Here is a 57,671-nt window from a genome sequence, read left to right as displayed (position 1 = left end):
TTTTCTAAATCCTTCAAGAAATTATTTCGCCAATCGCTCAGGTCAGTAGCTGCTAAACCTTCTATTAACTGTTCATAACGATTAATACGTTCAGCTTTGGACATCTCTAGAGCGGTTTTTAAAGAATCCATCATGGCTGCTCTATCTAATGGATCAACAATCAATGCTTGAGTCATTTGTTCAGCTGCACCGGCATATTTAGATAAAATCAGCACACCTGGGTTCTCTGGATCTTGAGCTGCAATATATTCTTTTGCGACCAAATTCATACCATCACGTAATGAGCTAATCCAGCAAATGTCAGAACGACGATAAATATGCATCAAGCTGTCATGTTGAACTGTGTCGAAGCAACAATCGATAGGTCGCCAATCTTCATGAGCAAACTCTTCATTAATCAGTTCTAATTTGGCCTTAAAGCGTTGGTATAAGCGTTGATAGGCCGGAATATCTGTACGTGAAGGCGTTGCAACTTGAAGGTGGCGTACCAGTCCATGATATTCAGGGTTAGTTTCCAAGAAGGTCGCAAATGCATTGAAGCGTTCAAGCAGACCTTTTGAATAATCAATCCGGTCAACGCCAATAATGGTTTTTTGACGTGGTATATCTTCAAAGTTAAATACATAGGGAGTATGAAATGCCTGTTGTGCTTGGCGCTGAATAAGTTCTGGTTGCACGCCAATAGGGTAGGACTTTATGAGTACTTGACGTTTTTTATAGCTGATTCGGTCACTTAGTATTTTTTGAGCTTCAAGTAAGCCCATACACGTTTGCATACAGGTGTTTTGATCGGCTTGGGTTTGTAGGCCAACTACATCATATTGGCAAAGGTCTTGTACCAACTGCAGTGCAACTGGAATTTTGCGCCAAATGTTTAAGCTTGCGAAAGGAATATGCAAAAAGAAACCGATTTTATTTTGCATACCTAATTCACGACAATGACGAGCTACACTAAAAAAGTGATAGTCATGTACCCAAATCAGATCATCAGGCTGAGCAATCTCTTTTAATTTTTCAGCAAATAAACGGTTAACCCTTTGGTAAGTATTATATTCTTCAGCATCATATTCGATCAGTTCATCTCGATCATGCATGGCAGGCCATAAAACTTTGTTAGCAAAACCGCAGTAGTACTGTGCATATTGCTGATGTGTAAGAGGGCAGGTAATGTAGTCAATTCCATGAGAATATGCCTGATCGAATTCAGGCGCTTCAGTATCGGTAATTTGCTGACCGTTCCAGCCTAACCAAATGCCGTTACTGTCATTTAATGCGTCTTGTACAGCTACTGCAAGGCCACCTGCTGAGGCCTTACCTGATGGCATACTTATTCGATTCGATAACACGATTAATTTAGACATATTTGTTCTCCATTCTGATCTTGACTATTTTTGACGTATAACTTTTTTATTTTTTCTAGAAAGAAAAAAAGAAAATTAGAAACGCTGTTAATATCTTTTAATCTATATTGAGCTTCTGTTTCACCAGAACCTACTTTAATTGAAGTGCCAAATTGTTGATTAATAAAAGTGAAACCCGATTCATCCGTTAAATCATCTCCAATAAATATTGGGTGAATTAATGGTAAATTAAGATGGTCTAATATTGTTTGAATTGCTTTACCTTTATCTGCCTGTTTAGGTAATAACTCAATGACAAATTTACCTCTATTTAATTTTAATTGAGGATAGAAATATTTAATTTGTTGCATAATATAAATTGCATTATCTTCTAATTCTGGTTTTTTTCGATAATGTAAAGCAATAGAATGTCCTTTATCCTCAATTAATAAATCGGGATATTTTTCACAAGATTTTATAATATCTTCTTTTAATTTTTTGAAATTAATATTACTTAAATCTGGACGAATATAATTGTCGGAATCAAAATAAATATCTAAGCCATGTAAGCCAGCTATAGGAATTTCAATAGACTGAAATAGCTTACTAGCTGTTTCAACATCACGTCCTGTTACAGCAATCACTGGTATATTTAATTCAATAATTTTTTTTATAACTTCTAATGTAGTATTAGGTATAAAACTATGCTCAGGATGAATTTGAAATGGAGCTAATGTTCCATCAATATCCAGAAATAAACAATAATTTTTATCTATAGGTAAGGTGTTTATAATATCGTTGGGTGTAACAAAATATGTATCTTTTTCTCTCCCGTCAGATATTTCACTTTGAGTATTCATATTAATCCGCCCATTATTTTGATCATTAATTAATCTTCTAACATTAAAATGAATTGATGAGTCATTTTTTTTAATAAAAAAACATAAGTATTAACATTAATTACATTGCACAATGGATTTATGGGGGAAGTGTGGATTATGTTGTTTTTTGATTTGCTTCAATGTTTAGATAATTAAAGTTTTGTATATTTCATATAAATATTTTAGCTCTTGTATATCAATATATTTCAGAATATTTATCGACTATAAATGACTGATTTTACTTTTTGAAATTCAAGCGTTCTGTTGATTTTAAAAGATATTTAGAATTGAACTTCATATATAATCTTCCTAAAGTTGACTGTGGATAGGCACATGAAGTTACAAAATAGAATTTTATTGATTACAGGGTGGGGAGTAGGTATAGAACCTCTGCAATCGTTAAAATTAGGTTTAAATAAATTTGGCTATGACACACAACTGATTAATATTTTTAATGTTTTAGATAGTAGCTTTCAAGCACAGCTTGATTTAGTGGCTGAAGTTGATGTGGTAATAGGCTGGTCCTTAGGTGGGCAGTTAGCAACTCAACTGGTTGATATTTTTTACAAGCAAACAGGGCAAACAAAAACTTTAATTACGCTCGCTTCAAACCTTTGTTTCGTTGCTCATGATAATTGGCAAACCGCAATGCCTGCTGATGTATTTAGTCAATTTAAAGGGTCTTTTTTACAGAATCCACAAGCCACTTTAAAGCGTTTTTATTATTTGATTACACTTGGCTCATCTCAAGCGAAACAAGATTGGATGAGCGTACAAAACATCGCAAATCCACCCGCAAAGGAAATACTGGTAGACGGTTTAAAAATGTTAGAACAGTTAAACTTGGTAGATAACTTGAAAAATTATCCAGGTCTACAGCTTCACCTGTTTGCTGAGCAAGATAATGTCATTCCTTGCAAAATTATCGAGAATTTTAAGGATTTCGCTACAGAAAACATGACTTATAAGTTGCTAAAAGACGCTACGCACGCTTTTCCTTACTTGCAGGCTGAAAGAACAATTGAAGAAATCTGCCAATTTTTAACAATTCATCAGCAAAGTTCATAAGCTTTGGTTGATCTCGCAATTTTCTTTCATTCTTAACAGGTTTAACATGTGTTAAATGAAAGATTTGATTGCTGTAAAAGGGTATAGAGGATGACCGATAATTTTGATTTGGAACATATTTGGCATCCATATACTTCAATGACCCAACCTTTACCCACATTTAAAGTGAAGCGTGCCTATGGGGCAACGATTGAACTTGATGATGGTAGAACTTTAATTGATGGTATGTCGTCTTGGTGGTGTGCAATACATGGTTATAACCACCCTGAACTTAATCAAGCAGTGACCGATCAACTACAAAACATGTCACATATCATGTTCGGTGGTTTGACTCACGATCCTGCTATTGAGCTTGGTAAAATTCTTTTAAAAATTACCCCACCAAGTCTCGATAAAATTTTCTATGCAGATTCAGGTTCGGTCGCTGTTGAGGTTGCTTTAAAAATGGCTGTGCAATTCTGGACAGCACAGGGAAAACCACAAAAAACAAACTTTATTACCACACGGTCCGGTTACCACGGCGATACATGGAATGCGATGTCTGTGTGTGATCCTGTGACAGGTATGCATCAGATTTTTGGTACCAGCTTACCGAATCGTCTTTTTGTAGCAGCACCACAAACTAAATTTAATGAAGAATGGAACCAAGAAGATATTGCCGAGCTAGAGCAAGCTATTCAGCAAAATCATGAAAACCTTGCTGCACTCATTATTGAGCCGATTGTTCAAGGTGCAGGGGGCATGCGCTTTTATCATCCTGAATATTTACGTCAGGCTAAAGCGCTTTGTGAAAAATATCATCTGTTGTTAATTTTCGATGAAATTGCTACCGGTTTTGGTCGTACAGGTAAGCTTTTTGCTTGGGAACATGCTCAAGTCGAGCCAGATATTATGTGTCTAGGTAAAGGGCTAACGGGCGGTTATATGACTTTGTCTGCGACTTTAACGACAAAGCATGTTGCTGAAACCATTAGTCGCGGTGAGGCTGGGGTATTTATGCACGGCCCAACTTTTATGGCCAATCCACTCGCTTGTGCCGTTGCTTTAAAAAGTACGCAATTATTAATTGAGCAAGATTGGCAGGTCAATATTAAGCGAATTGAGCAACAGCTTAGCCAATATCTAGCACCTTTAAGCCAGCTTGATTATGTTGCTGATGTAAGAGTGCTCGGTGCAATTGGTGTGGTAGAACTCACCTTTAATGTCGATATGAAAACTTTACAGCAACAATTTGTAGAGCGTGGAATCTGGATTCGTCCTTTTGGCAAACTGGTTTATGTGATGCCACCTTATGTTATTACTCAACAAGAGTTAAGTGACTTGCTTGAACAGTTAGTTGAAGTAGTTAAAACGATGCAGGGGGCACATTAAAATGTCATTGCTCGATCATTTTGCTACCGAGTTAGATGAGTTAAAACAACAAGGTAATTTCAGACAATTTACCCAAAATGTGCAGCATGGTCGTTTTATTACAATTAAAAATAAAACAATGCTCAACTTAGCTTCAAATGACTATCTTGGACTGGCGGCTGATCTTAATCTTCGCCAAGAGTTTTTAGATAGCTTACCATTAGAACGCAGCTATTTTAGTTCTTCATCAGCCCGTTTATTGACGGGTAATTTTGATGAATATGAACAGTTGGAAAATAGCCTAAGCCAAGCATTTGGTGGACGGGCAGCTCTATTATTCAATAGTGGCTACCATATGAATATTGGTATTTTGCCCGCTGTTGCTGATAGTAAAACTTTAATTTTGGCAGATAAGTTAGTTCATGCCAGTATGATTGATGGGATCCGTTTGTCTGGTGCCCAGTATGTGCGGTATCGACATAATGATTTACAGCACTTAGAACAGCTTCTACAAAAGTATCATGATGATGACAAGATTGAACGAATCATTGTGGTCACAGAAAGTATTTTTAGTATGGATGGTGATGAAACGGATTTAACCGCTTTAGTCCAGCTTAAAAAACGTTTTGGTAAAACCATGCTTTATGTCGATGAGGCACATTCAATTGGCGTACGTGGACAGCAAGGTTTAGGGTGTGCTGAACAATATAATGTAATTCAGGAAATTGATTTTCTAGTTGGTACCTTAGGTAAAGCATTAGCAGCAGTCGGTGGTTATATTATTTGCCATCCAATTATTAAAGATTATCTCATTAATAAAATGCGCCCGCTTATTTTTAGTACCGCTCAACCTCCGATTGTTATGGCTTGGGCAAATTTTATTTTTCAAAAAGTATTAGTGGCTCAACCTCAGCGTGAACACTTAAAAAATATTAGCCAATATCTTCAACAAGCAGTGGTACAAAAGGGTTATCTGAGTCCATCGCCCAGCCATATTATTCCAGTGATTGTGGGAGAAAGTCAGGCTGCTATCGATAAGGCGAAGCAGGTTCAGGAAAGTGGTTTTTATGCCATGCCTGTACGCCCACCAACAGTACCTAAAAATAGTTCGCGGTTACGTATTTCTTTAACGTCAATGGTTGAACAACACGAGCTTGAAGCACTGGTGAGTTTTCTGTGAGTCTAAATAAAAATTTAGTTGCCGAGCGTTTTGCTAAAGCAGGTCAAAGCTATTCAGAGCACGCGGTTGTTCAAAAACAAATTTGTCAAAATTTAACAAGCTTACTCAAGCAGTTTTGCCCAAGCAAGATACGACGTGTTTTTGAAATTGGTTGTGGTTCTGGTAATTTAACTCGTCTGCTTGTTGAAGCTTTTCAAATTGAAGATTTAATTTTGAATGATCTGTACTCAGAGGTGCAGGAGCACTTCAATCATGAAGAGCATTTAAAATGGTTAATTGGAGATGTTGAAACCTTAGAACTCCCTCAGCAGCTCGATATGATTGTTTCAGGTTCTGCCTTGCAATGGATGCAGGATTTGCCGCTTTTGCTTAAGCGTTGTAATGATGTTTTAACTGACAGTGGTTGGCTATGCTTTTCAACATTTGGCCCTAAGAACCTAATTGAAATTAAAGAGCTAACCGGACAAGGTTTAAATTATTGGAATCTTGAAAGTTGGAACAGTGCCTTAACTCAGGCTGGTTTTGAAGTTCTGTATCTATCTGAGTCAGAAACTCAGCTCTATTTCGATTTACCTAAAGCTGTATTACAACATTTAAAAGCGACTGGTGTAACAGCGACAGCGCAGCACCGTTGGACCAAGCAAACTTTACAGCAGTTTTATCAAGATTATGATCGGTATAAGCACGCCGAGGGATATGCCCTAACATATCACCCAATTTATTGTATTGCCCGGAGAATGAAGTAAATGAGTGGTCAGATCTATTTTGTCAGTGGGATTGATACCGAAATTGGTAAAACCTACGCGACAGGTTTTTTAGCAAAATTATGGACTGAGCAGGGTAAAAAAGTAATTACCCAAAAACTCATTCAAACAGGTAATGCTGATATTTCTGAAGATATTGAAAAGCATCGTGAAATTATGGGGCAAGGTTGGTTTCAAGAAGATCACGATAAGCTGACTATGCCCGAAATTTTTAGTTATCCTGCTTCACCTCATTTAGCAACGCGACTTGATAACCGAGAAATCGATTTTCAAAAAATTGAAAATGCGACTCAAACATTAGCTGAGCGTTTTGAAATTGTATTATTAGAAGGGGCGGGTGGCTTAATGGTGCCCTTAACCACCAGTTTACTCACCATTGATTATGTTGCTCAGCATCAGTTTCCTGTTATTTTAGTGACATCTGGTCGTCTAGGAAGTATTAACCATACTTTGCTTAGTCTCGAAGCACTTAAGTCACGCGGTCTGAAATTAAAAGCTTTGGTTTATAACTTAAAAGATGAATCAAAAGATCCATTAATTTCGCAGGATACTTCAAATTATTTAAAGAACTACTTAGCTATTCATTTTCCAGAAGCTGAATGGATTGAACTAGCAAAAATGAATTAATTGAAATTAAATCAAAAAAACCGCTCTAAAGTGAGCGGTTTTTTTGATTTAAAAGTTTTACTTAGAACTTTTTAAATCCTCGGTTAAAACCAGTCGTTTTACGCTGATTACCTGTGTTAGCTGGTGCTTCTTTTTCATCATCACGACGTTGTTGACGTAAATAACCACCACGACGTGCTGCCATTGGTTTTTCGGTCATACGATCAGTACGACGTTTTGCCATACCAAATAAACCTGTACCTTGACGTGGCTTCAACTCAACAGATTTAGCTAAGTTGTCGATGTCAGTTTTGTCGAGTTCCATCCAGCGACCAGTACGTAATTCGCGTGGTAAAATAACAGTACCGTAGCGAGTACGTAATAAGCGGCTTACTTTAAGACCTTGCGATTCGAAAATACGGCGAACCTCACGGTTACGGCCTTCTTTCACTACAACTTGATACCAGCGGTTAATACCTTCACCACCAATTTCAGAGAAAGATTCGAACTTGGCTGGGCCATCTTCAAGCTCTACACCATTGACCATGTTTTGGCGTAATTGTGGTGTTACTTCACCCATTACACGTACAGCGTATTCACGTTCAATTTCATTAGATGGATGCATTAAGCGGTTAGCAAGCTCACCATCGTTTGTAAATAGTAATAAACCTGTACTGTTAATATCTAGACGACCTACCATTACCCAACGGTCATTTGCAATTTGTGGCAAATGATCAAATACAGTTGGGCGTTTTTCTGGGTCATTACGTGAACAGATCTCACCCTCTGGTTTATAATAAATCAGTACACGACGACGAATTTCATCTTCGATCTGGAACTGAACTTTACGGCCATCAATGCGTAATTCATCGCCTGGTTCAATGCGCTCACCCACTTGGGCAACGCGGCCGTTTACACTCACGCGTCCTGCGGCAATAACCTCTTCCATATATCGGCGAGAACCTAATCCGATTCGCGCTAATACTTTTTGCAATTTTTCACTCATGACAGCACAACCTTAGACATAATGATCAACAGTCCACCTCTTTATGATTTCGGTGCATTCGCATCGAGAGCCATAAATGCTTCCTTGGCGTTCTGTAGGGGAGGCAATTGGCCTAAAGAGGCTAGACCAAAAGCATTCAGAAATTGAGGCGTTGTAATTAGCAACGCAGGTCTTCCGGGTAAATCTCTAAAACCGGCTTCTTTAATCCAGTTCCAGTCAAATAGCGTTCTGAGAATCTGACTATTATTAGATACACCACGAATTTGTTCAATATCAGCACGCGTGACTGGTTGATGATACGCAATGACAGCCAAGGTTTCTAGTAAAGATGGCGACAGTTTTGTTGGTCGCTCTGGCCAAATTTGCGCAATAATATTGCGATATTTGGATCTTACCTGAAAACGGAAGCCTTGCGCGGTTTCAATCAACTCAATAGAGCGGCCATGTTGTAAGAGGGCAAGCTGTTGTAAAAGCTGACGAAGCTGTTGTTTGTTATATTGATTATTAAAAGCTTCTTTTAAACGAGCAATCGAAACAGGTGCTTCACTGGCAAAAATAATCGCTTCAAGTTGCAATAAAACTTCGTGATGAATGTCAGCTAATGACAAATCATTATTATTTTGTTCAAAACTCATGCCGCAGACCCTTGAATAGCCAATGGAGCTTCAACACCTGTAGCAATAATTTTAATCTTTTGTTGTCGGGTCAATTCTAAAACAGCCATAAAAGTTACAACCATTCCCATACGGCCTTGTTGGGGATTAAGTAATTCTTTAAAACTTAACACGTCGCCTGACTCTAATTTCTCTTCAATATAAGCAATACGTTCTTCTAACAGTACAGGCTCTTGCGCAATTGTGTGTGTTACGGGTTCAGGACGATTAAATACGCAAAACAAAGCATCATGTAATGCTGAAACATCATAACCTTCGTAAACAGGTGCAATATGACCTAAGCTTACATTGGCACTAAATGTATCACGGTCAAGAACTGGCATTTGACCTAAACGTTCAGCCGCTTGTTTAATGCGTAAATAAGTTTCTAGTCGATCAATAAGATCCTGTTTAGGATCTTTTTCGATACTCACTACTGTAGGTTTAGGTAAGAGTAAGCGAGATTTCAAATCAGCCAATAGAGCAGCCATCACCATATAGTCGGCAGTCAACTCAATATTTAAGGATTTCATGCTATCCATATAAGCTAAATATTGAGTTGCAATAGGTGCAATATCGAGCTGAATTAAATCAAAACCGTTTTTCTGAATCAGATAAATTAAAAAGTCGAGTGGTCCTTCAAACTGTTCGAGTAAAATCTCAAAAGCAGCCGGAGGAATATAAAGATCTTCAGGAATCGTGTCGTGCCACTCATCTAAAACACGGATGTGTGGAACGTCTTCCATGGATTGATGAAGTGATTGGTTCATTACGATTATAAGCCACGCGAATTTTCAAAAGCATGAGACTTGTTTTCAAGTCAATAAGAGCTATAGCAGAAGAACAGCAGATAGTGAAAAACATTCTAAAGGAATTGTGGCTTTTAATAAATTGCTTAACGACTAAAGTGTAAAAAAAATCCAAACTAAATAAAGAGTATTTTTTTTCTTGATAATACTTTTTTTTAACTATTGGTAAAAAGGAGAATAAGTGCTTATTCGAAAGCACTTACATCTCCAGCACCGTGACGTATAATTTCCGGATGTTCACCCGATAAATCAACAATACTAGTTGTTGTTAAAGTACCAAAACCACCATCGATAAAGACATCAATACGTTTAGACAACTGACTTTCAATATCGTAAGGATCATCAAGTGGGTCTTCTTGTCCGGGTAAAATTAATGTACTTGTAAGTAAAGGCTCACCAAGTTCTTTTAATAAAGCCTGACAAATCGGGTTACTTGGAATGCGTAAACCAATCGTTTTCTTTTTAGGATGCATTAACCTGCGTGGAACTTCACTTGTTGCAGGTAAAATGAAAGTCGTAATGGCAGGTGTATTTGCTTTTAATAACCGATACGTCGCATTATCAACTTTTGCATAAGTCGCGATATCGGATAAATCACAACACATAATTGCGTATTGATGCTTAGGGCCTAAATCACGAATCTGGGCAATACGTTCCATCGCATTCTTATTACCAATCTGACATCCGATTGCATAGGCAGCATCGGTCGGGTAGACCACAACATCGCCTGCACGAATACGCTCAACCGCTTGATCAATGAGGCGTTGCTGTGGATTTTCAGGATGTACATGTAAATGCAGCATATTTTAGAGACTCCATCACGCCATTATTAAAAATAGTATTAGACCTTTCAAACTTCGGAAGCAAGTAACTTACGTAGTTTTTTTGTCATTTAATCAAGGAGTTCACGTTTAAATTCATTTAATTGTAATGCTGCACCTGCTCGCGTACATTGGCAAATACATTCAATGAATCTTGCTGCATCGGCAGGTAGTTTAGCTTCACCAGAAAAGTAACGTTGAACTTGGATATAAACATTATCTTTAAACTTTTTGCCATCTCCGCCATCACCTGTCAGGTTATCTAGAGATACTCTAAATTTTCTGCCAAAAGATTGGGCAAATAACCATTCAATGGCTTGAGGTTTAATTTCTACTTGTTCAAATAAATCCTGCTGTTCTTTAGTTCGGCCATCTGGCGCATACCAATAACCTAAATCGGGCAACAGACGTCGTTTTGCACCTGCAATTGTCCAATGGCTAATTTCATGCAAAGCGCTATTGAAAAAACCATGAGCAAATTGGATTTTAGCTGGCTCATGTTCATTTGCTGGGAAATATTCTGGTTCAAATTCTCCACGAACTAATGTCACATTATGGTGGGAAAACCAGTGATTAAAGTGTAAAATAAGCCAATCAACTTGCTCAGACTCTAATTTTGAGCTTGGCCATGGTGAGAGTTGCACCATGTCAGGTAAAAGAGGGTTCTGGTGGGTTGAATGGGTGCAAACGAGTAATGAAGTGTTAACTTCAGGTTGCGGCTGCAACAGGTGCATTGCTTAATTTACCCCGAGTTCTGTCTAAAGAAGTACAAAATTGTATCTTAATCTTTGACAGAGTACCGATGAATTTGTAGAATTGCCGCCTTAATTATGTCAGCAAATACCTTTCCGGCACAGATTGAGCCGTTTAAATGGGCTGAACAAGGCTTTACATGGTCAGGTCAACTGCCATTGTCTCGTCTTGCTCGTATTGCTCGTGAAGCTGTTGGGTCAATTGATAACCAATTGATCAACATAGACTGTAAGCTATCAATGGATGCCTATCATCGCATTGTGTGGTTAGATGGTCACATGGAAACAAAAGTTCCAATGGAGTGCCAACGTTGTTTGGAACCTGTTGAAATGCCAATTGTTTCTGACTTTCATATTGCACTTGTAGATGATGAGTCACTGATAGAGCGCTTGGATGAGGATGCTGATTTCATCGTTTTAGGTGAAAGTGAGTCTTCGACAAAAGGTGATTTTGATACACCTGCCTCGATTAACTTACTCGCATTACTAGAAGATGAACTGTTATTGTTGATGCCTTTATCTCCCAAGCATGATGCTTGTGAACATAAACATCAACCTACCATTCAGAACGTTGTCGAAGAGAAACGGGATAACCCGTTTGATGTTTTGGCAGGTTTGAAGGGTAAACTTAACTCATAATTTGTGTTATGATTATGAGATAAGACAACTGAATTTGTTCTGATCCATTTTTTCGATCTTTGTAAGGAGCCATCATGGCCGTTCAGCAAAACCGTAAAAGTCGCTCTCGCCGTGACATGCGCCGTTCACATGACGCTTTAACCGAGAATGCATTAACAGTAGACCAAGCAACTGGTGAAACTCATCGTCGTCACCACGTGACTAAAGACGGTTTCTACCGTGGTCGCCAATTATTCGCTAAAGCAGCTGATGCTGAATAATTGCATGATATGCATTAAGCGTGATGCTTAAGTATAGAAAAAATGGGAGCGAAAGCTCCCTTTTTTTGTTGTTTTTCGCAATTATAAATATACAAATTAAATGTTAAATTTCCGCTCCAGAGAAATGAGTGAAAACCCAAAAAGGATTTCTTATGTCTGCTAAACGTCTTGAACAAGTAGCTTTAGCCACAAAAACTGCATTTGTGTTTCCAGGTCAAGGTTCACAAAAAGTTGGTATGCTCGCTGAACTCGCAGAACAGTTTAGTGGAGTTGGGCAAACTTTTGCCGAAGCTTCAGACGCGCTAGGATTTGATCTTTGGCACATTGCACAAAGTGGTGAAGGTTTAGACCAAACAGAAAACACCCAACCTGTATTATTAACTGCCAGCATCGCTTTATGGCGTCTATGGTTAGATTTAGGTGGTTTAGCGCCTAAATACCTTGCAGGGCACTCTTTAGGTGAATACAGCGCTTTAGTTGCAGCAGGTTCAATGAGTTTGGCAGATGCAGTTAAATTAGTTAATTTGCGTGGAAAACTCATGCAAAACGCTGTTCCTCAAGGGGAGGGCGCTATGGCTGCAATTCTTGGTTTAGCTGATGATAAAGTAGTTGAACTATGCCAGAGTGTAACTGCATCAGGTCAAGGTTCAGTTGAAGCAGCAAACTATAATTCACAAGGTCAAGTTGTGATTGCTGGTAGTACTGCATCTGTACAGCAAGTTATGGCACTTGCAAAAGAACAATCTGCTAAAGCAATTGCTTTACCGGTGTCTGTTCCATCACATTGTTCATTGATGAAGCCGGCAGCAGAAAAATTTGCAGAAGCTTTGGAACAAACTGCCATTGAGCTACCTACCATTCCTGTAATACAAAATGTCAACGCGGGAATTGCTACCGATGTTGCTCAATTACGTCAGGCTTTAACAGCACAATTGTACCAGTCTGTACAATGGACTCGTACCATGCAGTCTCTTCAAGACCAAGGTATTCAGTACATTGTTGAGTGTGGCCCAGGTACAGTATTGAGTAATCTCGCAAAGCGTTTACCAAATATTGAAAAAGCTTTTTCTATTGATAGTAAGAGCAAAATGGAAGATGCCCTAAATGCTGTTTTAGTGGCAGAAGGAAAAATTGCATGACACAAGAACGCAAAGTTGCATTAGTAACGGGCGCGAGTCGGGGCATTGGCGCTGCAATTGCCCAGCAACTTATTCAAGACGGTTATTTTGTCGTAGGTACTGCGACTTCTGAATCTGGTGCACAAAAGCTAACTGATAGCTTTGGTGAACAAGGTGCAGGTTTGGCTCTCGATGTGCGTAATCTCGATGAGATTGAAGCAGTCGTGTCTCATATTGAACAGAACTATGGTCCTGTACTTGTTCTCGTTAACAATGCAGGTATTACGAAAGACAATTTGTTGCTTCGTATGTCTGAAGATGATTGGGATGACATCCTCAATATCCACCTTAAAGCCGTTTATCGTTTATCTAAACGCGTGCTTAAGGGTATGACGAAAGCACGTTTTGGTCGCATTATTAATATCAGTTCTGTTGTAGCTCACTTTGCAAACCCAGGCCAAGCGAACTATTCTGCTGCTAAAGCAGGTATTGAAGCATTTAGCCGTAGTCTTGCAAAAGAGATGGGTAGCCGCCAAATCACTGTAAACAGTGTGGCACCAGGTTTTATTGCAACAGAAATGACAGATGCACTTAGTGAAGACATTCGCAAAAAAATGAGTGATCAAGTGGCTTTAAATCGCTTAGGCGAGCCACAAGATATCGCAAATGCGGTGAGTTTCCTTGCAAGTGATAAAGCAGGTTACATTACCGGTACGGTATTACATGTAAATGGTGGTTTATACATGGCCTAACGCCGATGTATAAACTTTTAAAAATTTTTATATTCAATTAAACTAGTGGCAAATCAAACGCCACAAGCAATGAGGAGAATTCCTGTGAGCGATATCGAACAACGCGTTAAACAAGCGGTTGCAGAACAACTTGGTCTTAAAGCTGAAGAGATTAAAAACGAAGCATCTTTCATGGATGACTTGGGTGCTGACTCTTTAGATTTAGTTGAACTTGTTATGTCTTTCGAAAATGACTTCGACATCACTATCCCTGATGAAGATTCAAACGAAATCACTACAGTTCAATCTGCAATTGACTATGTAACTAAAAAACTTGGTTAATTCGCATATTGCTGATTAAAAAGAAGGCCACCGTAAGGTGGCTTTTTTTATTTGAGTAAAATAATTGAGAGAGATACATATTTTTACAAGATCAACCTCAATTGATAGCAGAGGTGTCTCTTTTTTCAAGTATAACAATAAGGGTCAGTTTAATGACTTTACTATAAACAATAAGATGAGGACTAAAAATGGGTCTTTTTGATTTTGTAAAAGGTATTGGTAAGAAAAATACCGCACCAGCAGAACCACAACCAGCTCCAGCAACGCCAGCAGAACCTTCTGCACAAGAAGTAGCGAATAAATTATTAGGATTAATTAAAAGTTTAGGCCTCGGGGTGGAAGGCTTATCTGTAACATATAATGGTTCAACTGATACTGCGACTATTAATGGTCAAGTACAAAGCCAAGCGGATAAAGAAAAGATTATTCTTATTGTTGGTAACGTCGATCATGTTGCACATGTAGATGACCAGATGACCGTTGCTACGCCTGAACCGGAAAGCAAATTTTATACGGTAAAATCTGGTGATAATCTTTCAAAAATTGCGAAAGAATTTTATGGTGATGCCAACCAGTATCCGAAAATCTTTGAAGCAAATAAACCAATGCTCAAAGATCCGGATGAGATTTTCCCTGGGCAAGTTTTACGTATTCCACAGTAATTGGAATAAATAAAAAGGCGCTTAAAGCGCCTTTTTATTTGATAGTTAAAATCGTTTTGGAATCTTTTGTCCATTAGGTACAGGTGTTTCGGCATTTTTTAAAACACCAAATAACCATGTTTCTGCATGTTGTACTGCAATTTTTAGAGAATCACCTAAAGCTAAGCGACCTGCAATAAAACTTGCTAATGAACAACCTGAGCCATGATATTCACCTTCAAGGCGCGGACATGTACTACTTGCTGCAAGCTCGCCATCAATATATAAACTATTTTTAATAAAGTTAGGTGTATCTTCGTGTCCACCTTTCACCAATACGGCCTTGGCACCCATTTCAAATAACTTTTGGGTTGCTTGATCTAAATCGGTAACGCCTGTTAAAGCGCGCAATTCAACTGTATTTGGAGTAATGAGTGTCGCTAGAGGAATAAGCTCCACAAATGCTTTAACTAAAGTTGCTTGGTCTCCTAACGAACCGCCACTGTTTGCAACTAAAACAGGATCAAGTACATATTGATAGTCAGGATGAGCACGTAAAAATTCGGCTAGAGCCGCAATATTATCAGTAGTGCCTAGCATGCCAGACTTAACACATTTAATGGGTAAATCGCCTACAACAGCATTTGCTTGGGCTAATAATAGTTCTTTTGAGGTTGCTTCAAAGCCAAATACTTGTTGAGAATTCTGAATGGTGAGGGCTGTACATGCAATTGCTGCATGTGCACCACTTTGTCCAATCGCTTCAATATCGGCTTGTAAACCTGCACCACCTGAAGGGTCTAAACCCGAGAAACAAAGTACGGTTGGACGCACGGTTATTTCCTTTTCAATTTAAATTTACGTTAGTATAAGAGAGTTTAATTAAACTCTCGACCAATTGAATTAAATACTTTACTGGGTTAGTGATTGAATGGCTATAAAACATATTTTGATTGATTTAGATGGAACCTTAACAGACCCTAAAGTTGGTATCCATACATCAATTCGTTATGCAATGGATAAGTTAGGTTATCCATTAGCTGCCGATTTAAATATTGATTGGACGATTGGCCCACCTTTAAAAGCGTCATTAGCAAAATTATTAGCTACTCAAGATGATGCACTAGCTGAGCAAGCTTTACTTGCTTACCGTGAGCGTTTCTCGGTGATTGGTTTATTTGAAAATGAAGTATATCCATCTGTTGCGGAAACACTTAAGGCCTTAAAAGCAGAAGGGTATCGTTTGTTCGTTGCTACTGCTAAACCAACGATTTATGCAAAACGAATTTTAGATCATTTTGAATTAAGCCAATATTTTGTACAAATTTACGGTAGTGAATTAACGGGTGAGCGGACCAATAAAGCTGAGCTTATCCATTATATTCTTGAACGTGAGCAATTAAACCCAGAAGAATGCTTGATGGTGGGTGATCGTCAATATGATGTTTTAGGCGCCCGTCATAATGGTATTGAAGCGGTAGCTGTGACTTATGGTTATGGGACACCAGAAGAACTTACTCAAGCACAACCTAAAGCAAAGATTACAAAATTTTCTGAACTTTTAGATTATGTTGAAGAACAGGCCGCACAAAAGAAAGTTTCTTAAATATAAGTAAGTTTTAATTTATAGGTTTGGCTCTGATGTGATCTAAAGCCAAACCTTTTTTATTTAAATACCGTGTTGTTGACGATATTGTACAAGCTCTTCAATTGTAATCACGGTTAAATGATGAGTTTGAGCATATGCTAAAACTTGAATTCCTGATGCCATTGTCCCATCCGGATTGGTTAATTCACATAATACTCCAGCAGGTTTTAAACCAGCTAATCTTGCTAGATCAATAGTCCCCTCCGTATGACCTCGACGGGTAAGCACGCCACCATTACGTGCGCGTAATGGGAAAACATGGCCTGGACGGTTAAGATCACTTGCAACAGCACCATCTTTAATAGCAGTTTTAATCGTTGTTACACGGTCTTTAGCAGAAACGCCAGTGGTAACGCCTTGAGCAGCTTCAATAGTCACTGTAAATGCAGTATGAAACTGACTTGAGTTTTGAGAAACCATTGGTGGAAGTTCAAGATGATCAGCTAACTCTTCAGTAAGGCATAAACATACAATACCTGAGCCATCACGAATCATACGTGCCATGGTCTCAACAGTTAGGGTTTCCGCTGCAACAATTAAATCTGCTTCATTTTCACGATCGAAGTCATCCATCACCAAGACAGGTTTGCCTTGACGGATATCTTCTAATGCTTGTTGAATGCGTTGCTCAGCAGGAGAGAGGGCTGAGAAAAAAAGTTCTGGTTGAATTAAACTAGACATAATGAAACGCTCTCGTAAGAATACGGTTGAACATTTCAGGACTGATGCAAAAACAGGCTGGTACTGAAATAAAACGGATTTATTCCAGTTCGTCGTCTTCTTTCATCCGGACTATACCGTCGGCTTTGGAGTTTCACCAAATCTGCTCAAATTACATAATTTAAGCTCGTGGGCTTGTTAATCTAACAATAAAAATTAACTTTACCACCGGTGGGGAATTACACCCCGCCCTGAAGCGATGGGTTTTATTATAGCGCGCTTGGCAAAATTGGCTAGATGCTTTTGTAGAATGCTAAGTCTCTTTATGAATAAATATTTTCATAAATTGAAATAGGCTTTTTAACAAGAGCTTACTTGTTGAGCTTAAAAGTGAATGTTATGTTTTTTCTAGAAAATTATAAATAAAATAGGTGTTTCATGCAGATAAGAGATTATTATCCTTTTAGGAATACTTTATTTATTCAGCATCTCCATATTTTCAGTTATGTATTTATGGCGCTCAGTATTCTGTACTTAATTGCTGCTAATTGGTTGATGCTTCCAGATAGCATTCAACTCATTATTCCACCTGTTATATTACTTATGACAGCTTGGATGAGTGTCAAGACGACTTTAAGTGAAGGAGTACGGCAGACTTTACATGGCATTTGCGGCTTAATGGTCGGTTTGAGTTTGGCTGTAATTGGGCAAGTTTATCAAACTGGTGCAGACAGTTATTTACTTTTCTTGATTTGGACTTTGCTTTTATTGCCTTGGTTATATCGACCTAATATCGGTATTTTTGCTTTAGTTTGTATTACAAGCCAACTTACACTTTTTTTATTTTTTAGACAGACTTTTTGGGCAGAGAAGTTTCCCTACCTGTATCTTTTTGCTCTAAATCTATTAAGTCTTGTGCAGTTTTGGATCTGCCAAAAAAAATATACGGCTTTACGTTTTATTTTTATTGCTTGGTTTGCTGTCATTTCAATAATAGGAATGATCCAATTTTTATCGAATAAAAATTTACCGTATCTGATCTCGGCTTTCTTGCTAGGAATTATTGCTTTCTACTATTTCTTTAAAAAGAATGATCAGCTATGTGCCAGTTTAATGGCTGCTGTTCTCGGTGTGACCGCAACAATATGGCTTGTAGATGGTATTAATCATTTATTTAAAGATTCTAATGAGTTCATTTTTTTATTGATTGCGGGCATTATTTTCATTTGGTTTGCACTCATTAGTTACTTCTTAATAAGAATTTTTCGCCAAAGCCGTTTTTATGTCATTCCGTTAGCAATTGGTGCTTGGCTTGCTGGCTTAGCACTTGCAGCATTTACACTCGTATTTTGGGAGACTATTTCTTTAATTATTGGAATCATCTTTGTTGCTATAGCTATAACTTTACTAACAAAATCTCAAAGCTATTTCATTCGGCAATTTGCATATTGTTTATTTGTGAGTGGGCAGACTGCCTTTTTATTCCATCTTGGTTCTGAGACAAATCAAATTCTATGGGTATTGATTGCCCAGATTTTTATTCTATGTATCAGTTATTTTCTTAAGCCTCATTGGTTCTTTATTTTAATTCAAATGCTGGCAACTTATGGCATAGCATTTATCTACATACTGCAACTAGACCATTCATTGTGGTCAGTACATTCGACTCAAACTTATTTCAATTTAACTTTACTTAACTATTTGATTTTTAGCTTAGTACTACTAATAAGAAATAAAGCAGCTATATCGTATGAGCGGAGTATCTTCTTATGCGTACTTGCTGTGATTTTGGTGAACTCATTCTTTGATAATTTTATAGGGTTAGCCTTGCTTGATTCGGCTGATCAGTCATTATGGTTTCTCTATGTTTTACCAAGTCTATGGTTATTGTGCTTTAGCCTTTTCTATTTATATAGGCAGCTTCAAGCTATAACTTTCGTTGCTTTTTTAATTTTTGGCATAGCACTTATTGCACTCGGCTATTTTGATGTATTCATTCTATTTGTAATTTTGATATGGGCTTTAAAAAATCAAGATCGCATTGTTTATGGTGTTACGCTCATAGTATTTACCTTTGTGCTTTGGCAACTTTATTACAGTTTACAATTAAGTTTTTTAGCTAAAAGTGCATCAATCTGGGTGTCAGGAATTATATTGTTGGCTTTATATGGATTGCTTCTGAAGGAAGCTAAAAGCAATTTTATTGAGGGGGAAAAGTAATGAAAAAGTATTTCTCCCTTATGCTTGCAGTAGCCACTGTATTATTTTTTGTAGGTTTGGTTGCGAAAAATGAATGGCACCTGCATCAGAGTAAAAGTATTTTTATTAAGCTTAAGCCGGTTGACCCTCGCTCTATTTTACAGGGGGACTATATGGCGCTCGCATATGAATTAAATTTACAATCTCTCAAAGCGCTTTCGGGAAGTGAAAGTGAGGCTTTAGATCAAGTGATTTTTAATCATGCTTCTGTTCCAGCAAAAGTTATTTTAGATTCACAAAATCGAGTAGTTCGTACCATTTTAGATACTCACAATTCATTTGCTGGGCAGCGTTTAATTTTAAAAAATCCTGAAAATCGTTTACAGGCTTTATATCCAGCTTCTCGAAGCTTCTTATTTGCCGAGGGTCTAGCTCAATGCTATGGGAAAGCAAAGTATGCTGAATTTAAGGTAAATACAAAAGGAGAGGCGATTTTATTTGATTTACGTGGAGAAGAGCTACAGCCTTTAAACTGTAAGCAACAGCACAGTTGGTGGAAGGGGACTGCTAGAAGTTTATAAAGGCGTATAAAAAAGCCCGTATTTACGGGCTTTTTTACTTTTAAATCTTTAATTAGGCAACTTGAACAGGAATGCAGTTCGCTGTGTGGTTGACTGTATTGTCTGGGTTTGCATATACCAAACGTGGTTTGTGAGCATTTGCTTCAGCTTCGGTGAAATCACCAAACGTAGCAATAATTACAAGATCGCCAACATCTGCTTGGTGAGCAGCACCCCCATTTACTGAAATAATGCCAGAGTTATCTTCACCACGAATCGCGTAAGTTGTGAAGCGCTTGCCATTAGTTACGTTCCAAACGTGGATTTCTTCGTATTCACGAATACCAGCTAAATCCATTAATACGCCATCAATTGCACAAGAACCTTCATAGTGAAGTTCAGCATGGGTTACAACTGCACGGTGAATTTTGCATTTTAATAAACGAGATAGCATGGCTAGCGTCTCCTGAGTAGACCTAAGAAGATCTTATAGTGAAATCTTTTGCCTTTGCCGTTCTGGCAATGTGGCTGATGCGCATTTTGCTCCTAAAAAAGCAAGATAGCAAGCTTGATTGTTCAACAATTTAAGCTGGTTTATACGCATTAATTTGGTTCATGGCCTGTGATACTTGTCCTTGAACAAGTAACTTCACTTTAGAAAGAGCGTGATCAATTGCTCCATCCATCAGGCTTTGTTCACTACTTGGCGCTTTCCCGAGTACATGCCCAGAAACTCTTTCTTTTGAACCTGGATGTCCAATACCAATTCGTAAACGATGAAAATTTGGACCAATATGTGGAACAATATCACGTAAACCGTTATGACCGCCGTGCCCACCGCCTGTTTTAAGACGAATTACACCAGGGTTCATATCAAGTTCATCATGAGCAATCAGAATTGCTTCAGGAGCAATTTGATAGAACTTTGAGAAAGGAACAACACTTTGTCCGGAACGATTCATATAAGTCGTTGGTAGAAGTAAACGAACATCGTGCCCTTCTATATTACCACGACCACTAATTCCGTGAAATTTTGGATCATTTTTTAATGTAATGCCATATTTATCTGCAAGCTGTTCAACGAACCAAAAACCTGCATTATGGCGGGTTTGGGCATATTCTGAACCAGGATTGCCCAAACCAACAATTAGCGAAATATTTGACACTAATTTACGCCTTTAAACACTTATGCGCGTTTGAAGTCAGCGTGCATAGGAGTGTTTTTAGATGGGTGACGTTGTAACGCTTGGATTTTAACGTTTTCAACTTTATCGCCCACTTTGATTTCTACAACTTCTTCAAAGAAAGCATTGCTTTCTAAAGCTTTTACAAGCTCACGAAGTTCTAAAGTAACACTTACAGGTTCAGCGTTACCACCGTAGATGATAGCTGGAACTAAAGATTCGCGACGAAGGCGGCGGCTCGCACCTTTCCCTTGTTTGTCTTCAGCACGCGCTTGAGCGTTGAATACGAAGTTTGCCATGAGATAAATCCTCATTAAAGATTAAATAAACTAAACTTGCGACCAGTTTAGTGATAGAAAACCCCAGCCAAGGCCAGGGTTAAGAAAAAGCTGCAATATTATAAACTATCGAACATCGCGCTGATAGACTCTTCGTTATTAATACGACGAATCGTTTCAGCAACCATGCTAGCAACAGAAACTTGACGGATTTTGCCCAAGTTCAATGCTTCTTCAGAAAGAGGAATTGTGTCAGTTACGACTAACTCATCAATTACTGAGTTACGTAAGTTCTCAATTGCTTTACCTGAAAGTACAGGGTGAGTTGCATATGCAACAACACGACGTGCACCGAATTGCTTAAGTGCATCAGCTGCTTTACACAATGTACCAGCAGTATCAACCATGTCATCTACAATAACGCAATCACGATCTTTTACATCACCAATCAAATGCATAACTTGCGATTCGTTGGCTTTTTGACGACGTTTGTCGATAATTGCTAAATCGATGTCACCCATCTGTTTGGCAACAGCACGAGCACGTACTACACCACCAACGTCAGGAGAAACCACCATAAGGTTATCATGTTGTTGTTGACGTAAGTCAGCAAGCAAAGCAGGAGTACCGTAGATGTTGTCGACTGGAATATCGAAGAAACCTTGGATTTGGTCAGCATGTAAATCAATCATTACGACACGATCAATACCAACAGTGGTAAGCATGTCTGCAACAACTTTAGCTGTAATCGGCACACGTGCAGAACGTGGACGACGGTCTTGGCGAGCATAACCAAAATAAGGAATAACAGCGGTAATACGACCAGCACTTGCACGACGCAAAGCATCTGCCATAACCAAGATTTCCATAAGGTTATCATTGGTAGGCGCACAAGTAGGCTGAACGATAAATACGTCTTTACCACGAACATTTTCAGTAATTTCTACTGAAATTTCTCCATCAGAAAAGTGACCGACTGATGCAGCACCTAGAGGGATATGTAAGTGACTTACGACTTTTTGAGCGAACTGTGGATGAGCATTTCCACTAAAAACGACAAGATTGGGCATGAAGCACCCTTGGCGGTTGGTATGTAATGAAATAGATGGCAGGGGCGGCTGGATTCGAACCAACGGATGGCGAGATCAAAACCCGCTGCCTTACCACTTGGCGACGCCCCTAATGCGGCAGAACTTTAATATTTTTGCAATGCAATGTCAAGAATAATCAACAAAAAGCAAGGCAATTAAGTCTGTCTTTAAAATAAGAAGAATGGCAGGGGCGGCTGGATTCGAACCAACGGATGGCGAGATCAAAACCCGCTGCCTTACCACTTGGCGACGCCCCTAATGCGGCAGAACTTTAATATTTTTGCAATGCAATGTCAAGAATAATCAACAAAAAGCAAGGCAATTAAGTCTGTCTTTAAAATAAGAAGAATGGCAGGGGCGGCTGGATTCGAACCAACGGATGGCGAGATCAAAACCCGCTGCCTTACCACTTGGCGACGCCCCTAAATTCGATGATATATATGATGGCAGGGGCGGCTGGATTCGAACCAACGGATGGCGAGATCAAAACCCGCTGCCTTACCACTTGGCGACGCCCCTAATATAATCATCATTACAGGTGAAATTGGCAGGGGCGGCTGGATTCGAACCAACGGATGGCGAGATCAAAACCCGCTGCCTTACCACTTGGCGACGCCCCTAACGTGCAACTTTAAAATGATGTAAAGGAGATTCTTTTAAACTATGTACCAAGTAAGCTTTACATGGTGCACGTTTAAGAATGTCATCAACATTCATTTCATCAGTTACTTCAGTAAAAACACAAGCACCTGTACCTGTAAGCTTTGCATGACCAAATTGATCAAGATATTGCATTGCTTCTTCAACTTCAGGGTATAACTTTCTAGCCAAAGGCTCAAAGTTATTTCCAAAATTAGAAGGTTCTAACTGATAGGCGCAAAATTTAGTGGTCTTAGTGTCTCTTGTCAATGTTTTTTGTGAAAAAAGCAATTGAGTGCTGATAAAACAATCAGGTTTTAAAATAATGAACTGTTTTTGATCTAAGTCTATGAATGTTAAATGTTCACCAATACCTTCAGCCCATGCATTTTTACCATAAATAAAAATAGGAATATCAGCACCAAGTTTTACACCATAGTCAGCAAGCTCTGTCTGAGTTAGGCCACATTGCCATAATTGATTTAAAAGAATGAGCGTTGTGGCGGCATTCGAAGAACCTCCGCCTAGACCTGCACCCATTGGAATATTTTTTTCAATGTTAATATGTAGGCCACACAATTTTTTTGCATGCGGTTTTAATATTTGAGCAGCCCGATAAATCAGATTCTGCTCAAGTTGAACCTCACCTAAACCTTCAATCTGGATTTCATCTTTCTCAATAGGGGAAAAAGTCATCCAATCATATAAATCAATGAGTTGAAAAATGGTTTGTAATTCATGGTAACCATTTTCACGACGTCCCGTTATATGTAAAAACAGGTTAAGCTTGGCTGGAGAAGGAACTCGAATCATAGATTTATATAATTAGACTTAACGGTTTTGGATAACCATTGTAATACGGTTTTCTTTATCTTCAGCAAGCGCCTGCTTTAAAACCAGTTTATTTGGTAAAGTTTGTTCACCATCATAACTAAAATTAACCGTCCAACCATCTTCAATGAGTTGGCTCACACGGTTTGCATTATCTTTGCTAATTTGGGCATTTAAAGTTGCAGGTTTCGCTAAAATCCAGCTGGTTAAATGAGTAATTGGTGCTTGCCAACCAGTAGCACGCTCTAAAAGCTCTTCAGGAGATGCTGCTGTAATAACGCCAGTTTTAGCGCTGTTTAGAGTGACTTCACCCGGTTTTCCTTGAATTTGTGTTTTTCCAACACCTAAAATTCCACTTAACTCAATATCAAAATTATCTTGCTGTTGAACCCATGTGAAAAAAGCACTACCACTTTGTTGGGGAGTACGTACTCCAATTTTACCTTGCAAATTGAAGTGTTTTTCATCTTGTACTTGGTGGGTAACTGCGGGTTTAGGCTGAGTAAAATGCTGACAACCGGTTAAGAATAATACACTTGATCCACAGATCGCTGTGCACAGTTGGGCAAGTTTGCTCATAAATTTAACTCTTTTTTACAGATGTAGGTAAAATTAACGCATCAAGCTGATGCAATTGTGGATCATTCGCGTGCTTTTGTTTCAGTTGTTGTAACACGGTACTAAATTGAGTTAACGATCCTTGCATATACAATGCTTTAGCGTAGCGAATGCCAATATTTATGTTATGGCTGAGTTCATATGCTTTGCCTAAAGCTTCCGCTGCTGCTTCATAATCATTTTGTAAGAATGCAATATAGCCTAGCGTATCAAGAATTGAGGCTTGCTCAGGTGCATATTCCAATGCCTGTTCAGCATACTGTCGTGCTTCTTTTAATCTACGGTTTTGTAAAGCCAACGTATACGCATAAGCATTTAGATAAGTCGGACTATTCGGTTCTAACTGTAATAATTGCTTCAGTGTTTTATCAAGTTTGTCGCGGTCGGTATAAGGGTCTAATAATAAAACTTCTGCATAGATGAGTTCTGGATCATCTGGTAAGTTTTTGATCGCTTCATCTAATAAATTTAATGCAGCTTTTTTATTGCCCATCTTCTTTAAAATTTCAGCTTGAGCTTGATAGAGAAAGCTTGCATGCTGCGGATAATTGACTCGCTCTTGAGTTAAAAAACGTAATGCATCATGTAAATTTTCTTGCTTATCATAAATCGCAATAAGATTACGTCTGGAAACAATGTAAAGACTACCATCTACTAAACGGTAATAGGCTTTAGCAGTCTCATAGTGCTGTTTTCGTTCAGCATTGATTGCTAGGTAGTAATACGCTTCATTTTGATACTTTGCAGAGTTGCGTAAATCAACCAAATATTGTTCAGCTTTATCATATTGCTTCAGGTCAATACTGGTTAAGCCCGCAATAAATAATGCTTCTTCAGCACGAGGATTACTCTCAATAATTTTTTCTAATTTTTCAAGAGCAAGCTGGGGCTGATTAATCTGAATGAGATATCGTACTTCAGCTAATCGAATATCTAGATTTTTCTTATATTTACGGCTGGATTTTGCATACCATTTTAAAGCACCTTCTTGATCACTTAGGGCAATCAACAGGTTGGCTTTCATCAAGATAAAACTGGTTACTTTAGGACGACGGCGTAGTGCACGATTAATGGTGTTTAGTGCTGGTTCTAATTGGCCATTTTGTGCTTCCAGATTAGCGATAAGCGCTAAAATAGAAGGATTTTCCTTTTCTGCACTTGAACGTAAAGCTGTTAATAAAACTTCTCGGTCTTGTGCATTTTCGGGTGCAATACTTGCCAAAATTTGTTCAAGATCGGCAGTTGGATCTATTTTTAAAATTTTATCCAAAGTTTCAGCAGCAAGCTGATATTCATGTGTCTTTAATGCAATATGCGATAAATAAAACAAAGCAGGGACGTCTTTAGGCTCTTGAACGACCCAATGTGTTGCGATATTTAGTGCAGCTTGTAAGTCGTTGTATTCAAGTGCAACATCTAAAGCACGCTGTTTAATGGTTGTTGAGTTACTTCTAATTGCAAGTACGGTGTAATTATGCAGTGCCGTAGGAATATCGTCATAAGCTAAGGCAAATTCAGCGACCATACTCTGTTGTAGAGCCTGATCAAATGAATGCACGGCATAGGTCTCTTGCAACGGACGTGCATAGACATATGAGGACATGCTACCTAACAATAAGAATGTGGTAGAATACTGTCTTATCGAAGCACCGTTAAAATTAATACGGCTATTCATTTGACGCAATTTTTATTGATCCAAAGTAATGCTTTTTATGACACCGATGTTGCACAATAGCATAAATTTAGCGAAATGATGATCTGATATGTCTTTCTTTGCATTGGGTGTCAACCATCAAACAGCTTCTGTAGAACTCCGCGAGCAAATTGCTTTCAATGCAGAGCGATTAAGTAATTTGCTTGCCGAGCAACGCCATCATGAGTCTTTAAAAGACTTAGTGGTTGTCTCAACCTGTAACCGTACAGAAGTCTACGCCATGGCGGAAGATGCCGAAAGCCTTCTGAAATGGTTAGCCGATGCCAATAATATTGATGTAAAGCAGTTAATTCATCATGTTTATCGTTACGAGAATGCTCAAGCGATCACACATTTAATGCGTGTTGCAAGTGGTTTAGATTCCTTAATGTTAGGTGAACCACAAATTTTAGGGCAGGTAAAAAATGCTCTAGCATTGTCTAAAGAAGCGCAGACGGTTTCTCCTGAGTTAAACAGTGTATTTGAATACGCTTTTTATGCGGCAAAACGTGTGCGTACAGAAACAGCTGTAGGTAGTCATGCAGTTTCAATGGGTTATGCTGTTGCACAATTAGCCTTACAAGTCTTTAGTAAACCTGAAAAACTCACTGTTATGGTGGTTGCAGCAGGTGAAATGAATAGTCTGGTGGCCAAGCACTTAGCGGAAATGGGTGTTGCCAAGATTATTATCTGTAATCGTAGCCGTGAACGTGCTGACCTGCTAGCTCAAGAAATTGCCCATCAAGTTGAAGTTGAGATTATTGATTTTTCAGCTTTATCAGAAAATTTATACCGTGCAGATGTTGTTTCAAGTTGCACAGGTAGTTTGCATCAAGTTATTGCATATGCAGATGTCAAAACGGCATTAAAAAAGCGCCGTTATCAACAAATGTTAATGGTTGATTTAGCTGTACCGCGCGATATTGACCCTAAAGTGGAATCACTTGATGGCGTATATCTATACGGAGTTGATGACTTACAAAGTGTAATTGATGAAAACCTAGCCCAACGCCGTCAAGCAGCTGTTGAAGCTGAGGTAATGGTGAATCAATTAGCAACCCAATTGATTACACATCAAAAAGTCAAAGAAGCAGGCAGTACAATCCATGCTTACCGCCACCATAGTGAAGAAATTAGTCAGCAAGAACTTGCTCATGCTTTAGACGCATTGCACCATGGCGGCAATCCAGAGCAAGTACTTAAAGAATTTGCTCACCGCTTAACACAAAAGTTAATGCATCCAACGTCTATGTTGTTACGTGAAGCTGCTAAAGCAGAAAGTCCTGATTATTTCGAGTGGCTCCAACAGCATCTACAGGATGTATTTGATCATGAGCGAAAACCGAAACGTTAAGACAATAATCTTAAGCTAATTTGTTTGGTGAGCTCATTGAGTTGTTGTCTTAAGTTTCTTGACTCAACTAAAGAAATTTTAGATTTTAGCTTTTGACGTAAATATCTTTCTTGTAAGCCTAATGCATATTCTTTAGCGAGTTTATCTGCTACTTCTGGTGCTTGAGTTAATGCCTGAATATTAGTTCTTTGCATAATATCTGCAATTTCATGGCAATAACTGCTACATGCACCTAACACATAATATGTCGCTAACTCTTGGTCATCAGGCAATTCATCAAATATACGATTTAGAATTGCTAATATTTTAGCCAATAACTCATCTTGTGGAATATAAGCCCGTAATCCTTCAAAATGAATATAAAGAAACGGATGGTGCATCAAAATTGCGACAGCAAAGTCTTCATCTTTTGTCTGAATATTAAAAGATAACGATGCATCATGACTAATTTGTGGGGTAAAGCGCTTACCTAACCCTAACTTTTCACGGAAAGATTGGGTTAATAGATAACGGAAAGATCCCTGTTTGGGTAATAACTCGGTTAGTTCTCTTAGTTCGCCCATGACAAGACTTTTGCCCTCAGGCGTACTAATATCATGTTGGCCAGTAAGATGTGCAAAAACAAAGTCAGAGAGCAGGGGCGCTTGCTGTAAAAGTCTTTGGAAGTTTTCGAGGCCTTCACGTCGAATTAATGAATCTGGATCGTGATCATTTGGCAATACAAAGAACTTAAGCTCACGTCCATCATTTAGAAGTGGTAACGCAATTTCTAAAGTTCGACGTGCTGCTTTTTGACCTGCTATATCGCCGTCAAAGGCGATTGTAATTCGATTATTTTGTTTAAATAAAATATTAAGGTGTTCTGTATTACTTGCCGTTCCTAAAGTCGCGACAGCGCCTGTAATACCATATTGCTGTAAAGCAATAACATCCATATATCCTTCAACCATTAACCAGTCGTTAGACTTTAATTTTCTACCTTCATATAAACCATAAAGTAATTGGTTTTTATGGAAAACTTCTGAGTCTGGTGAGTTGATGTATTTAGGTTTAATTTCGTCATTGAGTGCACGACCACCAAAACCAACTACACGACCCTTCGGGTCTCGAATTGGAAAAATGACACGATCACGTAAAAGGTCAAAGTCACGACCACTATCGCTTGAACGGATGAGGCCAAGTTGCTTTAAGCCCTCAATATCATAAGGAAAAGCTTTTTCTAGATGCTGCCAGTCTTCTGGTGCATAACCTAAACGCCAGAACTGAATAGTCTGGTCACTTAAACCACGTTGCTTAAAGTAATTTTTGGCTTTTTGACTAGTCGGTAATTGATGCTCATAAAACTGGGCAACATTTTCTAGAAGGTCGTATAAATTACCTTCTTGTACAGGTTCCTCAAAATTAAATGGCTGTTCGAACTGGGCAAAAGGATCATCAAAATACACTGGTTCAAGTGTATTGTACTGATCATCTACAGGTGCTTGAGTACTGGGTTCAACAACTGTTTTTGCTGGAACTGGTGGTTTGGTAACCTGGCGTGTATAAGACAGTTTTTTATTATCGGTATTATCTTTGGGTAATTCGACACCTGCATTGCTCGATAACTCTTTCATTACATCGATAAAGTTTCGGTTATCAATATCCATTAGGAAACGGATGGCATTGCCGTTTGCTTGGCAACCGAAGCAATGATAGTACTGTTTATCGCGATAAACATGGAAAGAAGGGGTTTTCTCTTGATGAAAAGGGCAACAACCAGAATATGTTCGTCCGGTCTTTTTCAATTTCACACGTTGACCAATCAGATCGACAATATCTGTCCGATCTAGAATCTGATCAATCGTATGCTGTGGAATTGCCATAATTCAGATAACCGTGTTTAAACTAATGATGCGATAGGTCAGATTATTCTGACATGATGAAACGAGATATGCCCGATAAATATTTTACTATTTTATAAAAACAAACAGGCAAGTCATATCACTTGCCTGTTTGTTGGTTATTTTTAAGCTGTTATGACTTATTGAGCAGCGTCGTCCGGTTCAGTTGAAGATGCTGCAGGTGCAGTGGTTGCACCTTCTGCTGCTTTTTCAGGCTTATCAAGTAAACCGAAGCTTAAACGGTTAGTCCAGCTACGTTCAGTTTTTGGAGTCTCAACCGGTGCTTTTGTTGTTTCTTGAGTTTCTTCTTTGCCAGAATTACCCATTAAACCAAAGCTTACACGGTTCAGTAGACTACGTTTAGGTTCTGTTTCAGTAGTCGTAGTATCAGGTGTTGTAGACTTAGATTCACGGCCGAGAATACCCAAGGTAGCACGGTTAATCCAGTTGCCTTCTTTACGGGCAGCACGCATGTTTACTGTGCCATTTTTATTAACAAGGCTAGGATAATTAAGCTTTAAAACTTCAATGTATTGTTGTGAAGTTGCTTTGTCACCCAACTGGTCATAGCTATATGCCAAAGTTGCTAATGCTTCTGGTATTTGAGGTGTTTGTGGATAGTGTTCAATAACCCATTGTGAACGCTCAGCTGCTGCAACCCATGCTTTACGTTTAACGTTAAAGCGTGCAGCATTCATTTCGCTTTCAGCAAGCTCTTGACCAATAAATTTCATACGCTGTGCTGCATCGACAGAATATTGGCTGCTTGGGAAGCGGCGAATCAGATCAACAAAGTTTTGATAAGCAACTTTTAAATAACTGATGTCACGGTGTGATTGTTGCAAAGATGTGTAGCGCAATAAACTGTCATAGTTCAGCTCCATGTTAGATACGCCACGTACATAGTAGGCATAATCTACATTTGGATGCTGAGGATTTAAACGAATAAAGCGTTCAGCTAGAGCAATCGCCCCTTCATAATCTTTTTGTTTAAATTTTGAATAGAGAAGTTCGAGTTGTGCTTGTTGCGCGTATTGTCCAGTTGGATAATAGGTGTCAATCGCTTCTAAAGATTTAGTAGCTTCAAGATATTGACCACGATCAAGAGATTTTTGGGCCTTTTCAAAATATGCTTGTTCACTAGATTGCGGGCCAGTATCGACCACTTCTTTTTTACTTGGATTGCTGCTACAGCCCACAAATGCAGACGCTACACCTAGAGATAAGGCAAGCATCGTAATTTTATAACGTGGTAGCGACATAAAAACTCCTCTGTTATGTTGGGCAATGAGCTACAATTGCGCTATTAAACCACTTTTATCTCAATGATCAAATGACTTCAGCACAATCTTCAAACACAAACTTCTCTGAAACCGACTTCAATTTACTTGAAGATTCTGAGGATGCAGATAACCATACTTCTGATACAACTGCAACACGTTTATCGTTGCAAGTTCAGTTAGATGAAAGCTACTTAGGGCAACGTATCGACCAAGTTGCAGCCATGGTGTGGAGTGAGTTATCGCGTGAAAAGCTCAAGCAATGGTTGAAGGATGGCCATCTGTTGGTGAATGGTAACATTGTTAAACCTAAGCATCGTTGTGAAGGGACAGAGCTACTTACGCTCGAAGTTGAGCTTGAAGCTCAGACGACGAGTCAACCTGAAAACATTCCACTTAATATTGTTTATGAAGATGATGATATTTTAGTCATTAATAAACCAGTAGGGATGGTAGTGCATCCAGGAGCAGGTAATACCTCTGGAACTTTAGTGAATGCCTTGCTTTATCATTTTCCAAAATTGGCAGAACTTTCTCGTGCTGGTTTAGTACATCGTATTGATAAAGACACCAGTGGACTATTAGTTGTTGCTAAAACACTAGAAGCGCAATTTTCTTTAAGTAAACAATTGGCAAATAAGTCGGTTTATCGTGTATATGACTTAGTTGTTTATGGAAATATTATTGCTGGCGGTACGATTGATGAGCCAATTAAACGTCACCCAGTTGACCGTGTGAAAATGGCGATTTTACCGGGTGGGCGTGATGCAGTGACGCATTACAACGTAAAAGAGCGTTTTAAAGATTTTACTCGTGTGCAAGCTCGTCTTGAAACAGGCCGAACTCATCAGATTCGTGTGCATTTTAGTTATATTGGTTACGGCTTGATTGGTGATCAGGTTTATATGAACCGTGTACGTGTACCTGCTGGTGCATCTGAATTACTCATTGAAACTTTACGTGGTTTCAAACGTCAAGCATTGCATGCAGCTAAGTTGGGTTTAAAACATCCGCGTACTGGTGAAGAAATGTTATTTGAAGCACCTTGGCCTGAAGATTTTACTCAGTTGGTTAATGTGCTACGTTCAGAAAACGCTGCATATTAAGGACATGCATATGGAATTTGTTCAAGGTTTACCGCAAGGCGTATTTGTAGGGCAGACACGTGTTCAACATCCTTTGGCTTTGCCAACAGACCAAACCGAATTAACTGGATTTAATCTTGCTTTACACGTTAAAGACGAAGCTGCACGCGTTCAGCAGCATCGAATGATGCTTTTAGACGAATTTGCTCAGTTTGGTGTTAAGAAAATGACATGGATGACCCAAACGCATAGTACGATTTGTCATACGGTAAATGAACAAATTTCCTTTACAGCATTAATTGGCGATGGATTGGTTACTCAAACCAAAGGTCATGCGTTAATGATGATGACAGCCGATTGTTTGCCTGTAGTACTTGGTAACGCAGAGGGCACTGAAGTTGCCAACTTACATGCAGGGTGGCGAGGTTTGGCGGGTGGTATTATTGAAAATACAGTTGCTGCAATGCAAAGCCCTCCAACTTGGGCGTGGTTAGGAGCTGCGATTAGTCAACCTTGTTTTGAAATTGGAGCTGAAGTAAAAACTGCTTTTTGTAGTAAATATCCTGAATTGGAAACTGCATTTATTGATGGAGCAGCTCCAGATAAATTTCATGCAGATTTATACGCGATTGCTCGTTTTATTTTGCAAAGGCTTGGTGTTAAGCAAGTTTTAGGCGGCGATCAATGTTCATATCAACAGCAAGAAGAGTATTTCTCTTACCGCCGTGATGCTAAAACTGGCCGTATGGCAACTTTTGTTTTTATGTAATTTATAAAAATCGTATTTAATTTTAGAAGTACGATTGTTGTGATATTACTCCCTTATGTTATTTAAATTTAAAAATAATATAAGGGAGTTTTTTATTTTTTGTATTTACTTAAATAAACTGCTTAAAAGCTAATTTTTGATATTTTTAGATCACGGTTTAGCAACTTTTAATTAAATGATAAAATACAAAAAATCGCTAAAAATATTAAGCTTATGTCTTTGCCTGAAAAACATCTCTCTATCGTCTATCACAGTCCATATGGTCATACCGCAAAGGTAGCATCTGCTATTGCTGCTGGTGCACAAGTGATGGGTGTTAAAGTACATGTGATGAATATTGAGCACATTGACTGGGATGTTTTAGATGCCTCACAGGGTATTATTTTTGGCTCGCCAACATATATGGGGAGTGTAACTGCCGACTTTAAAAAGTTTATGGATAGTACCTCCAAACGTTGGAAAAATCGTTTATGGCAAGGCAAATTAGCAGCGGGTTTTGCAAATTCGGGTGGTTTGAGTGGTGATAAACTGGCGGTTTTGCAACAACTTAATATTTTTGCGATGCAGCATGGCATGCTCTGGTCAGGTTTACCTTTAATGACAACAGGCCATACCGAAACTGATTTAAACCGTTTATCGAGCTGTTTAGGTTTAATGACTCAATCAGATAATGCACCAGTTGAAATTACACCGCCACAAGGTGATTTAAATACTGCTAAATGGTTTGGTGAATATATTGCTGGACTTTTATATAGATTAAATTAGTAAAAAATAAAAAAGCCTCTTTATAGAGGCTTTTTAGTCTATTATTTATGAAATATACGGGCTTTATCACGTTGCCAGTCACGTTCTTTTTCAGTTGCACGTTTATCGTGGAGTTGTTTACCTTTCACGAGTGCAATTTCAAGCTTGACCAGATGACCTTTCCAGTAACACGCTAATGGAACGCACGAATAACCTTTTTGGTTCACTGCACCCATAAGCTTTTCAAGTTCACGACGAGATAATAATAATTTACGTGTACGTGTAGCTTCCGGCACGATATGTGTAGATGCAGAAAGGAGCGGTTGAATTTGTGCACCAAATAAAAATGCTTCACCGTTTTTAAAAATGACATAACTTTCTGTCAAACTCATACGACCAGCACGTAAAGACTTTACTTCCCAGCCGAGTAAAGACATGCCAGCTTCAAATTTTTCTTCGATAAAATAATCATGACGGGCACGTTTATTTTGTGCGATGGTTCCGCCATTATGTTTCTTTACTACTGTTGCTTTCGCCATAATTCAAACTTCCACAATTGCCCCTATTGTGCCGTAAACTGATGCCAAGGTGAAGTTTTTTCCCACATATCAATATTTCGCCTCATGTATAACTTTTGCTAAAATAGGTGCACAATACAATTAGAGTACTAGCGGATGTCTAAAACGCGTGTAATTTATCCTGGAACATTTGACCCTATCACAAATGGGCACGTTGATTTAGTTACTAGAGCATCAAGAATGTTTGATGAGGTCGTAGTAGCGATTGCAATTGGACATCATAAAAATCCTTTGTTCAGTCTAGAAGAGAGAGTTGCACTGGCACAGTCATCATTAGGCCATCTATCAAATGTTGAATTTGTAGGTTTTGATGGTTTATTGGTTAATTTTTTCAAAGAACAAAAGGCTACAGCAGTACTTCGTGGTTTAAGAGCAGTATCTGATTTTGAATATGAGTTTCAATTGGCTAATATGAATCGCCAGTTGGACCCACATTTTGAAGCCGTGTTTTTAACACCTTCGGAACAGTATTCTTTTATTTCTTCGACGTTGATCCGAGAAATTGCACGTTTGAAAGGGGATGTAACCAAGTTTGTTCCGCAAGCTGTGGTTGAAGCTTTTGAACGTAAACATCAACAAGGTTGGTAAAGTGTCGTTATATATCACCGATGAGTGCATAAACTGTGATGTTTGTGAACCAGTTTGCCCAAATGAAGCTATTTTTATGGGTGAAGTGATTTATGAAATTAATCCAGATTTATGTACAGAGTGTGTTGGTCACCATGACCAGCCACAATGTCAATTATTTTGTCCAGTCGACTGTATTCCTAAAGATCCGCAGCATGAGGAAACGGAAGAACAGCTATTAGACAAATATAAAAGATTAATTGCTCAAAAAAGCACAAGCAATTAGTGAATAAATTTGTTAATATGCGCCCTCGAAGTGAGCCGGATGGTCGCTGCTGTGGAGGTCTCCGTGACTGAAGCAGGAGAGGAAAGTCCGGGCTTCATAGGGCAGGGTGCCAGGTAACGCCTGGGCGGTGAAAGCCGACGGAAAGTGCAGCAGAGAGTAGACCGCCTCATTCGTGAGGTAAGGGTGAAAGGGTGCGGTAAGAGCGCACCGCGTGTCTGGTAACAGTTCACGGCATGGCAAACCCCACCAGAAGCAAGACCAAATAGGAATCCTAGGTGCGGCCCGTACTGGATTCGGGTAGGTCGCTTGAGCGTATGAGTGATTGTACGCCTAGAGGAATGACCATCCTCGACAGAACCCGGCTTATAGGCTCACTTCACCTCATTTTATTGAAAATTTTTCTTGACGCGCGGTTAAGAAGCTAAGATAATGCGCGCACAGTTTACGGCTATGTAGCTCAGTTGGTTAGAGCACCGCACTCATAATGCGGGGGTCACAAGTTCAAGTCTCGTCATAGCCACCATTTTACAGACCACGCTCCTGCGTGGTCTTTTTTTATGCTTGTTTTTTGATTAAACACAGTTTGTAAAGACCGACTTCATACTTCTGGCATTGTTTGTCTAAGCCAATTTCTTCATGTTCTTATAACACTTAACAAGGATGTTGAAGACATGAAAAGGTCATTATTATTTTTAGGAATTCTAAGTTTAACTTCTGGAACACAAGTCTCTGCAGCTGATTTGAGTTGGGGTGATCCAACTTTAGATTCGGGTCAATTTAAAGTGTCTGGTGCAATACGTTCTCGCTATTTACATAAAGATTATGTGGTCGGGGCGAATGAAGGTTCCCAAAATGATGACTGGCGACTCACAGATATTAAATTAGTGTTGGGTTATGAAAATCCAAACTGGATTGCAGGGGCAGATGCTCGTTGTTATCAATATGATCACTTGTGTGATGCGATTTTTCTAAAAAAAGCTTGGGTAGGGTATAAGTTATCTGACCAACAAAGAGTCACGGTAGGTTTGCAGCCTGTTGATTTTGGCTTTGGTGAATTTTGGGGAAGTAGTTATTACGAAACGCTTTTAAATACCGTTGGTTTAGAAGATATTGATAATCTAGGGATTAAATATAAATTTGCAGATGACAAATACAATTTAACCTTAGGATTCTATCCAACTGATGGAGGAAATTATAAGGGGACATCAAAAGACTCAAGCCGATATAGTGGTAATTTCGTTGAAGCTGATGACTTGACGGTAGGGACCAATATTGAAGAAAAAAATATGTGGATTGCGCGGGCCTCTAGAAAATTTGAGCTTGATAAAGCTCAAAAATTTTCGACCGAGTTAGGTGGTTCAGTTTGGTATTCTGATTTAGAAAATAAAAGAACAGACGAAGATGGACACCGCAAATCATGGAATGTATTTGCTCAAACGCAATATCAAGCATGGCAATGGATGTTCTTAGCAGGTAAGCAAGATGTCACTAATGGCGATAATTTATTGCCAAATAGCTCAACCATTGGAGCATTTGATTATCCGTATCAAGTTGCTAACAAAGGCAAATATCTGGTCAATGAAATTAACTATACCTTTGCTCAGCCATTCCACAAAATTGAAAATATTAAGCCCTATATCTCTCATAGCCGCTTTTTCAAAGATGAGGATGGATATAAAGACTCTGAGCGTTTAATTGCAGGCGTTTATTTTAATTACAAAGCCATTGGTATTCAGGGTGAATATATTATGAGTAAAAATGATCCAATGGTAGGTGGTGGGGCGAATGGCCTTGCACAAGGTAGCAGTAATGATTGGGATAAACTGTTTTATCTTTCAATTGGATATTATTTCTAAAAGTTAAAAGTAAACTATTGCCCTAAGTGAACAGGCCCACTTAGGGCTTTTTTTATAGAAAGACTTTTTCAGGCGGTGGTTCTCGTTTGACCGCTGGTGAAATGAGTTGACCGCGGCTTAGGTTTTGCACATGCTGTAAACGATTGAGCAATTCATTTTGAATAAACAAAATACAGGTTTGCAGTTTGGAGGAGCTTTTGAGTTGTGATGGATAAACTGCCCAGACATCTGCATCTTGCCAGTACTCAGGCAAAATATGCTGAAGTTGGCCAGTAATCAACTCATCTGCAACATCCCAAATCGAGCGGAAAATAATACCGTGACCTTCTATGGCAAGTTGATGAATAATTTCGCCGTTATTTGAAACAAAGCGGGGTTTGATATGTACTGAGACATCTTCGGAAGCATGCCTAAATTTCCATAAAACCGAGGATTGGTCGCGTTCACTAATTGTTAAACAGTCATGTGTTTGCAAATCTTCAATACTGTCCGGTACGCCGTGTTTAAGTAAATAACTCGGTGACGCGCACAAAATACGAAAATTAGAAGCCAGCTTCTTCGCAATCATATTGGGTGCAATTTCATTACCAATTCTAATGTCTAAATCAATACTGTGTTGAATCAGGTCTTTGGTATTGTCGATGGTATCAAAATGAATCTGTAGTTTTGGATACAGCATCATTAATTTAGACAAAATTGGTGCGACATGTTTTCTGCCAAAACCAAAGCTACTAATAATATCCATACGACCCGTAGGCGTACTGAGCGGGTTATTGACCAGTTCGCAGACTTCATCAAATTCTTCAAGAATATTTGAAACTCTCTCAAGTATGAGTTTGCCATCTTCTGTCAGGCTAACGTGACGCGTGCTGCGATGAAAAAGTTTGCAGCTCAACGTGTTTTCTAGAATATTAATTCGCTTGCTAATAAAAGCTGGCGATGTCCCGAGTTCCTCAGCAGATTCGACAAAACTTTTTAGTTTGGCGACTGTGCAAAAAACCTTTAAATCCGATAGGTTAGGTAGATTATTCACGATCCGTGTCCATTGGAGTGATAGTTCTGTTGTTGATCATTTTTGCTTAAAACATCATGTTTAAGCCATACAAGGATATTAGTCGAAGGTGTGAAGGAAGCTTATGGCAAAAAGATATAAAGTTGCCACGATTGCAGGTGATGGCATTGGTTTAGAAGTTCTACCAGAAGGTATTAAGGTTGTAAAGGCAGCAGCAGAGAAGTAAGCATTGATCTTCAGTTAGATGCTTTCGATTGGGCAAGCTGCGATTACTACCTTGAGCACGGCAAAATGATGCCAGATGACTGGTTTGAAACTTTGCAGGGCTACGATGCAATTTATTTTGGCGCTGTAGGCTGGCCCGATAAAGTGCCTGACCATATTTCGCTTTGGGGTTCGCTGCTCCAGTTCCGTCGTGGTTTTGACCAATATGTGAATTTACGTCCAGTGCGCTTAATGCCGGGTGTGAAATGTCCATTGGTAGGTAAAAAACCGGGCGATATCGACTTCTACGTGGTTCGTGAAAATAGTGAAGGTGAATACTCAGCGATTGGCGGTAAAGCTTTTGAAGGAACAGACCGCGAGTTTGTTTTACAAGAAGCCGTATTTACACGTCATGGCGTAGACCGAATTTTGCGTTATGCATTTGAGTTTGCAAATCAGCGAGATGCGAAAAAAATTACCGCAGCGACCAAGTCAAATGGTATTGCAGTGAGCATGCCGTACTGGGATGAGCGCGTTGATGCGATGGCAAAACAGTATCCACAAATTCAAGCTGATAAACAGCATGTTGATATTTTAGCGGCTCGTTTTGTTTTACAACCTGAACGTTTTGATGTGGTTGTGGCATCCAATTTATTTGGTGACATTCTTTCCGATTTAGGTCCTGCATGTACAGGTACCATTGGTTTGGCTGCTTCTGCAAATTTAAACCCGGAAAGAAAATTTCCATCATTGTTTGAACCTGTCCATGGTTCAGCACCAGATATTTACGGTAAACAAATTGCCAACCCAATCGCTGCGATTTGGTCGGGTGCCATGATGTTCGAATTCTTTGGAGAAGAAGACGAGCGCTGTATCCAAGCGGGTCAAGATATTATGCAGGCGATTGAGAATGTATTAATTAATGGCCCAAAAACAGCCGATATCGGCGGTCAGGCAAAGACTTATGAGGTAGGAGATGCAATTGCATCATGTGTAGCCCAAACTAAAATGGACGTATTCGCTATGGAATAACGCCATCCAAAAATGGATGTATGGATATGGATAATCAAAACACAAAAATTTATACGGATAAATTTCTTGCCGTAACCAGCTTACTGTTTGTATTTATTTCAGTTGCTGGTTTGGCGATTTATTCGCAAGAATCGATAAAGATTGCTGCAACATGGATGCAGTGGACGACATCGGTATTTACAACCCCAGTATTACTGTTTGCTTTTTTAGCCATTATTTTTACTTTTGGTCTTGCCTTTAGTAAATACGGAAAAATTAAGCTTGGAGAAGGAAAACCTCAATACAGCACAATGTCATGGATTTTTATGTTCATCTTGTCAGGTATTGGTTCTTCCACACTGTACTGGGGCTTTTTGGACTGGGCCTACTATTATCAAACTCCTGGTTTGAGCTTACCGCCTGAGTCAGCAGAAGCATTGAAATATAGCGTGGCTTACTCGTTTTTTCACTCTGGCTTAAGTGCTTGGGCAATTTATGCTTTGGCATCAATTTCTTTGTGCTACAGCTATCATGTGAGAAAAAACAAGGGATTAAGCTTAGCTTCAGTAATTGAGGCTGTGACAGGTTTTAAATCAACTGGCGTGGTTGGTCGTTTAGTCGACTTAATGTTCTTGCTTTGCATGTTTGGTGCATTGACGATTTCATTGGTACTCACTGCCGTGACATTTACCAATATTTTGTCTCAGCTCACAGGCATACCAAATACCTTTATGACCAAGGTCATCATTATTTTGGCAGTTTCAGTTCTGTTCGCACTAAGTTCTTATGTAGGTATGGACAAGGGCATGCAGCGTTTAAGCCATATGGTGTGCTTGGGTGTAGTGTTATTTGCAATTTATGTACTTTGCTTTGGTCCGACTCAGTTCATTTTGAATAACTCATTAATGAGTTTTGGGTTAATGGCTACCAACTTTGTCGATATGAGTTTGTTTACCGACCCAATGGGTGACGGCAAGTTTACTCGAGAATGGACTGTTTTCTACTGGTTATGGTGGATTTCATATGCACCGGGTGTGGCACTCTTTGTAACGCGTGTTTCTAAAGGTCGTACCATTAAAGAAGTGATCTTTGCCATGGTAATTGGCGGCAGTGTCGGTCTTTGGTTCATCTTTGGTGTGTTTGAAAACTACAGCGTTTATAGCTTTATTCATGGGGCTGTCAATGTACCGCAAATCTTAAGTCAACAGGGTGGTGAGGTTGCGATTGGTCAATTGCTCAGTCTGTTACCTGCCGGAAAATTAATGATGTGGATTTTCCTCGGCATCATGGTGGTGTTCTTGGCAGCGCATATGGATGCGGTCGGATATGCGGTTTCAGCAACATGTACACGCGGTTTAAGTGAAGGACAAGACCCATCACCAAACGCTCGTCTGTTCTGGTGTGTCATGCTGACTTTAGTTCCAATTGCCATGATTTTTAGTAAAGCACCGTTAGACACCATGAAAACGGCAACTATTGTGACGGCTTTACCATTCATCGTGATTATTCTGATTCAAACCTATGGCTTAGTGAAATGGCTAATTCAGGATTATGCCAAAGTCCCATCGCATTTAATTGAGCAACAAGGTTATGATGATGCGGAAATTGGTTTAAACCAGTCTCAAGATGAACATGCAAAACGGATGCAGCTTGAGCTTGCAAACTCAATCAAACTGGATAGAAAAACCAGCTAGAGGGAACGGTAATGACGAGACGTGAACAGACTACTTATGTCTTAAGTGAAGAAATGCAAAGCCTAGTGTACTGGAGCAGCATTTATTCACCAGCAGATGCAGATATTGACTCAATTCGTGCAGCATATGACGCGATGTGCCGACACTACACTTTGCCACGTGATGGCAAGATTGAAGTAGAAGACCGAGTTGTTGCAAATACAGAGCATCTTGTACCTGTTCGTGTGTATTTACCAAAAACAAATCGACCTGAAGCTGGTTGGCCGTGTGTGTTGTATTTACATGGCGGTGGTTGGATGGTCGGTGGACTCGATTCACATGAGTTTATTACCAGTTATTTATGTCAGGACTTAAATGCAATTGTCATTGGTGTAGATTACCGCTTAGCACCAGAACATCATTTTCCTGCAGCTTTTGAAGATTGTTTAGCGGTATATCAATGGCTTAAACAGCATGGTTCAGCTTGGCAAATCGATAGCGAAAATATCGTTCTAGCAGGTGATAGCGCAGGCGGTAATTTAGCAGCCGCTCTTGCAGTGGATCTACAACATAGTGGTTTGCAAGCTCAAGGGCTGGCATTGGTTTATCCATGTTTAACGACAGCATTTGATACCCCAGCCGTGCAAAAGCACGCCCATGCGCCGTTGTTAACGGCTGAAGATATGCATTTTTATTTAAAGGAATATGCACCGAATTCACAAGAGTGGCAGGATTTACGTCTAGCACCTTTATTGGCAACTGATTTTTCAGATATGCCTACAAGTTTTGTGGCAGTTGCAGAATATGACCCTTTAAGTGATGACGGTTATCTCTTTACCCAAAAATTGGAACAAGCAGGTATCCCTAACGAGTTTCATTTAGGTAAAGGTTTATTACATGGCAGTTTACGTCTGATGCGTGACTGTCCGGAAGTTCAACATTTATATCAAAACATGCTAAGTGCAATACGTCGCATGTTGAGCAGTGCCGAAAAGACATCAATTTAATATCGAGTCATTTGGACGAAAAGAATTTAATGGAGTAAAAACATGAGTGCAGTTGAAAAATTACCTGAAGATTTTTGTGCAAACCCAGATGTTGCATGGACTTTCCCTAAAGTTTTCTATACTTCATCTCAAGTTTATGAGCATGAAAAAGAATCAATCTTTGCTAAAAGCTGGATTTGTGTTGCACATGGCAGTGAGTTGGCTCAGCCAAATGACTATATTACCCGTAAAGTAATTGGTGAAAATATTGTCATCATTCGCGGTAAAGATAGTGTTCTACGTGCGTTTTATAATGTGTGTCCACACCGAGGCCATGAGCTTCTAAGTGGCAGTGGTAAAGCAAAAAATGTCATTACTTGCCCATATCATGCATGGACTTTCAAGCTGGACGGTAGCTTGGCATTGGCACGTAATTGTGACCATGTTGAATCTTTCGATAAAGAAAACTCAAGCATGGTGCCTTTAAAAGTCGAGGAATATGCAGGTTTCGTATTTATTAATATGGATGAAAATGCGACTTGCGTAGAAGACCAGCTTCCGGGCTTTGCTGAGCGTTTAAATCAAGCATGTAGTGTAATTAAAGATTTGAAATTGGCGGCTCGTTTTGTAACAGAAACGCCAGCAAACTGGAAAGTTATTGTCGATAACTACTTGGAGTGTTATCACTGTGGGCCTGCACATCCGGGCTTTGCTGACTCAGTACAAGTCGACAAATATTGGCACACCACACATCAAAACTGGACATTACAGTACGGTTTTGCGCGTTCATCTGAGAAGTCATTTAAGCTTGATCCATCAGTAACAGATCCTGAGTTTCATGGGTTCTGGACTTGGCCTTGTACCATGTTCAACGTACCACCGGGCAGCAACTTCATGACTGTGATCTATGAGTTTCCAGTTGATGCAGAAACAACTTTGCAGTATTACGATATTTACTTTACAAATGAAGAGCTTACTCAAGATCAAAAAGATTTGATTGAGTGGTATCGCAATGTATTCCGCCCGGAAGATTTGAACTTGGTAGAGAGCGTACAACGTGGTCTGAAATCACGTGGTTATCGTGGTCAAGGCCGTATCATGACTGACAAGCAACGCTCTGGTATCAGTGAGCATGGTATTGCTTACTTCCAACATTTAGTGGCGCAGCATCATAAATAAAACAAATGGATTTATTCAGGTGTAAAGATCACTTACACCTGATTCTTCAGTTAGGAAGATGATATGTCGAGTTTACAAAGTACTGAACTATTTCAGCAACAAGCCTATATTAATGGGCAATGGCTAGCTGCACAGTCGAATGCGACTGTTCCGGTGAGTAACCCAGCTACAGGCGAAGAAATTGGCACAATTCCGAATATGGGAGCGGCAGAGGCAACGCAAGCAGTTGAAGCTGCCTATATGGCTTTACAAAGTTGGAAAGCTTTAACTGCCCAAAATCGTGCTGATATCTTGTTGGCTTGGCATAAACTGGTTCTCGATCATACCGATGAACTTGCTTTAATCATGACCATTGAGCAAGGCAAGCCTTTAGCAGAAGCAAAAGGTGAGGTTCGCTATGCTGCATCATTTATTCAATGGTTTGCAGAAGAAGGCAAGCGTATTTATGGTGATGTGATTCCAACCGTAAATAACCAGCAGCGTTTTATTATTAGTAAAGAACCTGTGGGTGTTGTGGCTGCGATTACGCCGTGGAATTTCCCAATTGCCATGATTACCCGTAAAGCAGCGCCTGCTTTAGCAGCGGGTTGTACGGTCGTAATTAAGCCAGCCAATGAAACACCTTACTGTGCATTAGCGATTGCAAAGCTTGCAGAAAAGGCGGGTATACCAGCTGGTGTGATTAATATTGTTACTGGTAAATCTCAAGAAATTGGCTCGGTATTTACTTCACATGAAAAAGTGAAGAAGTTGACTTTCACTGGTTCAACGCCAGTGGGCCGTTTACTAATGCAGCAGTGTTCAAGCACCATTAAAAAATTGGCGCTTGAGTTGGGTGGAAATGCTCCTCTGATTGTGTTTGATGATGCCGATTTAGATAAAGCTGTACAAGGCGCGATTTTTGCCAAGTTCCGTAATGCAGGTCAGACTTGTGTTTGTGCTAACCGCATTTATGTACATGACAATATTTATCAAGCTTTTACCGAGAAGTTTGTACAAGAAGTACAGAAGTTTAAAGTCGGTAACGGTTTGGAAGATGGCGTACAAATTGGCCCATTAATTAACGAAAAAGCAGTTTTGAAAGCACAGCAGTTAATTGATGATGCGGTGAGCAAAGGCGCTAAGATTGCCTGTGGTGGTAAACAGCATGCTTTAGGACAAACCTTTTATGAACCATCAGTTCTAACGAACGTTGACCGTACAATGGAAATTGTCCAAGAAGAAATTTTTGGTCCAGTTGCGCCGCTTATTCGTTTTACAGATGAAGCAGATGTGGTTGCTCAAGCAAATGACACGATTTTCGGTTTGGCAGCGTATGTGTATAGCGAAAATATTTCACGTTTATGGCGAGTGTCGGAACAGCTTGAATATGGAATGGTCGGTATGAATGCCACAGCAATTTCAAATGAAGTTGTACCATTTGGTGGTGTGAAGCAATCAGGCGTTGGACGTGAAGGTTCAAAATATGGTCTTGAAGAATTCATGACTATTAAATACATGTGTTTAGGGCTTTAAGGATAAGCCCTAACAACAAGAATATGCGGTAAAAGAAGGATTCTAATATGGCTAGTCATTATGAAATGTTCCCAGCAGTTGTTACTCGTGTGGAACAGCTAACCCCTTTAATCAAACGGTTTACGTTCAAACGTCAAGATGGGCAGAACTTTCCTCGATTTAGTGGGGGAAGCCATATTATTGTCAAAATGAATGATCAACTTTCCAATGCTTACTCATTGATGGGCTGTACGCAAGACTTATCAACTTATCAAGTCTGCGTTCGTAAGGATGTGGAAGGTAAGGGGGGATCAGTTTTCATGCATGATCAGTGCAATGAAGGCTGTGAAATCCAGATATCAGAACCAAAAAATTTATTCCCGCTAGCTGAAACAGGTACTAAACATATCTTAATTGCAGGTGGTATTGGTATTACACCGTTTTTACCGCAAATGGATGAGCTTGCGGCACGTGGTGCTGACTTTGAGCTACATTATGCTTACCGTTCACCTGAACACGCAGCTTTACTTGATGAATTAAAGCAAAAACATGCAGAGCACGTATTTAGTTATGTTGATTCAGAAGGCTGCATGCTTAACTTAGACGAATTAATTTCATCGCAACCAAAAGGCACACATGTATATGTATGTGGACCTAAACCTATGATTGATGCGGTGATTGATTGTTGTAACAAGCACCGTTACCGCGATGAATACATTCACTGGGAACAATTTGCCTCAACAGTTCCTGAAGATGGTGAGGCATTTACGGTGGTACTTGCCAAATCTAATCAGGAAATTGAAGTACAAAGTAATCAGACTATTTTACAAGCCATTGAAACATTAAATATTGATGTGGAATGTCTATGCCGAGAAGGGGTTTGTGGTACATGTGAAACGGCTATTTTAGAAGGTGAAGCAGAACACTTCGATCAATACTTAAGTGATGCCGAAAAAGCTTCACAAAAGAGCATGATGATTTGTGTATCAAGAGCAAAAGGCAAAAAACTAGTATTAGATCTTTAATATATTTCTGTGGCCGATCAATTGCTTAAAGTCTTAATTTGCTAAAAAATGAACAAATAATGATGATATGAATCATATTTGTTCATTTGGTGGACATAAAGAGTTTTGAAGTATTGACCTGCTATACAGAACTATAGATAATGCGCACACAGTTTACGGCTATGTAGCTCAGTTGGTTAGAGCACCGCACTCATAATGCGGGGGTCACAAGTTCAAGTCTCGTCATAGCCACCATTTTAAAAACCACGCTCCTGCGTGGTTTCTTTTTATCTATTTTTTACTCACTAAAATGTTTTTCAATTATATCGAGTGTTTTTGAGCTTTGATAAAAAGGAGCTAAGAGCGCTTGAAGTAACGGTTCCAAAATACCGTGCTCATTAAAGGCATCCATAACTTTTGGATAAAAACGTAAAGCTTCAGTTTGTAAATCGGTTTCGGTTAAACCAATCTCACTTAACACTTCAAATAGACTTTGGTCTTTATAAAAATCATAAAAAACTTCGACACCATACAAAATAAGATCTTGCATAAATTGCGATTGACGTAATTCTTTCCAGTATTCATAAATTAAAACAAAGAACTCTTCCACATCGAGAGGAGTGAGCTGTTTCATAAACTCATACATTTTTTTATGTCTAATATCTTCCCAGATATGACGCACTAAGCTTTCTAAATCTTCAGCCGACAAAAGACTTAATTCTGTAAGTTGTTCATGAATAAAACTAGCAATCCAAGTTTCAAGTTTGTGCTCGAGACGTTGTTGCTGCAAAAACGAGAATTTTTTAAGTTTATGCTGCCATTCAAAATGGTAGTCATTCACTTTAGTGGCAGTTAAAAATTTTGGTAATTTTTGTTCTAAGGTTGAAGTAGCAATATATTGGCAAAGTTGTTGAACAGAAGGGCTGGTTCTTAAAAACTCATTTAGATATTGAGGAATATGCTCCATTTCCAAAAACTTGGAAAGCCACATTTCAAACTGGTGATCGGATACCAAGTCTTGTAGCTGAATTGGAGATTTCATGGCAGATAAATAAATACGCTGTGCAATTTCCCCAATAAACTCAAGTAAGCCTGCACCCAGCTGCATTTCAAAAGCATAGCGTTTCACAACGGCTTGTAATTGTTCTAAATCTACAACTTCATAAAGTTTAATTTCGTCAGCATGTTGCATAAACAGTTGAATGAACTGCTGGAAATAAATAGGTGAGTTTTCTATCGATAATTGTTTTTTGAAAAATTCCACCTGCTCAAGCAAAAGTGCTTGAGCAAGTGCTGTGGTTTTTGATGAGTTTTTCTGCTCAGTCATTCGCTGTCCAACCGTTGACAATCGGATAACGTCGTTCGCGACTAAATGCACGAGAAGTAATTCTCGGGCCAATTGCACCTTGACGACGTTTGTATTCATTACGATCAACTAAACGGATGACTTTTTCAACAACTTCTTTATCAAAACCTTTGGCAATAATGTCTGCCTGACCTAAATCTTCTTCAATGTATGCATAAAGGATAGCATCCAATACATCATACGCTGGTAAAGAATCTTGGTCTTTTTGATCTGGACGAAGTTCTGCTGAAGGTGGGCGAGTAATCACACGCTCAGGAATAACCGGAGTTTCACTTAAGCTATTACGGTATTTTGCTAATTCAAACACGATTGTTTTATAAACATCTTTGAGAACAGCAAAGCCGCCCACCATGTCACCATAAAGTGTGCAATAGCCAACTGAAAGTTCAGATTTATTACCTGTAGAAAGGACTAAATTACCAAACTTGTTAGATAAGCCCATAAGCAATGTACCACGAGCGCGCGCTTGTAAATTTTCTTCAGTCGCATCGGCTGGTGAATTACCAAAGAACGGATATAAAGTTTGCATGAAGCTATTTACGATTGAGTGGATTTCGGCAATACCGAAAGTCACGCCCATACGGCGAGCTTGTTCAGCTGCATCTTCTACACTAATTTGAGAGGTGTAGGTATAAGGCATCATCACAGCTTGAACTCTTTCAGCACCGATTGCATCAACTGCAATAGCGAGCGTAAGGGCAGAGTCAATACCGCCAGAAAGACCTAAAATTACTCCAGGAAAACCTGAGCGCTCTACATAGTCACGTGTTGCCATGACTAAGCCTTGATAGATCTCTGCAAAAGTTTCCAATGCAGGAGCAGACTCGACGACTTTATATAATTTTGTATCGCGGTCAAATTCAGCAATATACAGGTCTTCTTTAAAGCTTGGCGCTTGTAAAGCAATTTCACCATTTTGGTTGCTGACAAAACTTGTACCATCAAAAATTAAATCATCTTGCCCACCAACTTGGTTGACATAAACAATGTTTAAATGAAGCTGCTTTGCAAGCTCACTTAATGTCTGTTTACGATGCTGTGGTTTACCCACTTCATATGGCGATGAATTAAGCACAAGTACAGTATCAACATTTAATTGGCTTAATTGTTTTACTGTATTGATTGACCAGATATCTTCACAAATGAGTACACCAAACTTATGACCTAAGTACTCAAATACCAAGTGCTGATGGCCTTTTTGGAAATAACGTTTTTCATCAAAAACGCCATAGTTTGGCAAGTTATGTTTATTGAAGACACCTAAAACCTGACCGTCTTTCATGACAGCAGCTGAATTATAACGTTGACCATCTTCTGTCTGGTTTACGAAGCCGAAAACCATCACAATATCTTTAACTTCGCTAAGTTGAGCAAAAGCCTTTTGCATACGTTTATTTAAATTTGGACGTAACAATAAGTCTTCAGCTGGATAACCAATCACAGAAAGCTCAGGAAAAATAATCAGGTCAGCATCTTGTTTTTTCGCCTGATTTGCTTGCTCAATCATCTTTTGGGTGTTTGAGTCAATATTGCCAATATGCGGAGAAAACTGAGCAAGGGCAACTTTAAAACTTTTCATTCAAACCTAATCCTAGATCATAACGAATATAAATACACATAGTGTTGATTTTTATGAATATAATTTTTCAACGATGTGTATAGCACGATAATAAACAAGTAAAATAGTAAACAAAAATGTCAAGATCAATAATATATACCAATCACATATTTTCTGCGTAAAAATAACGAGATTTTCTGTATACAATAGAAACAAGCTTCATTATTTTTATTGTTTGTATACTGCCTTAACACTCCAAATTTTGGAATAAGTTTTTATACTTATTTTCAATAATTTGACATTAATAAACTCAGATCTCAATTTTATTTTCATATTTTTTTGTTTATAAATTTTCTACCAGTAAGTTAGCAAAAAAATTACGTAGAAGACGATCTTGATTATTTAGTTACAAATCAAAGTGAGGTGAACAAATAATATTTGGTAGCTTACCTGAACAGATATCTCTAGCAATTTCTCCTTGCTGCTCAATATTGTAAGAGCTAAAAGCTTTCTGAGGATGGTAAGTGTATTTATATGGGTTGTAATATTTAAAACTCAGATAGTAGGCCGTTTGTAGTAAGGCGCCTTTTAGTAGTACATGAATACCTCGTTGGTATTGCATGACATGAGCCAACTCATGAATAAAAATGCCTTGTATGAATTTAGACTCTAGCGCGTAATTACTACTGTAGTCAGAAAGATTGACATAAATATTTCCATTTGGAGCCATCAAAATTCCATGGGCTTGCCAAGGTAAGTAACGAGTAGCAATAATTTTAGGGCAGTCACAATCTAAAAAATCTCCAAAAACCTTTTGCGCTAAAGCTTTTTCTTCTGGTGTAAGAAATCGAATCGGATAGCTTTTTAAGTGACGAAAAATGAAAAGGGTGAAAATAATAAATTGTCGATATGTGACAAGTTTAAAAGCGTTGAGAGTGAACATAGTTTTGCTAGTAAATAAGTTCATCTGTTAATTTGTAGCATAACATACATCAACTATGTTGAAAGACAGACGCAAATAACTGTCATTTGTTTCGCATGCGGTAGTTAGGCTGTTTTACTTGGCAAATCTTCCATTTTTAATATCATCATAGGCTTGTAAAATCTCATCATAAGTATTCATTACAAATGGACCATGACCATTAATCGGTTCTGTAATGGGTTGTCCTGTCAAAATAAGTAACTTACAACTTTGTAAAGCCGTAATAGAGAAATGCTCTCCTTGGTTTGACATCACTGCTAAACCTTGTTCCTCTAGGACTTCTTCATCTTTTTGAAATTGTACTCGGCCTGAACGTAAATAAACTAATGTTGTTTCGCCAGATTGAGCAGGGAAAATGGCTTGCTGACCTGCGCGGAGCTCTACATCTAATAAGGTAATAGGTGTGTGAGTAAGCGCGGGTCCTATAACATGGTTAAATTGCCCTGCAATAATACGTACAAATCCAGCTTCATTTTCCAGTTTCACCACTGGTATTTCAGCTTTCTTTAAACTTTGATAGCGTGGAGAATTCATTTTATCTGCTGCTGGTAAATTGACCCAAAGCTGAATCATTTCAAAAGCACCGCCAGATTTAGAAAATTCTTCACTAAACAATTCCCGATGAATTACACCAGCGCCTGCTGTCATCCATTGCACATCGCCAGCACTTATAGACCCACCTCCGCCAGATGAATCTTTGTGTTCCAATTCACCTGCATAAACAAGTGTTACCGTTTCGAAACCACGATGGGGGTGATCATTGACTCCTCTACGTTTTATAGAGGGTGCAATTTTTCCCGGGCCTAAATGGTCGAGTAGTAAAAAGGGGGAGAGTGTATTACCTAACTCATGGTAGGAAAAAACAGAAAGAACTGGATAAAAATCGCCGACTGCAAAACGAGTATCGTTACGATGAATAAAAGCCAGACTTTTCATGCTTTAACCTTACTATTTATTGAATTTATAAAAAAGATGAGGTGTTTTTATAAGAATGTATCAAGATTGCTGTAAAAGTCTTTTGCTCGGAAAAATAAATTATGAATAGGTTAAGCCAGTGAAATGAATAAAAGAATTGAGTTAAAAATCTTAGATAATAAAAAACCCCAGTTAAAACTGAGGTTTTACGACAACTAAAATCACAACAGCAAATAAAATTAAGGTTGGCATTTCATTGAAAAAACGCCAGAACTTATGTGATTTATAGTGAGCATTTCCAATAAGCTTTTTGCGATAGTAACCACAAACTAAATGATAAATCACTAATAAAGCCACTAATCCAACTTTTAAATAGAACCATGTGGCTTCATGGTAATGTCGAGTTGCATCGCCCCAGTCTACAAGAAAATGGGCGGTAATTAATGTGGCAATCATAGATGGCCACATAATACCTCGATACAACTTACGTTCCATCACTTCAAAGCGTTGATGACTTGCCGCATCCTCACTCATTGCATGGTAAACATAAAGACGTGGTAAGTAGAACAAAGCAGCGAACCAACAGACCACAGCAATAATATGTAATGCTTTTACCCACAAAAAAGCATCAGAAGGTGCATCCATCGTTAATCCTAGGTGGGATTATGCATCCCACTTCTTGAAAATTAGGCAAGCGTTTACACCGCCAAAGCCAAAACTGTTACTCATTACAGTATTCAATTTTGCATCACGTTTTTCAAGCACAATATCAAAACCTTCAGTGCCATCATCAAGCTCAGTCACGTTAATGTTTGGAGCAATAAAGTCATTTTGAAGCATTAATACAGAGTAAATTGCTTCATGAACACCAGCAGCACCTAAGCTATGACCAGTCATAGATTTAGTTGAGCTTAAAGGTGGAACTTTACCTTCACCAAAAGCACGTTCCATTGCTTTAAGTTCAGTAACATCACCAGCTGGTGTAGAAGTACCATGGGTATTTACATAATCAATTTTTTCTACGCCGTGTTGTTTTGCTTCTTCAAGAGCCATCAAGATACAACGAGTCGCACCTTCACCGCTTGGAGCAACCATGTCTGCACCGTCACTGTTCGCAGCATAAGCAACAACTTCAGCAAGAATTTTTGCACCACGTGCTTGAGCATGTTCAAGAGATTCAAGAACAACGAAACCGCCACCACCAGCAATAACGAAACCGTCACGGTCTTTTGAATATGGACGAGATGCTGTTTCAGGTGTGTCGTTGTATTTAGAACATAAAGCACCCATAGCATCAAACAATAAGCTTTGAGACCAGTGATCTTCTTCACCACCACCAGCAAGCATAAGGTCTTGTTTACCAAGTTGAATAAGGTTATATGCATAACCAATTGCATCTGCAGAAGTTGCACAAGCACTTGCGATTGAGTGAGCAATACCTTGAAGTTTAAATGCAACCCCCACGTTTGCAGTAATTGTGTTTGTCATGTTACGTGGCACGAAGAAAGGACCAACTTTACGAGCACCTTTAGTTTCTAAAAGCTCAGTCATTTCTACAACAGAAGCAGTTGAACCACCACCTGAACCGCCAGCAATACCATAACGTGGATTATCTGCTAAATCTTCTGCTTTTAAGCCAGCATGTTCAACAGCGGCAACAGCAGAGTTATAAGCGTACATTGCACATACGCCCATGAATCGTTTTAATTTACGATCAATATTGTCAAAATCTTGTTCTGCAGCAGCGCTGACATGACTCTTAAAATTGAGTTCAGCATAAGTTGGGTTAAAACGTGTCCCGGAGATTCCATTTTGAAGTGAGTGAGTAACTGCTTCTAAAGAGTTACCGATACATGAGTTAATACCCATACCAGTGATTACAACACGTTTCATCTACAGGTCCCTTTATGGTGATATTTAAAGTCTATGAACATGAGCAGCTATTAAATGATAGGAGAATATAGCTGTAAGAACATTAGACATATGTTTTCGTTGTTACCATGATAGCAGAAAGGTTTTTTATTTCTTATGGCAAATCTTTATGTCAATTTTGCATTTAAAAAAAATAACCAAATACACAGTATGTTGCATTTAGGGTTAACTAAAATACACACATTCAAGTTGAGATAAATCCACATTCCACCTAGTATTTATCTCTAATTAGATAAATTAAAAAATCGAGGTACTGGATGACAAAATTTAATAATAATCAATCTGACAATTTGTTTTCTCAGGTCTTCGGAGTGGCTAAAAAGCTCAGTTCTACTGGTTTAAACATCTTGCAGCAAAGCCAAATAGGTGAGGTTAGTAAGTTGGCTGAGCCACTTGCAAGTGGTAAAACAGTAGAAGGTAATGCTAGAAGTAAAAGTCCGTTTGAAGTGGAACAGTATGAAAGTCCACAACAAATGTTACGTGAACATTTACCTAAAGTTACGCGTCAGGTGTTTGGTCGTCATTTTAGAAAGGTCAATGGTATTGCGACATTTATTTCGCCTGACTGGAATGAAAAAATATCGAGCTATTTATTTGATTGGCTAAATGACTTTAGTTCAAAAAGTACGCTGACTGAAAAAATCTTAGAAGAGGCGGGTGCTAAAGACCTATTTGAGCTGACAAAAGATACTTCACGTTCACAACGTTTAAGTCAGGCTTTAATTGAACAAAATAAACTAATCGCAAGTATTCAAGGTGCAATTACGGGTGTATCGGGTATGGTCGGTGCAGCCGTAGATATTCCTGTTTCTTTAGTATTGGTTTTAAGAACAATTTATCAAACAGGACGATCACACGGTTTTGATTTGACTGAAGCCACTGATCAAGATGTCGTTGAATTTATTTTTAAAGAAGTTGATATTAGTCTGATTGCAGAGAAGCAGACAGTGCTTTTAGCACTTAAAGCTTTACGTAATATGTTAGAGACACAAGACATTCAACAGTTTCAGCAAGTACTTGGGTCTTCAAATGATATTGAGACTTTAAAAAGCTGGTTAGTCGATGAAAATGGTGAGTTCAAATGGAGCTGGTTAAATAAAGTTCCTCAACTTGCTGCGGTTGGCAAGTTTACTCCAGTTGCTGGTGCAGTACTTAGTGCTGTTTATAGCTGGAAGTTACAAGAAGACGTAGGCCATAAAGCACAAGCTATTTTTGGTGCAGCACGACATTATTTAAATGAACACCCAAGTGAGCATTTGTCACCATTACAAGCTTACTATGCTGCAGTAACTCTTATTCAAAAGGCAAGCCCGCGTCTTTTAAATGTTGGAGAAAATGGCAGTGTACATGCAGCACAACATCATAAAATTGAAAATCATGATGTAATTTCAAAAGTATCTGTTGTGGTCAAATCCAATACTTCTGAAAAAAGTGAAGAAAAAGTGCAAGAAAATGTTCATAACGGTATCGAGCAGCTTGCAGAAAAACATGTGGTTGAGCATGAACAAAGTGAACAAAAACCAGCATTAGAAATTGAAAATGATGAGGTTGTAGAGGATCAAAAGTACTCTTAACAATACAATTACAAAGACAGGGTTTGAAAATTAAGTTTCAGCCTTATTTAAATTTGTAAATCATCCTGTCAAACATTGATATGGTCAACATTTGGTAAGTATTGCCATGTTGACCATTTTTGCATCTTGGCTTACAATTATGTGCCCTTAAAAAGAGGTATTTTCTTTTTAAGGTTTTTTAATAACGGGAGAATTGCCATATGGCAACAACGAATCAGTTGATCCGTAAGGGTCGTACGACTTTGGTTGAAAAATCCAAAGTTCCTGCGTTGAAGGCTTGTCCACAACGTCGTGGTGTTTGTACACGTGTTTATACAACTACACCTAAAAAACCTAACTCAGCTATGCGTAAGGTTTGCCGTGTTCGCTTAACTTCAGGTTTTGAAGTATCTAGCTACATCGGTGGTGAAGGTCATAACTTACAAGAGCACAGTGTTGTTCTTATCCGTGGTGGTCGTGTTAAAGACTTACCAGGTGTACGTTACCATACCGTTCGTGGTTCTTTAGACTGTGCCGGCGTTAAAGATCGTAATCAATCACGTTCTAAATACGGTACTAAGCGTCCTAAGAAGTAATTCTAGGAAACTAGTCCAAAAGCCCTTTAGCGTTTCGCTTGTTTGAATTCTTCATAGATTTGTAATTCAAGCGACGTATAGTAAGGCCAGCGTCGTGTACATGACACTTGTACAAACTGCTGGATTATCCTGAAGTGTCATATTATTAGGTGTATTAAAATGCCAAGACGTCGCGTAGTCGCTGCTCGTGAGATCCTTCCAGATCCAAAATTTAGCAGCCAAACAATCGCTAAATTCATGAACCACGTAATGCAAGATGGTAAAAAATCTATTGCTGAAAGTATCGTTTACGGTGCTTTAGAACGCGTTCAAGAAAAAAACAAAGTAGACCCAGTTGAATTTTTCGAGACTACTCTTGAGAAAGTTCGTCCTATGGTCGAAGTAAAAGCACGCCGTGTTGGTGGTGCTACTTATCAAGTACCTATGGAAGTACGCCCATCCCGTCGTACTGCCTTAGCAATGCGTTGGTTAGTAGATGCTGCTGCTAAGCGTTCTGAAAAAACTATGGCTTTACGTCTTGCTGGCGAGTTGCTTGATGCAGCTGAAGGCAAAGGTGCCGCGATCAAAAAACGTGAAGACGTGCATCGTATGGCAGAAGCTAACAAAGCCTTCTCTCACTACCGTTTCTAAGCGGATAAAACAGTCCCTAATCAGGAGAATACTCATGCATACAGTAGCTAGATTCAACATTGCTCTCTACCAAAGTGGGGGCTTTGCGGGTATTTAAGTTGCCCCGTTTGAGTATTCGTGCGCATCAATTTAATTGATGCGCCCTGTTTTAAAGATAACATTTAGGAATGTAGACATCATGGCTCGCCAAACCCCAATTACTCGTTACCGTAACATCGGTATCTCTGCGCACATTGACGCAGGTAAAACAACTACAACTGAACGTATTTTGTTCTACACAGGTGTATCTCACAAAATTGGTGAAGTACACGACGGTGCAGCAACAATGGACTGGATGGAACAAGAGCAAGAGCGTGGTATTACAATTACCTCTGCTGCTACAACTTGTTTCTGGTCTGGTATGGCTAACCAATTCCAACAACACCGTATCAACGTAATTGATACACCGGGACACGTAGACTTCACAATTGAAGTTGAACGTTCTATGCGTGTTCTTGACGGTGCGTGCATGGTTTACTGTGCAGTTGGTGGTGTACAGCCTCAGTCTGAAACTGTATGGCGTCAAGCAAACAAATATAAAGTGCCTCGTTTAGCATTCGTGAACAAGATGGACCGTACTGGTGCAAACTTCTTCCGTGTTGTTGAACAAATGAAAACACGTTTGGGCGGTAACCCTGTGCCAATCGTTGTGCCAATCGGTGCTGAAGACACATTCCAAGGTGTTGTTGACCTTATCGAAATGAAGGCAATCATCTGGGATGAAGCTTCTCAAGGTATGAAGTTTGAATACGGTGATATTCCTGCTGACCTAGTTGATACTGCTCAAGAATGGCGTACTAACATGGTTGAAGCAGCTGCTGAAGCTTCTGAAGAATTAATGGACAAGTACCTAGAAGAAGGCGATCTTTCTAAAGAAGACATCATCGCTGGTTTACGTGCTCGTACATTAGCTTCTGAAATTCAAGTAATGCTTTGTGGTTCTGCGTTCAAAAACAAAGGTGTTCAACGTATGTTGGACGCTGTAATTGAATTCTTACCATCACCTACAGAAGTTAAAGCGATCGAAGGTATCCTTGACGATAAAGACGAAACTAAAGCGTCTCGTGAAGCATCTGACGAAGCTCCGTTCTCTGCACTTGCGTTCAAAATCATGAACGACAAATTCGTAGGTAACTTAACATTCGTACGTGTTTACTCTGGTGTTCTTAAACAAGGTGATCCGGTTTATAACCCAGTTAAAGCTAAGCGTGAACGTATCGGTCGTATCGTGCAAATGCACGCGAACGAGCGTCAAGATCTTGATGAAATCCGTGCAGGTGATATCGCAGCGTGTGTAGGTCTTAAAGATGTTACAACTGGTGATACATTATGTGATGAGAAAAACATCATTACTCTTGAGCGTATGGAATTCCCAGAGCCAGTAATTTCATTGGCTGTAGAACCAAAAACTAAAGCAGACCAAGAAAAAATGTCTATCGCTTTAGGCCGTTTGGCGAAAGAAGATCCATCGTTCCGTGTTCGTACTGATGAAGAATCTGGTCAAACAATTATTGCTGGTATGGGTGAGCTTCACCTTGACATCATCGTTGACCGTATGAAGCGTGAATTCGGTGTTGAAGCGAATATCGGTAAACCAATGGTTGCTTATCGTGAAACGATTAAGAAAACTGTTGAGCAAGAAGGTAAATTCGTACGTCAAACAGGTGGTAAAGGTAAGTTCGGTCACGTATATGTTCGTTTAGAACCGCTTGACGTTGAAACTGCTGGTAAAGAATACGAATTCGCTGAAGAAGTTGTTGGTGGTGTAGTACCTAAAGAATTCTTCGGTGCAGTTGATAAAGGTATTCAAGAACGTATGAAGAATGGTGTCTTGGCTGGTTACCCAGTTGTAGGCGTTAAAGCTGTTCTTTTCGACGGTTCTTACCACGATGTCGACTCTGACGAATTATCGTTCAAAATGGCTGGTTCTTATGCCTTCCGTGATGGTTTCATGAAAGCGGATCCTATCCTTCTTGAACCTATCATGAAAGTTGAAGTAGAAACTCCAGAAGACTACATGGGCGATATCATGGGTGACTTAAACCGTCGTCGTGGTATGGTTCAAGGTATGGACGATCTTCCTGGTGGAACAAAAGCAATTAAAGCAGAAGTTCCTCTTGCTGAGATGTTTGGTTACGCGACTCAAATGCGTTCTATGTCTCAAGGTCGTGCGACTTACTCAATGGAATTTGCTAAATATGCTGAAACTCCACGTAACGTGGCTGAAGGCATCATTGCTAAATTCCAAGCTGGCGGTAAAAAAGGTGACGACGAGTAATCTTTCGATTACTATAAGCCCTAACTAATTCTTAGTTGAAAACCAAGTGCTCATGGGGTGACCCTCCATGAGTAGTTAATAAAGGAAGATCATCATGGCTAAAGCCAAGTTTGAACGTAATAAACCACACGTAAACGTGGGTACAATCGGTCACGTTGACCATGGTAAAACAACTTTAACTGCTGCGATTGCAACTATTTGTGCAAAAACTTACGGCGGTGAAGCGAAAGATTACTCGCAAATCGACTCAGCACCTGAAGAAAAAGCACGTGGTATTACAATTAATACTTCACACGTAGAATACGATTCTCCAATTCGTCACTACGCACACGTTGACTGCCCGGGCCACGCCGATTACGTTAAAAACATGATCACTGGTGCTGCTCAGATGGACGGCGCGATCCTTGTATGTGCTGCGACTGACGGTCCAATGCCACAAACTCGTGAACACATCCTTCTTTCTCGTCAGGTTGGTGTACCTTACATCATCGTATTCTT

The 57,671-nt window shown here is 39.1% G+C and carries 57 protein-coding genes, 7 tRNA genes, 1 other RNA gene, 1 pseudogene and 1 riboswitch (1 of these 67 running past the window's edge); of the genes and pseudogenes, 35 read left to right on the top strand and 31 right to left on the bottom strand.

The genetic code is table 11. From position 1 onward, the window contains the following. Positions 1–1,361, bottom strand: partial view of an alpha,alpha-trehalose-phosphate synthase (UDP-forming) gene (locus J576_RS07560; protein ID WP_002050447.1) — the 5' portion only. The gene continues 70 nt to the left of window position 1, outside the view; only the first 1,361 of its 1,431 coding nucleotides appear in the window; its start codon is at positions 1,359–1,361; the stop codon falls past the left edge of the window. Beyond that, positions 1,349–2,200 carry a trehalose-phosphatase gene (otsB, locus tag J576_RS07555; protein WP_002050416.1) on the bottom strand — a complete coding sequence of 284 codons (852 nt, stop codon included), beginning with the start codon at positions 2,198–2,200 and terminating at the stop codon, positions 1,349–1,351. The genes J576_RS07560 and otsB overlap by 13 nt, the downstream gene beginning before the upstream one ends. A 354-nt stretch (positions 2,201–2,554) precedes the next feature. Between otsB and J576_RS07550 the strand changes: the two genes are divergently transcribed. From J576_RS07550 to bioD, 5 genes are all read left to right on the top strand, one after another. Further along, positions 2,555–3,289, top strand: a complete 735-nt coding sequence (locus tag J576_RS07550) for an alpha/beta fold hydrolase (RefSeq protein WP_002050360.1) — start codon at positions 2,555–2,557, stop codon at positions 3,287–3,289. Between the two features lie 90 nt (positions 3,290–3,379). After that, entirely contained in the window at positions 3,380–4,660 is a 1,281-nt protein-coding gene (gene bioA / locus J576_RS07545) for an adenosylmethionine--8-amino-7-oxononanoate transaminase (protein ID WP_002050292.1), read from the top strand. 1 nt (position 4,661) lies between these two features. Next, on the top strand, positions 4,662–5,819 hold the full coding sequence (locus J576_RS07540) for an 8-amino-7-oxononanoate synthase (RefSeq protein ID WP_031959288.1): 1,158 nt from the start codon (positions 4,662–4,664) through the stop codon (positions 5,817–5,819). Beyond that, entirely contained in the window at positions 5,816–6,565 is a 750-nt protein-coding gene (gene bioC / locus J576_RS07535; protein ID WP_002050352.1) for a malonyl-ACP O-methyltransferase BioC, read from the top strand. Before J576_RS07540 ends, bioC begins: the two co-directional genes overlap by 4 nt. Continuing rightward, a complete protein-coding gene (gene bioD, locus J576_RS07530) occupies positions 6,566–7,210 on the top strand; it encodes a dethiobiotin synthase (protein ID WP_002050388.1) in 645 nt (214 codons plus the stop codon). It abuts the gene before it with no gap. A gap of 61 nt (positions 7,211–7,271) precedes the next feature. Here bioD and rluB read toward each other — a convergent pair whose 3' ends face one another. From rluB to J576_RS07505, 5 genes are all read right to left on the bottom strand, one after another. Further along, entirely contained in the window at positions 7,272–8,195 is a 924-nt protein-coding gene (gene rluB, locus J576_RS07525; protein ID WP_002050339.1) for a 23S rRNA pseudouridine(2605) synthase RluB, read from the bottom strand. Between the two features lie 41 nt (positions 8,196–8,236). Then, positions 8,237–8,830 (bottom strand): SMC-Scp complex subunit ScpB, encoded by a 594-nt coding sequence (scpB, locus tag J576_RS07520; RefSeq protein WP_002050325.1) that lies wholly within the window; start codon positions 8,828–8,830, stop codon positions 8,237–8,239. Next, positions 8,827–9,618 carry a segregation and condensation protein A gene (locus J576_RS07515; RefSeq protein ID WP_016805462.1) on the bottom strand — a complete coding sequence of 264 codons (792 nt, stop codon included), beginning with the start codon at positions 9,616–9,618 and terminating at the stop codon, positions 8,827–8,829. The genes scpB and J576_RS07515 overlap by 4 nt, the downstream gene beginning before the upstream one ends. Before the next feature lie 224 nt (positions 9,619–9,842). Next, positions 9,843–10,460, bottom strand: a complete 618-nt coding sequence (locus J576_RS07510) for an L-threonylcarbamoyladenylate synthase (RefSeq protein WP_002050309.1) — start codon at positions 10,458–10,460, stop codon at positions 9,843–9,845. Positions 10,461–10,549: 89 nt separating this feature from the next. Beyond that, a complete protein-coding gene (locus J576_RS07505; protein ID WP_002050417.1) occupies positions 10,550–11,212 on the bottom strand; it encodes an elongation factor P hydroxylase in 663 nt (220 codons plus the stop codon). A 96-nt stretch (positions 11,213–11,308) separates the two neighbouring features. Between J576_RS07505 and J576_RS07500 the strand changes: the two genes are divergently transcribed. The 6 genes from J576_RS07500 to lysM all read left to right on the top strand — a co-directional run bounded on the left by J576_RS07500 (position 11,309) and on the right by lysM (position 14,982). Beyond that, positions 11,309–11,869: a YceD family protein gene (locus tag J576_RS07500; RefSeq protein ID WP_002050389.1), complete on the top strand. Its 561-nt coding sequence runs from the start codon at positions 11,309–11,311 to the stop codon at positions 11,867–11,869. A gap of 74 nt (positions 11,870–11,943) precedes the next feature. Then, the gene (gene rpmF / locus J576_RS07495; RefSeq protein WP_000290730.1) at positions 11,944–12,129 is read left to right on the top strand and encodes a 50S ribosomal protein L32; all 186 of its coding nucleotides are present in this window, start codon (positions 11,944–11,946) and stop codon (positions 12,127–12,129) included. Positions 12,130–12,281: 152 nt separating this feature from the next. Continuing rightward, the gene (gene fabD / locus J576_RS07490; protein WP_002050347.1) at positions 12,282–13,268 is read left to right on the top strand and encodes an ACP S-malonyltransferase; all 987 of its coding nucleotides are present in this window, start codon (positions 12,282–12,284) and stop codon (positions 13,266–13,268) included. Next, positions 13,265–13,999, top strand: a complete 735-nt coding sequence (gene fabG / locus J576_RS07485; RefSeq protein WP_000191300.1) for a 3-oxoacyl-ACP reductase FabG — start codon at positions 13,265–13,267, stop codon at positions 13,997–13,999. The genes fabD and fabG overlap by 4 nt, the downstream gene beginning before the upstream one ends. Before the next feature lie 84 nt (positions 14,000–14,083). Further along, positions 14,084–14,320, top strand: coding sequence for an acyl carrier protein (gene acpP / locus J576_RS07480; protein WP_001279871.1), 237 nt, complete (start codon positions 14,084–14,086; stop codon positions 14,318–14,320). Positions 14,321–14,508: 188 nt separating this feature from the next. Beyond that, complete coding sequence (gene lysM / locus J576_RS07475) at positions 14,509–14,982, top strand: peptidoglycan-binding protein LysM (protein WP_002050305.1); 474 nt, start codon at positions 14,509–14,511, stop codon at positions 14,980–14,982. Between the two features lie 45 nt (positions 14,983–15,027). Here the strand turns inward: lysM and J576_RS07470 are convergent, their stop codons facing one another. Further along, positions 15,028–15,795 (bottom strand): hydroxymethylpyrimidine/phosphomethylpyrimidine kinase, encoded by a 768-nt coding sequence (locus J576_RS07470; protein ID WP_001247943.1) that lies wholly within the window; start codon positions 15,793–15,795, stop codon positions 15,028–15,030. 97 nt (positions 15,796–15,892) lie between these two features. On the opposite strand from J576_RS07470, the gene J576_RS07465 reads away from it, so the two are divergent. Further along, complete coding sequence (locus tag J576_RS07465) at positions 15,893–16,567, top strand: HAD-IA family hydrolase (RefSeq protein WP_000985175.1); 675 nt, start codon at positions 15,893–15,895, stop codon at positions 16,565–16,567. Between the two features lie 63 nt (positions 16,568–16,630). Here the strand turns inward: J576_RS07465 and ribB are convergent, their stop codons facing one another. Beyond that, positions 16,631–17,290 (bottom strand): 3,4-dihydroxy-2-butanone-4-phosphate synthase, encoded by a 660-nt coding sequence (gene ribB, locus J576_RS07460; RefSeq protein ID WP_000096537.1) that lies wholly within the window; start codon positions 17,288–17,290, stop codon positions 16,631–16,633. A 90-nt stretch (positions 17,291–17,380) separates the two neighbouring features. Beyond that, positions 17,381–17,531, bottom strand: a riboswitch (FMN riboswitch). Between the two features lie 176 nt (positions 17,532–17,707). Between ribB and J576_RS07455 the strand changes: the two genes are divergently transcribed. Further along, positions 17,708–19,489, top strand: a complete 1,782-nt coding sequence (locus J576_RS07455; RefSeq protein WP_002050346.1) for a DUF2157 domain-containing protein — start codon at positions 17,708–17,710, stop codon at positions 19,487–19,489. Next, on the top strand, positions 19,489–20,049 hold the full coding sequence (locus J576_RS07450; protein WP_002050291.1) for a GDYXXLXY domain-containing protein: 561 nt from the start codon (positions 19,489–19,491) through the stop codon (positions 20,047–20,049). The genes J576_RS07455 and J576_RS07450 overlap by 1 nt, the downstream gene beginning before the upstream one ends. A gap of 52 nt (positions 20,050–20,101) precedes the next feature. Here J576_RS07450 and panD read toward each other — a convergent pair whose 3' ends face one another. From panD to J576_RS07390, 12 genes are all read right to left on the bottom strand, one after another. After that, entirely contained in the window at positions 20,102–20,482 is a 381-nt protein-coding gene (gene panD / locus J576_RS07445) for an aspartate 1-decarboxylase (protein ID WP_000952664.1), read from the bottom strand. 130 nt (positions 20,483–20,612) lie between these two features. Next, entirely contained in the window at positions 20,613–21,194 is a 582-nt protein-coding gene (gene pth, locus J576_RS07440; RefSeq protein ID WP_002050315.1) for an aminoacyl-tRNA hydrolase, read from the bottom strand. 20 nt (positions 21,195–21,214) lie between these two features. Further along, positions 21,215–21,511 (bottom strand): 50S ribosomal protein L25, encoded by a 297-nt coding sequence (gene rplY, locus J576_RS07435; RefSeq protein ID WP_002050375.1) that lies wholly within the window; start codon positions 21,509–21,511, stop codon positions 21,215–21,217. Between the two features lie 98 nt (positions 21,512–21,609). Further along, positions 21,610–22,560 (bottom strand): ribose-phosphate pyrophosphokinase, encoded by a 951-nt coding sequence (locus J576_RS07430; protein ID WP_002050293.1) that lies wholly within the window; start codon positions 22,558–22,560, stop codon positions 21,610–21,612. A gap of 36 nt (positions 22,561–22,596) precedes the next feature. Then, positions 22,597–22,671 (bottom strand) — tRNA-Gln (locus tag J576_RS07425). 92 nt (positions 22,672–22,763) lie between these two features. Then, a tRNA-Gln gene (locus J576_RS07420) sits at positions 22,764–22,838 on the bottom strand. Positions 22,839–22,930: 92 nt separating this feature from the next. Further along, positions 22,931–23,005 (bottom strand) — tRNA-Gln (locus tag J576_RS07415). A gap of 20 nt (positions 23,006–23,025) precedes the next feature. Then, positions 23,026–23,100: transfer RNA gene (locus tag J576_RS07410), tRNA-Gln, on the bottom strand. 26 nt (positions 23,101–23,126) lie between these two features. Continuing rightward, positions 23,127–23,201 (bottom strand) — tRNA-Gln (locus J576_RS07405). Continuing rightward, positions 23,200–24,033 carry a 4-(cytidine 5'-diphospho)-2-C-methyl-D-erythritol kinase gene (gene ispE / locus J576_RS07400; RefSeq protein ID WP_033855545.1) on the bottom strand — a complete coding sequence of 278 codons (834 nt, stop codon included), beginning with the start codon at positions 24,031–24,033 and terminating at the stop codon, positions 23,200–23,202. Before ispE ends, J576_RS07405 begins: the two co-directional genes overlap by 2 nt. 18 nt (positions 24,034–24,051) lie before the next feature. Continuing rightward, positions 24,052–24,630 carry a lipoprotein insertase outer membrane protein LolB gene (gene lolB / locus J576_RS07395; RefSeq protein ID WP_002050400.1) on the bottom strand — a complete coding sequence of 193 codons (579 nt, stop codon included), beginning with the start codon at positions 24,628–24,630 and terminating at the stop codon, positions 24,052–24,054. A gap of 4 nt (positions 24,631–24,634) precedes the next feature. Beyond that, positions 24,635–26,344, bottom strand: a complete 1,710-nt coding sequence (locus J576_RS07390; protein WP_004888494.1) for a tetratricopeptide repeat protein — start codon at positions 26,342–26,344, stop codon at positions 24,635–24,637. Between the two features lie 88 nt (positions 26,345–26,432). On the opposite strand from J576_RS07390, the gene hemA reads away from it, so the two are divergent. After that, the gene (hemA, locus tag J576_RS07385; RefSeq protein WP_002050406.1) at positions 26,433–27,716 is read left to right on the top strand and encodes a glutamyl-tRNA reductase; all 1,284 of its coding nucleotides are present in this window, start codon (positions 26,433–26,435) and stop codon (positions 27,714–27,716) included. On the opposite strand, the gene J576_RS07380 is transcribed toward hemA, so the two are convergent. Next, on the bottom strand, positions 27,713–29,578 hold the full coding sequence (locus tag J576_RS07380; RefSeq protein ID WP_002050427.1) for a DNA primase: 1,866 nt from the start codon (positions 29,576–29,578) through the stop codon (positions 27,713–27,715). The two genes, hemA and J576_RS07380, sit on opposite strands and share 4 nt — an antisense overlap. Positions 29,579–29,736: 158 nt before the next feature. Beyond that, the gene (locus J576_RS07375) at positions 29,737–30,858 is read right to left on the bottom strand and encodes an outer membrane protein assembly factor BamD (RefSeq protein WP_002050442.1); all 1,122 of its coding nucleotides are present in this window, start codon (positions 30,856–30,858) and stop codon (positions 29,737–29,739) included. 71 nt (positions 30,859–30,929) lie between these two features. Here J576_RS07375 and rluD point away from each other — a divergent pair, with 71 nt between their 5' ends. The 3 genes from rluD (at position 30,930) to J576_RS07360 (ending at position 33,495) form a co-directional block, all read left to right on the top strand. Then, positions 30,930–31,982 carry a 23S rRNA pseudouridine(1911/1915/1917) synthase RluD gene (rluD, locus tag J576_RS07370; RefSeq protein WP_033855544.1) on the top strand — a complete coding sequence of 351 codons (1,053 nt, stop codon included), beginning with the start codon at positions 30,930–30,932 and terminating at the stop codon, positions 31,980–31,982. Positions 31,983–31,992: 10 nt separating this feature from the next. Next, positions 31,993–32,730, top strand: a complete 738-nt coding sequence (pgeF, locus tag J576_RS07365; RefSeq protein ID WP_002050299.1) for a peptidoglycan editing factor PgeF — start codon at positions 31,993–31,995, stop codon at positions 32,728–32,730. A gap of 213 nt (positions 32,731–32,943) precedes the next feature. Beyond that, positions 32,944–33,495: a flavodoxin family protein gene (locus J576_RS07360; protein WP_002050384.1), complete on the top strand. Its 552-nt coding sequence runs from the start codon at positions 32,944–32,946 to the stop codon at positions 33,493–33,495. 41 nt (positions 33,496–33,536) lie between these two features. Here J576_RS07360 and smpB read toward each other — a convergent pair whose 3' ends face one another. Further along, positions 33,537–34,013, bottom strand: a complete 477-nt coding sequence (smpB, locus tag J576_RS07355; protein ID WP_001029798.1) for an SsrA-binding protein SmpB — start codon at positions 34,011–34,013, stop codon at positions 33,537–33,539. 135 nt (positions 34,014–34,148) lie between these two features. On the opposite strand from smpB, the gene coaD reads away from it, so the two are divergent. From coaD to J576_RS07335, 5 genes are all read left to right on the top strand, one after another. Continuing rightward, on the top strand, positions 34,149–34,640 hold the full coding sequence (gene coaD / locus J576_RS07350) for a pantetheine-phosphate adenylyltransferase (RefSeq protein ID WP_000047853.1): 492 nt from the start codon (positions 34,149–34,151) through the stop codon (positions 34,638–34,640). Position 34,641: 1 nt separating this feature from the next. Beyond that, a complete protein-coding gene (locus J576_RS07345) occupies positions 34,642–34,905 on the top strand; it encodes a YfhL family 4Fe-4S dicluster ferredoxin (protein ID WP_001979799.1) in 264 nt (87 codons plus the stop codon). 27 nt (positions 34,906–34,932) lie between these two features. Further along, an RNA gene (rnpB, locus tag J576_RS19345) (RNase P RNA component class A) lies at positions 34,933–35,287 on the top strand. A 64-nt stretch (positions 35,288–35,351) separates the two neighbouring features. Beyond that, positions 35,352–35,428 (top strand) — tRNA-Met (locus J576_RS07340). A gap of 148 nt (positions 35,429–35,576) precedes the next feature. After that, positions 35,577–36,761 (top strand): porin, encoded by a 1,185-nt coding sequence (locus J576_RS07335; RefSeq protein WP_000830725.1) that lies wholly within the window; start codon positions 35,577–35,579, stop codon positions 36,759–36,761. 52 nt (positions 36,762–36,813) lie between these two features. Here J576_RS07335 and J576_RS07330 read toward each other — a convergent pair whose 3' ends face one another. Beyond that, positions 36,814–37,794, bottom strand: coding sequence for a LysR family transcriptional regulator (locus J576_RS07330; RefSeq protein ID WP_025467839.1), 981 nt, complete (start codon positions 37,792–37,794; stop codon positions 36,814–36,816). A 103-nt stretch (positions 37,795–37,897) separates the two neighbouring features. Here J576_RS07330 and J576_RS07325 point away from each other — a divergent pair. The 7 genes and pseudogenes from J576_RS07325 (at position 37,898) to J576_RS07295 (ending at position 45,579) form a co-directional block, all read left to right on the top strand. Then, positions 37,898–39,009 (top strand): annotated as a pseudogene (locus J576_RS07325) (tartrate dehydrogenase). A 20-nt stretch (positions 39,010–39,029) separates the two neighbouring features. After that, positions 39,030–40,682, top strand: a complete 1,653-nt coding sequence (locus J576_RS07320; protein ID WP_002050355.1) for a BCCT family carnitine transporter — start codon at positions 39,030–39,032, stop codon at positions 40,680–40,682. A gap of 11 nt (positions 40,683–40,693) precedes the next feature. Beyond that, positions 40,694–41,668: an alpha/beta hydrolase gene (locus J576_RS07315; protein WP_002050398.1), complete on the top strand. Its 975-nt coding sequence runs from the start codon at positions 40,694–40,696 to the stop codon at positions 41,666–41,668. 42 nt (positions 41,669–41,710) lie between these two features. Then, the gene (cntA, locus tag J576_RS07310) at positions 41,711–42,826 is read left to right on the top strand and encodes a carnitine monooxygenase subunit alpha (RefSeq protein ID WP_002050283.1); all 1,116 of its coding nucleotides are present in this window, start codon (positions 41,711–41,713) and stop codon (positions 42,824–42,826) included. 63 nt (positions 42,827–42,889) lie between these two features. Then, positions 42,890–44,341: an NAD-dependent succinate-semialdehyde dehydrogenase gene (locus J576_RS07305; RefSeq protein WP_002050366.1), complete on the top strand. Its 1,452-nt coding sequence runs from the start codon at positions 42,890–42,892 to the stop codon at positions 44,339–44,341. A gap of 47 nt (positions 44,342–44,388) precedes the next feature. After that, positions 44,389–45,345: a carnitine monooxygenase, reductase subunit CntB gene (cntB, locus tag J576_RS07300; RefSeq protein WP_002050363.1), complete on the top strand. Its 957-nt coding sequence runs from the start codon at positions 44,389–44,391 to the stop codon at positions 45,343–45,345. A 157-nt stretch (positions 45,346–45,502) separates the two neighbouring features. After that, a tRNA-Met gene (locus J576_RS07295) sits at positions 45,503–45,579 on the top strand. A gap of 43 nt (positions 45,580–45,622) precedes the next feature. Here J576_RS07295 and J576_RS07290 read toward each other — a convergent pair. The 6 genes from J576_RS07290 to J576_RS07265 form a co-directional block, all read right to left on the bottom strand. Next, positions 45,623–46,651 (bottom strand): hypothetical protein, encoded by a 1,029-nt coding sequence (locus J576_RS07290; protein ID WP_002050419.1) that lies wholly within the window; start codon positions 46,649–46,651, stop codon positions 45,623–45,625. Further along, complete coding sequence (locus tag J576_RS07285; RefSeq protein WP_000834616.1) at positions 46,644–48,269, bottom strand: NAD+ synthase; 1,626 nt, start codon at positions 48,267–48,269, stop codon at positions 46,644–46,646. The genes J576_RS07290 and J576_RS07285 overlap by 8 nt, the downstream gene beginning before the upstream one ends. Positions 48,270–48,654: 385 nt before the next feature. Further along, complete coding sequence (locus tag J576_RS07280) at positions 48,655–49,215, bottom strand: hypothetical protein (protein WP_031951124.1); 561 nt, start codon at positions 49,213–49,215, stop codon at positions 48,655–48,657. A 90-nt stretch (positions 49,216–49,305) separates the two neighbouring features. Continuing rightward, the gene (locus tag J576_RS07275; protein ID WP_002050336.1) at positions 49,306–50,166 is read right to left on the bottom strand and encodes a pirin family protein; all 861 of its coding nucleotides are present in this window, start codon (positions 50,164–50,166) and stop codon (positions 49,306–49,308) included. A gap of 171 nt (positions 50,167–50,337) precedes the next feature. Next, positions 50,338–50,790, bottom strand: coding sequence for a protoporphyrinogen oxidase HemJ (hemJ, locus tag J576_RS07270; RefSeq protein ID WP_002050435.1), 453 nt, complete (start codon positions 50,788–50,790; stop codon positions 50,338–50,340). Between the two features lie 18 nt (positions 50,791–50,808). Continuing rightward, positions 50,809–52,038, bottom strand: a complete 1,230-nt coding sequence (locus J576_RS07265; RefSeq protein WP_002050356.1) for a beta-ketoacyl-ACP synthase II — start codon at positions 52,036–52,038, stop codon at positions 50,809–50,811. A 296-nt stretch (positions 52,039–52,334) separates the two neighbouring features. On the opposite strand from J576_RS07265, the gene J576_RS07260 reads away from it, so the two are divergent. The 5 genes from J576_RS07260 to J576_RS07240 all read left to right on the top strand — a co-directional run. Next, positions 52,335–53,651 (top strand): EcsC family protein, encoded by a 1,317-nt coding sequence (locus J576_RS07260; RefSeq protein ID WP_002050370.1) that lies wholly within the window; start codon positions 52,335–52,337, stop codon positions 53,649–53,651. Positions 53,652–53,851: 200 nt separating this feature from the next. Further along, the gene (gene rpsL, locus J576_RS07255) at positions 53,852–54,226 is read left to right on the top strand and encodes a 30S ribosomal protein S12 (RefSeq protein WP_002050319.1); all 375 of its coding nucleotides are present in this window, start codon (positions 53,852–53,854) and stop codon (positions 54,224–54,226) included. A gap of 159 nt (positions 54,227–54,385) precedes the next feature. Continuing rightward, positions 54,386–54,856 (top strand): 30S ribosomal protein S7, encoded by a 471-nt coding sequence (gene rpsG / locus J576_RS07250; RefSeq protein ID WP_001138055.1) that lies wholly within the window; start codon positions 54,386–54,388, stop codon positions 54,854–54,856. A 178-nt stretch (positions 54,857–55,034) separates the two neighbouring features. Beyond that, the gene (gene fusA, locus J576_RS07245; RefSeq protein ID WP_002050327.1) at positions 55,035–57,173 is read left to right on the top strand and encodes an elongation factor G; all 2,139 of its coding nucleotides are present in this window, start codon (positions 55,035–55,037) and stop codon (positions 57,171–57,173) included. Positions 57,174–57,267: 94 nt separating this feature from the next. Further along, positions 57,268–57,671: GTP-binding protein (locus J576_RS07240; protein ID WP_031959298.1), on the top strand; the 404-nt coding region annotated here is incomplete at its 3' end.

Origin of the sequence: Acinetobacter sp. 766875, from assembly GCF_000582055.1 — a bacterium.
In the GTDB taxonomy this organism is placed as follows: Bacteria; Pseudomonadota; Gammaproteobacteria; order Pseudomonadales; family Moraxellaceae; genus Acinetobacter; species Acinetobacter nosocomialis.
Note: the sequence above shows the minus strand (reverse complement) of the source record. Positions and strands in the feature narration are given on the sequence as shown.

Coding starts and splice junctions, on each gene's coding strand:
- otsB (WP_002050416.1), bottom strand. CDS start 2,200: ATGAATACTCAAAGTGAAATATCTGACGGGAGAGAAAAAGATACATAT.
- J576_RS07550 (WP_002050360.1), top strand. CDS start 2,555: ATGAAGTTACAAAATAGAATTTTATTGATTACAGGGTGGGGAGTAGGT.
- bioA (WP_002050292.1), top strand. CDS start 3,380: ATGACCGATAATTTTGATTTGGAACATATTTGGCATCCATATACTTCA.
- J576_RS07540 (WP_031959288.1), top strand. CDS start 4,662: ATGTCATTGCTCGATCATTTTGCTACCGAGTTAGATGAGTTAAAACAA.
- bioD (WP_002050388.1), top strand. CDS start 6,566: ATGAGTGGTCAGATCTATTTTGTCAGTGGGATTGATACCGAAATTGGT.
- rluB (WP_002050339.1), bottom strand. CDS start 8,195: ATGAGTGAAAAATTGCAAAAAGTATTAGCGCGAATCGGATTAGGTTCT.
- scpB (WP_002050325.1), bottom strand. CDS start 8,830: ATGAGTTTTGAACAAAATAATAATGATTTGTCATTAGCTGACATTCAT.
- J576_RS07515 (WP_016805462.1), bottom strand. CDS start 9,618: ATGAACCAATCACTTCATCAATCCATGGAAGACGTTCCACACATCCGT.
- J576_RS07510 (WP_002050309.1), bottom strand. CDS start 10,460: ATGCTGCATTTACATGTACATCCTGAAAATCCACAGCAACGCCTCATT.
- J576_RS07505 (WP_002050417.1), bottom strand. CDS start 11,212: ATGCACCTGTTGCAGCCGCAACCTGAAGTTAACACTTCATTACTCGTT.
- J576_RS07500 (WP_002050389.1), top strand. CDS start 11,309: ATGTCAGCAAATACCTTTCCGGCACAGATTGAGCCGTTTAAATGGGCT.
- rpmF (WP_000290730.1), top strand. CDS start 11,944: ATGGCCGTTCAGCAAAACCGTAAAAGTCGCTCTCGCCGTGACATGCGC.
- fabD (WP_002050347.1), top strand. CDS start 12,282: ATGTCTGCTAAACGTCTTGAACAAGTAGCTTTAGCCACAAAAACTGCA.
- fabG (WP_000191300.1), top strand. CDS start 13,265: ATGACACAAGAACGCAAAGTTGCATTAGTAACGGGCGCGAGTCGGGGC.
- lysM (WP_002050305.1), top strand. CDS start 14,509: ATGGGTCTTTTTGATTTTGTAAAAGGTATTGGTAAGAAAAATACCGCA.
- J576_RS07465 (WP_000985175.1), top strand. CDS start 15,893: ATGGCTATAAAACATATTTTGATTGATTTAGATGGAACCTTAACAGAC.
- ribB (WP_000096537.1), bottom strand. CDS start 17,290: ATGTCTAGTTTAATTCAACCAGAACTTTTTTTCTCAGCCCTCTCTCCT.
- J576_RS07455 (WP_002050346.1), top strand. CDS start 17,708: ATGCAGATAAGAGATTATTATCCTTTTAGGAATACTTTATTTATTCAG.
- J576_RS07450 (WP_002050291.1), top strand. CDS start 19,489: ATGAAAAAGTATTTCTCCCTTATGCTTGCAGTAGCCACTGTATTATTT.
- panD (WP_000952664.1), bottom strand. CDS start 20,482: ATGCTATCTCGTTTATTAAAATGCAAAATTCACCGTGCAGTTGTAACC.
- rplY (WP_002050375.1), bottom strand. CDS start 21,511: ATGGCAAACTTCGTATTCAACGCTCAAGCGCGTGCTGAAGACAAACAA.
- J576_RS07430 (WP_002050293.1), bottom strand. CDS start 22,560: ATGCCCAATCTTGTCGTTTTTAGTGGAAATGCTCATCCACAGTTCGCT.
- ispE (WP_033855545.1), bottom strand. CDS start 24,033: ATGATTCGAGTTCCTTCTCCAGCCAAGCTTAACCTGTTTTTACATATA.
- lolB (WP_002050400.1), bottom strand. CDS start 24,630: ATGAGCAAACTTGCCCAACTGTGCACAGCGATCTGTGGATCAAGTGTA.
- J576_RS07390 (WP_004888494.1), bottom strand. CDS start 26,344: ATGAATAGCCGTATTAATTTTAACGGTGCTTCGATAAGACAGTATTCT.
- hemA (WP_002050406.1), top strand. CDS start 26,433: ATGTCTTTCTTTGCATTGGGTGTCAACCATCAAACAGCTTCTGTAGAA.
- J576_RS07380 (WP_002050427.1), bottom strand. CDS start 29,578: ATGGCAATTCCACAGCATACGATTGATCAGATTCTAGATCGGACAGAT.
- J576_RS07375 (WP_002050442.1), bottom strand. CDS start 30,858: ATGTCGCTACCACGTTATAAAATTACGATGCTTGCCTTATCTCTAGGT.
- rluD (WP_033855544.1), top strand. CDS start 30,930: ATGACTTCAGCACAATCTTCAAACACAAACTTCTCTGAAACCGACTTC.
- pgeF (WP_002050299.1), top strand. CDS start 31,993: ATGGAATTTGTTCAAGGTTTACCGCAAGGCGTATTTGTAGGGCAGACA.
- J576_RS07360 (WP_002050384.1), top strand. CDS start 32,944: ATGTCTTTGCCTGAAAAACATCTCTCTATCGTCTATCACAGTCCATAT.
- smpB (WP_001029798.1), bottom strand. CDS start 34,013: ATGGCGAAAGCAACAGTAGTAAAGAAACATAATGGCGGAACCATCGCA.
- coaD (WP_000047853.1), top strand. CDS start 34,149: ATGTCTAAAACGCGTGTAATTTATCCTGGAACATTTGACCCTATCACA.
- J576_RS07335 (WP_000830725.1), top strand. CDS start 35,577: ATGAAAAGGTCATTATTATTTTTAGGAATTCTAAGTTTAACTTCTGGA.
- J576_RS07320 (WP_002050355.1), top strand. CDS start 39,030: ATGGATATGGATAATCAAAACACAAAAATTTATACGGATAAATTTCTT.
- J576_RS07315 (WP_002050398.1), top strand. CDS start 40,694: ATGACGAGACGTGAACAGACTACTTATGTCTTAAGTGAAGAAATGCAA.
- cntA (WP_002050283.1), top strand. CDS start 41,711: ATGAGTGCAGTTGAAAAATTACCTGAAGATTTTTGTGCAAACCCAGAT.
- J576_RS07305 (WP_002050366.1), top strand. CDS start 42,890: ATGTCGAGTTTACAAAGTACTGAACTATTTCAGCAACAAGCCTATATT.
- cntB (WP_002050363.1), top strand. CDS start 44,389: ATGGCTAGTCATTATGAAATGTTCCCAGCAGTTGTTACTCGTGTGGAA.
- J576_RS07290 (WP_002050419.1), bottom strand. CDS start 46,651: ATGACTGAGCAGAAAAACTCATCAAAAACCACAGCACTTGCTCAAGCA.
- J576_RS07285 (WP_000834616.1), bottom strand. CDS start 48,269: ATGAAAAGTTTTAAAGTTGCCCTTGCTCAGTTTTCTCCGCATATTGGC.
- J576_RS07280 (WP_031951124.1), bottom strand. CDS start 49,215: ATGAACTTATTTACTAGCAAAACTATGTTCACTCTCAACGCTTTTAAA.
- J576_RS07275 (WP_002050336.1), bottom strand. CDS start 50,166: ATGAAAAGTCTGGCTTTTATTCATCGTAACGATACTCGTTTTGCAGTC.
- hemJ (WP_002050435.1), bottom strand. CDS start 50,790: ATGGATGCACCTTCTGATGCTTTTTTGTGGGTAAAAGCATTACATATT.
- J576_RS07265 (WP_002050356.1), bottom strand. CDS start 52,038: ATGAAACGTGTTGTAATCACTGGTATGGGTATTAACTCATGTATCGGT.
- J576_RS07260 (WP_002050370.1), top strand. CDS start 52,335: ATGACAAAATTTAATAATAATCAATCTGACAATTTGTTTTCTCAGGTC.
- rpsL (WP_002050319.1), top strand. CDS start 53,852: ATGGCAACAACGAATCAGTTGATCCGTAAGGGTCGTACGACTTTGGTT.
- rpsG (WP_001138055.1), top strand. CDS start 54,386: ATGCCAAGACGTCGCGTAGTCGCTGCTCGTGAGATCCTTCCAGATCCA.
- fusA (WP_002050327.1), top strand. CDS start 55,035: ATGGCTCGCCAAACCCCAATTACTCGTTACCGTAACATCGGTATCTCT.